Here is a 56,839-nt window from a genome sequence, read left to right as displayed (position 1 = left end):
GTAAGACAGCCGCACGACGTGGCGGCCGGGGCCGGCCGCTTCGGCGACCCAGGCCCACTTCGCGGTGACGTGGGTGAGAGCTTTCGCGGTGACGTCGGGGGCATCGGCCGAGACGAGCACGCCGGTGCCGCGTGGGTGCGCGTCGAGGGCTGGCGCATCGAGCACGAGCGTGGTGAGGGTGACGGCAGTCGGTGCTGGCCAGTCGAGCTCGGCGAGGGCGTCGAACTGGTCACCGAGCGGGTTGACCAGGCGCAGTGCCTGCGCGCCCTGGGTCGCGATGATGAGGTAACGGGCGGTGAGGGTACTGGTGGTTCGCTCGGCGGCGGGTTCGGTGCTCACGGTGGGCGTACGGTCGGTCGGTCGAGCAAGCGGCGCGGCGGGGTCGGTCGCCGCACCCGCGTCAGCGGGCGCGGCGCTGTCGGCCCGGCCGGCGGGTTCGGTCGGGGCAGCGGGGTCGGTCGGGGCCGCATCCGCTTGCCGAGTGACGGTGACGGACCAGGTCGGCGCGTCGTCTGTGCCCGAGCGGGCCAATGCTGTGGCCGTGGTTCCGGTCAGAATCGCCACGTCGTGGCGTTGCAGGGCGGCCACGATCGCAGCGGGCAGGCTGGCCATTCCGCCGAGCAGGCCGCCGACGTTAGACCCGGCCGGGGCGCCAGCACGCAGGGCCGAGACCGCGCCGGAGAGCGAGCCGGCCGTGGTGAGGGCACGGTTGAGTCCGGGGGCGACCACATCGATCTCGAGGTCGACGGCGCTCGTCGTGTAGACGCCGGACGCGACGGGTTCCACCAGCCGGTCGAGCACGCGCTGGCCCATGCGCTTTTTCACGAGGTCACCGAGGCTGTGCTCGCGGCCGATCGTGAGCACGGGCATGAGACGGTCGGCGTAGGCGCGCAGCGCCCCCTTCCAGCCAATGACGCGGCGCACGTCGTCGGCGAGCGGTGAACCGGGGATTCCTAGAACGCCGGCCTTGGGCAGCGGAACGCTCATCGCGGCATCCGCTTGCTTGAGGGCCGGCAAGTGCAGCCAGGCCCCGGCGACATTGGGGGCCACGATCTGGTCGGTGAGGCCGAGATCCTCGATGAACGACGCGACCGTGCCTCCGCGCACAGCGAAGCTCTCGGCGCCGCTGTCGAGGGTGAGCCCGTCGAGAACGTGGCCGGCGACCGGGCCGCCGACGGCATCCGTTGTCTCGATGACGGTCACGGCCAGGCCGACCTGGGCGCATTCGCGGGCGGCGACCAGGCCGGCCACTCCCCCGCCGATGACGAGAACGTCGATTGGTCTGGTCATGCTGGCTCCTACTCGGCCGCGCTCACGTCGTGCACGAGGCTGACCAGGCGGGTGAGCACGTCGGGGTCGGTGTCGGGCGGAACGCCGTGGCCGAGGTTGAGCACGTGCGAGGGTGCGCTGCGTCCGCGTTCGAGGACGTCGCGCACGTGCGCTTCGAGCACGGGCCACGGCGCCGTCAGCAGGGCCGGGTCGACGTTTCCCTGTACCGGAACAGCTCCGCCGAGTCGGCGGTTGGCCTCATCGAGCGGCACCCGGTAGTCGACGCCTACGACGTCGGCGCCGATATTGTGCATTTCTTTCAGCAGTTCGCCGGTGCCCACGCCGAAATGCACGATCGGTACATTGCGATCAGCGCCGTTGACGCTGTAGCTGAGGCCGCGCACGTGCGCGATCGCTGCCGCCGAAGCTGGCGCAACGGATGCCGCATAGTCGGCCAGTGACAGGGCTCCGGCCCACGAGTCAAACAGTTGGGCAGCGCTCGCGCCGGCGAGCACCTGGGCGCGCAGGAACCGGCCGGTGACATCGGCGGTCCAGGCCATGAGCCGCGCCCACGCTTCGGGCTCGGCGTGCATGAGCGTGCGGGCGTGGATGTGATCCTTCGACGGACCGCCCTCGACCAGGTACGCGGCCAGGGTGAATGGCGCGCCGGCGAAGCCAATCAGCGGGGTCGATCCGAGCTGGGACACCGCGCGGCCCACGGCGTCGCGAATCGGCGCGAGAGCCTCATCGAGAATGGCGGGATCCAGGGCGGTGAGCTCGTCGACATCCGCTGACGTGCGCACGGCCTTGCCGAGCACCGGGCCCTTGCCGGCCACAATCGTCACGTCGACACCGACGAGCTTGAGTGGAACGACGATGTCGCTGAAGAAGATTCCGGCGTCGACGTTGTGGCGCCGCACCGGCTGCAGCGAGATTTCGCTCGCCAGTTCGGGGTCGAGGCACACGTCGAGCATGCGCGTACCGACGCGCAGTTCACGGTATTCGGGCAGTGATCGCCCGGCCTGGCGCATGAACCACACCGGGGTCACGTCGGGTCGAACGCCCTGATAGGCCTGAATCAGGCGGGAGTCGGCGGTGAGGCCGGAGGAGAGTGGATGCTGCGCGTCGAGGATCATCCCCCCCATCTTCTCAAACATCCCTGACGATGCGCGCCGGAAGCGTACAGCAATAAGTCGTAGAATTGGCTAGTGCTCATTCTTCTGTCGGCCAGTCACAAAAACTCCACCTTCGATGTGCTGGAGAAATTGTCTGTCGGCGGAAGCGTTGCGGCCACCCGCATGGTCGAGCAGCACGGTCGGCTCAGCGGTGCCGTCGTCGTCGCGACCTGCAACCGCTTCGAGGCCTACCTCGATCTCGATGAACCCTACGGCGTGTCGCCGCTGCCCGCCGTGTACGCGGCGATCGAAGCCGTGAGCGCGAGCACCGGCGTCGCCGAAGACACCCTGCGTGACAATCTCACCCTCGTGCACGGCAATGGCGTCGCCGAGCACCTGTTCGCCGTGACCAGCGGCCTCGAATCGGTCGTCGTCGGTGAGGTCGAGATCGCCGGCCAGGTGCGGCGTGCACTGGAACAGGCTCGCGCCGATGGCACCACGAGCCCCGAACTTGAGCGTCTGTTTCAGCGCGCCTCCCAGACTTCTCGCGGCGTCAAGAATCGCACCGGCATCGGCTCGGCCGGCCGCTCGATCGTGCGCCTCGCGCTCGAACTGGCCGAAAGCCGGGTCAGCGACTGGTCGAGTGCCCGCGTGCTGCTCGTCGGTACCGGCCGCTACGCCGGCGCCTCGCTCGCCGCCCTGCGCGACCGCGGAGCCGAGAACGTTCGCGTCTACTCGCCATCCGGGCGCGCCGTTGGATTCGCGACCTCGCACGGCATTGAAGCCGTTCCCGCTGCGGATTTCGCTGCCGAGGTGGCGCGTGCCGACGTTGTCGTCACCTGCACCCTGCGCGATGACCACGTGATCGATGCGGCCCTGATCAGTCGTGGCCGCGCCGAGATCGGCATTGATCCGTTCGCCATTTCGGGAGCCACCGCCGACGCTCCAACCCGCATCTGCCCGGCCGACGCCGGTCCAGAGGCGCCGCCGCAGCTCATCATCGACCTCGGCCTGCCCCGCAACGTCGCCCCCGACGTGACCCTGGTACCCGGCGTCGAGCTGCTCGACCTTGAAACCATCAGCATCCACGCCCCGCTCGAAGAGCTCAACGCCACGACCGAAGCCCGAGAAATCGTCGGCAAGGCGGCCCGCAAGTTCTCCGACGTTGCCGAAGAGCAGAGCCTCACCCCGGCCGTGGTGGCGCTACGCAGCTACGTGTTCGAGCTGCGCGACGCCGAAATCGCCCGGGCCCGCAGCCGCGGCGATTCGAGCGAGGCGACCGAGTCGGCCCTGCGCCACCTGGCCGGCGTGCTGCTGCACACTCCCATGGTGCGGGCCCGCGAGCTCGCCCGCGCCGGCGAGCAAGACGCCTACCTCGGGGGCCTCGACGCCCTGTTCGGCATCGACGTGACGCTCCCCGCCACCGGCGCAGCGGATGCCGGTGCAACGGATGCCGGCGCAATCGCCTCCTAGCTTTCCCGAACGGCCGACCGTGTCGGCCAGCCCTGAGCATCCGTTCAGCGCCGCCTGCTGATACCGACGGGCCAGCCGCTGCGGTCTCAGGGGGCCAAACGAGGCAATTCGCGAGGGTCAGATCGGCCGGGTCACCTCGATCAGGGTGACTCCGGCGGCCGCAGCGGGCGTGGACATGGCGGCGAGTGCCGCAGGCACTTCGGCGAGGGTGATTCGGCGGCTGATCAGGTCCTGAGGGCGCAACCCGCCGCTCAGCACAAGGTCCAGCAGCGCCGGATAGTCGTGGGCGGGCATGCCATGGCTGCCGAGTACAGTCAGTTCCCGCGCAATCACCGTGCCGAGCGGTATCCGCGGGTCGTCGGCCAGCAGGCCGATCTGCACGTGCCGCCCACGCGTTGCCAGGGAACGGATGCCGATGGCCACCGTATTCTCCCGGCCGAGCGCCTCGAGACTCACGTCTGCACCCCCTGATGCGAGCGCCCGAATGCGCTCCACCACCTCGTCGTCGGGCAGTTCGGCCGAGTTGACGACGTGAGCAGCTCCCACCCGGCTCGCCGCCTCGAGCGCGTCGGAATTGATGTCGACGGCGATGACGATGGCGCCGAGCGCCTGCCCAATCATGACCGCGCTTAGGCCGACTCCACCGCAGCCGACGACCACAAGGGTTTCGCCCGCCTGCAGCCGTGCCTGGTGCACGAGTCCGCGGTACGAGGTGGCGAACCGGCAGCCGAGCATCGCGGCAGCGCCGGCGTCGAGGTCATCGGGGATGGCGATGAGGTTCACGTCGGCGTTGTGCAGCGCGACCCGCTCGGCGTAGGAACCCCAGTGGGTGAATCCGGGCTGGGTCTGGTTGCGACAGACCTGTCCGTTGCCGGCGTCGCACTCCGGGCACTCGCCGCAGGCGCAGACGAACGGCACCGTCACGCGCTGACCAACCCGAAATCGGCGCACGAGCGGCCCGACAGCGTCGATCACGCCGACCAGTTCGTGGCCGGGAACGTGCGGCAGCGCAATGTCGGCGTCATGGCCGAGCCAGCCGTGCCAGTCGCTGCGGCAGAGTCCGGTCGCCTCGACCCGCACGATCACGCCGGCCGCACTTATCAGCGGCTCTGGCACCTCGCGCAGCACCGGGAGCACGCCGAATTCTTCGAAATAGACCGCTTTCATGCTCTACAGTCTGCCCGACGGATGCCCGCGGCGCGGTTTTCGAGACCGAGTCGCGGCATCCGTTGGTTGAACGCTACGCGCCGCGGAGGCGCACGGCCAGGTAGGCCTCGAGCTCGGCGAGCGGCACGCGCTCCTGCGCCATGGTGTCGCGGTCACGCACGGTGACGGCCTGGTCGTCGAGCGAGTCGAAGTCGACCGTGATGCAGAACGGGGTGCCGATCTCGTCCTGGCGACGGTAGCGACGGCCGATGGCGCCGGCGTCGTCGAAGTCGACGTTCCAGAGCTGGCGCAGGCTCGACGCGAGCTCGCGGGCCATCGGGGAGAGCTTCTCGTTGCGCGACAGCGGCAGAATGGCGGCCTTGACCGGCGACAGGCGCGGGTCAAGCTTGAGCACGGTGCGCTTGTCGACGCCGCCCTTATTGTTCGGAACCTCTTCTTCGACATACGCATCGACCAGGAAGGCCATCAGCGACCGGGTCAGGCCGGCCGCGGGCTCGATCACCCAGGGCGTCCAGCGCTCGTTTTTGGTCTGGTCGAAGTAGGAGAGGTCTTTACCGGATGCCTTGGCGTGCGTCGACAGGTCGAAGTCGCCGCGGTTCGCCACGCCCTCGAGTTCACCGAACTCGGTGCCGGTGAAGCCGAAGCGGTATTCGATATCGACGGTGCGCTTGGAGTAGTGCGAGAGCTTCTCGGCCGGGTGCTCGAACAGGCGCAGGTTTTCGGGGTTGATTCCGAGGTCGGTGTACCACTTCATGCGGGTATCGATCCAGTACTGGTGCCAGGTCTCGTCCGTACCGGGCTCGACGAAGAATTCCATCTCCATCTGCTCGAACTCGCGGGTGCGAAAGATGAAGTTTCCGGGGGTGATCTCGTTACGAAAGCTCTTGCCGATCTGGCCGATGCCGAACGGAGGCTTGGAGCGCGACGCCTGCAGCACGTTGGCGAAGTTCACGAAGATGCCCTGCGCGGTTTCGGGGCGCAGGTAGTGCATGCCGGCCTCGTCATCGACCGGGCCAAGATAGGTCTTGAGCAGGCCGGAGAAGGCGCGCGGCTCGGTCCAGATGTGACGATTGCCGCAGTTCGGGCAGGCAATGTCGTCGAGGCCGTTTTCGGGCGGGCGGCCCTTCTTCTCCTCATATTGCTCTTCGAGGTGGTCGGCGCGAAAACGCTTGTGGCAGCTCGTGCACTCGATCAGCGGGTCGCTGAAAACCTCGACGTGACCGGATGCTTCCCAGACCTGGCGAGGCAAAATCACGGAGGAGTCGAGGCCGACGACGTCGTCTCGGCTGGTGACCATCGAACGCCACCACTGCTTCTTGATGTTTTCCTTGAGCTCAACGCCGAGGGGTCCGTAGTCCCAGGCGGAGCGGGAACCGCCGTAGATCTCGCCGGCCTGAAAAACGAAGCCGCGGTGGCGGGCGAGGGCGATGACGGAATCAAGATGAGTGGGTGCGGCCACGGTGGCTCCAATGGTCGAAGGCGCAGAATGCGGGCGAATGCCCGGTTATCCATTTTACGCGCTCGATCCGACCCGAGTTCCCGCTCTGGTTCGGAGCCTTTCTCGCTCGGAGGTAACGTTAGTAGGCAGATTCACAGGATTTGCCTTGGCTCAAGGAGGAGAAATGGGCGCCGCGTCCAACACGACCGAATCACCGACCGCTCTGAAACGGATTCCGCACGACCTCGCGGTCGCTCTGGATCCAGAGGAACTTGACGCCCACGATCGCCACTGGACGCCCCTAAAAATTGCGATCTGGTCAGCTATTTCACTGCTCGGTGGCCTCAGCTGGGTCATGCTCGCCGTCGTGCGCGGTGAAACCGTCAACGCGATCTGGTTCGTGTTCGCCGCGATCTGCACGTATCTCATTGGCTATCGTTTTTACTCGAAGTTCATCGAGAAGCACATCATTCGCCCGGATGACCGTCGCGCCACCCCGGCCGAGTACAAGGCCGATGGCAAGGACTTCGCCGCGACCGACCGTCGCGTGCTGTTCGGCCACCATTTCGCTGCCATCGCCGGCGCCGGCCCCTTGGTCGGCCCCGTTCTGGCCGCGCAGATGGGCTACCTGCCCGGCACTATCTGGATCATTGTCGGCGTCGTTCTCGCCGGCGCGGTACAGGATTACCTGATTCTGCACTTCAGCATGCGCCGCGGCGGTCGTTCGCTCGGCCAGATGGCCCGCGATGAACTCGGTGTGATCGGCGGCACCGCCGCCCTCATCGCGACCCTCGTGATCATGGTCATCATCGTGGCGATCCTCGCCCTCGTGGTGACGAACGCCCTCGCCGAAAGCCCGTGGGGCGTCTTCTCGGTCGGCATGACCATCCCGATCGCGCTGTTCATGGGCTGCTACCTGCGCTTCTTCCGCCCGGGCAAGATCACCGAAATATCCATCATCGGCTTCGTGCTGCTCATCGCCGCCATCATCGGCGGCGGCGTGGTGGCCGGCACCGACTGGGGTCAGACCTACCTGCTGCTCGACAAGGTCACCATTGCCTGGGGCATCATTATCTACGGCTTCATCGCCGCTATCCTGCCGGTCTGGCTGCTGCTCGCCCCGCGCGACTACCTGTCGACCTTCATGAAGATCGGCACGATCGGCATGCTCGCCGTGGCGATCGTCATCATCCGTCCCGAAATCAGCGTGCCGGCCGTGAGCGAATTCGCATCGAGCGGCACCGGTCCGGTCGTCGCCGGAACGCTGTTCCCCTTCCTGTTCGTCACGATCGCCTGCGGCGCCCTGTCGGGTTTTCACGCGCTCATCGCCTCGGGAACCACGCCGAAGCTCATTCAGAAGGAACGCCAGACCCGCTTCATCGGTTACGGCGGCATGCTCATGGAGTCGCTCGTCGCGATCATGGCCCTCGTCGCCGCGCTGTCGATCGACCGCGGCATCTACTTCGCCATGAACTCCTCGCCCGCCCTCACCGGCGGCACCGTGCAGGGTGCGGTCGCCTTCGTGAACAGCCTCGGCCTGACCGGCGTCAACCTCACGCCCGACATGCTCACCGACATGGCGACCAACGTCGGCGAGGAGTCGATCGTTTCCCGCACCGGCGGCGCGCCGACGCTCGCCGTCGGCCTCTCGCACATTATGCAGCAGCTCGTCGGTGGCACGTCAATGATGAGCTTCTGGTATCACTTCGCCATCATGTTCGAAGCACTCTTCATTCTCACCGCAGTGGATGCCGGCACCCGGGTCGCCCGCTTCATGCTGCAGGACAGCCTCGGCAACTTCTTCCCGAAGTTCAAGAACACCTCCTGGCGTTCCGGCGCCTGGGCCGCCACGGCCATCATGGTCGCCGCCTGGGGTGCGGTGCTGCTGATGGGGGTGACCGATCCGCTCGGCGGCATCAACACGCTGTTCCCGCTGTTCGGAATCGCCAACCAGCTGCTTGCGGCGATCGCGCTGGCCGTGTGCATGGCCATCGTCGCCAAGCGTGGACTGTTCAGATACCTCTGGGTCGTGGCGCTTCCGCTCGGATTCGCTGCCGTCGTCACGATTTCGGCGTCGTTCCTGAAGATCTTCTCGACCACCCCGGGCATCGGTTACTTCGCGCAGAACCGCGCATTCTCCGAGGCCCTCGCCGCTGGCGAGACGAGCTTTGGCACCGCACCGAGCGTCGAAGCCATGGAAGCTGTCGTGCGCAACACGATGGTGCAGGGCGTGCTGTCGATCGTGTTCGTGGTGCTCGCGATCATCGTGATTCTCACGGCTCTTCAGGCCACTTGGAACGCGTACCGCAAGAACTCCAGTGCGACGAGTGAAGATGACGCCGTGCAGTCGCAGACCTACGCCCCGGCTGGATTCATCATGACCCCGCCCGAGAAGGTGCTGCAGGCCGAGTGGGATGCCCTGCCGGTGCACAAGAAGATCAAAATCAAGGGTCACTGATGACCCTGCTGGCGGGCGTCCGCAAGGGCGCCCGCGGGGTGGTCTGGTTCTTCAAGGGGATCCTCGGCGAGGATGCCTACGAGAAATATGTGGCGCACCACGCGAGCGTCTGCGAAACGGATGCTGCGGGCGTGGGCCGCGCGCCGCATCCGCTCATGACAGAGCGGGAATTCTGGCGCGACCAGACCGACCGTCAGGATGCGAACCCGCAGGGACGCTGCTGCTAGAGGCGGATAGTCTGCGGCGAAGACGAACGGCGGCGGGGCGGGGCGCAGCGACTGAGCGCGCTCCGCCCCCGCCTCGACCGGCTGCCGCCGTGGAGGATCGTGCTGCTGATCTGGGCTATTTCGCGGCTGCAGAGTTGTCGTGGTGGACCGGCTTCGTCGGCCGGGTCGAGCTTGTGCCGCTCACGCCGTGGTTTCTGATGGCGTTTGAGTACCTCGGCGTGGTCGGAATTGTGCTGGTTCTGCTGCTCGCGGCGGGGTTTGGGTGGTGGTTGTCGCGGCGGGCGCTGCATCCGCCTCGACCGGAAATCGTGGCGTACTCGGCGAGCTACGGGCTTTACCTGGTGGCCGTGATTTTGCCGCAGCAGAGCCTGTTTCGGCTGCTGCTGCCGCTCCCTCCGCTGCTCGGCGACCCAGCGATCGCCCGGTCGAAGCCGCTGCGGCGCACCCTGCTGGCCGGGTCGATCGCGCTGCAGCCGGTCGCGATCGTGCTGCTCTGGTTTGTCGGGTATCCCTGAGCTCGTACTTTGCCCATTTTTTTTCGCCGACCCGTGAGTTTCTGACGTCGAGCCGTGAGTTTCGACCCCAAACCGCGCCGGAATCGGGGTCAAACTCACGGCTCGGCGGCCGCGCCGGGGTCAAACTCACGGTTCGAGGGCGAGAGCCGTGGCCACGGCCGATTAGCGCTCGAGCGGCTCGCCGAACAGCACGAACAGCCAGACCACGATCGACGCAGCCACCATCGACCAGGTGACCACGCCGAGGAACAGGCGCGTCGAGAACGACGGCCGGAATTCGGGCGACCCGCCCGGGTCGACAATCGCGTCGTCACTCAGGGAATGGCTCGCCTGACTCCAGATCGCCGGAACGAGCACGAGCAGCGCGGAGACGATCACGATTGGCAGGGCGGGCACGGTATAGAGCACTCTCGAGCTGCTCCACAGCCCGAGGCCAAGAGAGGTGCCGAGACCCAATAGCGCCGCGACCACGACCATCCAGGCGCGCAAGCGCAGGCGTGCGAGCGCCTTGAGAAATGTCGGCACGAGCACGATCACGACGACTGCGGCAACGAACACCGCGAGTGTTTTCAGGTCGATCTTCACCGCCGTACCATGCACGAGCGGGAGGGCGGAAAGCAGGAAGCCGAAGAGTCCGAACGCTCCGAGACCGGCCAGCAAACCCCCACGGTTCACTCGGCGCAGCGGGATGGTCGGCAGGCCCAGCTCGGCCGCGTAGCGCTTGGGGCTGCCGAAGCACTCCAGGGCGCTCGTGCCGGAATCGGCGCGAAACTCCCGAGCGCTGGCCAGCGCATCTCCGATTGCGTCGCCGCGCACGCCGAGCAGCCGCAGTTCGATGGTGAACTCGTCGAACCAGGTGGCGTCGTCGGTCACTTTAGAGCGGATGTCGGTGCTTCCGTTGTCGGGATCGCGCGGGTTGCTGGTCATCATGATTCGGCCGGCCCTTTCTGCAGATGGTCGTGCACGGTGGTGGAGAAGAGTTGCCAGTGGGCGGCTTGGTCTTCGAGCTCCTGCCGTCCGTCGTCGGTGAGCGAGAAGTACTTGCGGCCAGGTCCCCCGGCGCCCGGTCGCCATTCGGCGGCGATCCAGCCGGCGGCTTCGAAGCGCGTGAGCAGCGGATAGAGCGTGCCACCCTTGATGGCGCCGAAGCCGGCGGATTCGAGCGCCGATGCGATCGCGTAGCCGTAGGTCGGGCCGGGCGCCAGCGTGCGGAGCACGCAGAGGCCAAGGGCGGCGCGCATCCACTCGGCTGGCCAGGTTTTCGGTTGCATGACTACATAGTCTCACTAGTTAGCCAGACTGTCTACTCGAGGATCAGGCAGCCACGGGCATGCCATACTTTCGTTGTATCAACACGGGAGTCCGATTAATCGGGCTGAGAGGAAGCTGCAGAGGCTTCGACCGTCGAACCTGATCTGGATCATGCCAGCGCAGGGAGGCTGACTCGTCTTTCCCGTGCCCCCACGAAAGAAATGGGCACGATCATTCCAGAAACCCCCTTCACAGCCACACCGGCGGAATTCGGCATTGGCGCGCGCCTCACCCTCGCCGTCATGCGCGACGACTACGCCGCCGTCATTCTCGACGCACTCCAGCAGGCAGATTCGACCGGGATCGCACTTCAAACCGGCGTCGTCAGCACCTACCTGTCCGGCGCCGAACCCGACCTGCTGCGCTACGTCAGCCAGGTCGTCGCCGGCGCGAGCCGCAGCGGAGCCCACGTCACGGCAACCGTGCAATTCTCCCGAGGATGCCCCGGCGAAGTCACCTGCACGCTGCCGCCCACCGGCGGGCTGTTCGCCGAGGTCGTGAACCTCACGCCCACCGGCGTACACGCCGTCGCAGAATGGGCACTGTATCCACTGGATGACGGCACCGGTTCTGCTTCCGCCGATCACATGCGCGACATCTACGCCGCGATCGAGAGCGCCAAGGCCTCCGGGCTCACGGTACACAGCGAGCACTTCGTCACCCGGCTCGAGGGCGACCTCGCCCTCGTGCTGCAGGTCATCGCCGCCGGCTGGATCGTGGCCGGCCGAACGGTGCAGCACGTGGCGACGCACGCGATCCTGTCCCTCAACAGCCCGAGCCTGAACTCCCATGCGTCCTGACGCCGACCAGAAGGAAACAGCCATGCCCACAGCATCCGCCGAGAAAAGGCACTGGAGCCTCAAAGACCTCGTGCTTGTCGTCGTGCTCGGTGTCGTGTTCGGCTTTCTGTACTGGATATTCGTGCAGGCCTGGACCGCCCTGTCGATCGCGATGGGTCCGGCCGGCGACCTCGCGCAGCACTTTCTGCTCGGCTCCTGGCTGCTCGTCGCCCCGATCGCGATCGCCATCGTGCGACGGCCGTTCGCCGGCATCTTTGCGGAGGTTATCGCGTCGGTGATCGAGGTCGTCTTTCTGGGCTCCATGGTCGGGCCGCTGCTCTTCGTCGCCGCCGCCATTCAAGGCGCCGGCAGCGAGATTCCGTTCGCCCTCACTCGCTACCGCAACTACAGCTGGCTGACCTACGCACTTTCGGGGCTGCTCGGCGCCGGGCTGGTGTTCTTCTACTCGGCATTTCGCTCCGGCTGGTACGGCCAGGAGATCTTTCTGCTGCGCCTCGCGATTCAGCTGATCTCCGGCGTGATTCTCGGCGGGCTGCTGGCCAAACTCATCGTCGATGCCCTCGACAAAACCGGCGTCGTCGACAATTTCGCGATCGGCCGCGATCGCCTCGCCCGTGCCTGAGACCGACATCCTGACACTGCAGGACGTGTCGGTGCGATTCCCGCGTCGGCCCGAGGCCGTGCTCAGCGACGTGTCGGTGCGCCTCGCGCCGGGCGAGCAGCTCATCGTGTTCGGCGCCTCCGGTTCGGGCAAATCCACCCTGTTGCAGACCATCACCGGCGTCATTCCGCATTCGGTCGTAGCCTCGCTCGGCGGCAGTGTGCGCATGGGAGGGACGCTCAGCATCGAAACCTCCGTCGTCGAGCTGTCCCGGCTCGTCGGCGTGGTCGCGCAGGACCCCGCATCTTCGGTCTGCCTGCCCGACGTCGAACAGGAGCTTGCCCTGCCGCTCGAAAACCGCGGTGTCGACCCGGCACTTATCTCGGCGCGCATCGATCGCGCGCTTGACGCTGTTCAGGCACGGATGCTGCGACACCGGTCGACCGGGCAGCTGTCCGGCGGCGAAGGCCAGCGCGTGGCCCTCGCCGCCACCCTCATCGCCGAACCGGCCGTGCTCCTGCTGGACGAACCCACCTCGATGCTCGACGCGGCGGGCCTGGGCGCCGTGCGCCGCGCCATCCGTTCGGCCGTCGACACCTACCGGCCGGCCGTCGTGCTGGTCGAACACCGCATCGACGAGTTCACGGGCACGGCGGGAATCGCCGGGCTGCCGCCACGCGCACTCGTGCTCGGCGAGGCCGGAACCGTCATTGCCGATGGCCCCACGGTCGACGTGCTCGCCCAGCATGGGCGCTCGCTCAATCAAAACGGATGCTGGCTTCCGCTCGAAACCGAATTGCTCGCCGTGACCGGGTGCGCCGGCGGGCTCGGCGAACCGGGCGTGCGCGCCGGCCTCCGGTCACTCGGCGAGCCGGCCGGAGCCTTAGGGCGACGGCAGGACTTCGGCCGGATCGTTCTGACCGCCACGGATGTGGTCATTGATCGCGGGGTTGGCGCGCCGAACGGGACCGCCACACCGGTTCTCGCCGGCGTCAGCCTCGATCTGCGGGGCGGCGAAATCGTGGCCTTGCTCGGCGGCAATGGAACGGGCAAAACCTCGTTGCTGCTGACCTTGGCGGGATTGCACCGGCCATCGGTCGGCACCGTGACCGGCGCCCGACCCGGCATGATCTTTCAGAATGCCGAGCACCAATTCGTAGAACACACCGTGCGCGGCGAGATTCGGCATGGGCTGCCGAGCCTGAGCGATGACGAGCTTCAGGCCATTTTGCACCGGCACCGGTTGACCCACCTCGCCGATCAAAGCCCGTATCGACTGAGCGGCGGCGAGAAGCGGCGGCTCAGCGTCGCCGCCATGCTCGCGCACGATCGGCCGGTGCTGCTCGCCGACGAACCCACCTTCGGCCTCGATCGCCGGGACACCATCGCCACCCTGGCAGCGCTCGGCCAGGCGGCCGACGCGGGCCGCAGCATCCTCTTTTCGAGTCATGATCTTCGTACCGTTGCAACCCTCGCCGACCGGGTGATCGTGCTGGCCGACCGCACGGTGATCGCCGACGGGCCGGTGTTCGAGGTGTTGCGGTGGGACGAGGTACTGAAGCAGGCCGGGCTCGAGCTGCCACCGCTGATTCGGCACCTGCTCAAGGAATTCGATTCTGACGCGCGGATTCGCCGCGTGCTGGGTCAGCTCGACGCTGCCGTCGGCGCGCCGACATGACTGCTCAACTCATCGACGTCGATGCTCCCCCGACACGACGGCCCGTCAGCGCCCTGGCCAGGCGCAACCCGACCGTCAAACTCGCCCTTCTGTTCGTCGTCTCCCTCGTGCTGATGTTTGTTTTCGATCCGATCACGCCAGTGGCGCTGTACCTGCTCGCTCTCGGCGCGGTCGCCGTCACGGCTCGCATTCCCGTGAAAGTATTCGTTCTCGCACATATTCCATTTCTGGCATTTGCTCTCGGCCTTCTGATCGTGAACGCGCTCAGCCGGCCAGGGGACGTACTCTGGCAGTCCGGGGTGCTGCGGATCACCACCGAGGGACTGCTCGTGGGGGCTGCCCTCGCCCTGCGCACCCTCGTCATCGGCGTGCTCTCGATCGGCTTTGTGCTCTCGACCGACGGCGTGGCCCTCATGACCAGCCTGCACCAGCACGCCCGGCTCGGCTCCCGCCTCACCTACGCCGTACTCGCCGGCTACCGTATGCTCGAAGAGCTGCCGCGCGAGTGGCAGACCATCCGCCAGGCACACGCGGTGCGCGCTCCCCTCCGCCCCAATGGCAAGCCGCCTCGCGGCCTCCGTCAATACGGTCGGGCAGCCTTCGCCCTGCTGGTGCTATCGATTCGCAAGGGCGAGCGGATGGCGCAATCCCTCGAGTCGCGCGGCCTCGGCCTGACCCCGCGCAGCACCTGGCGGCGTATTCCCCTCACCCGCACCGACTGGGCCATGGCCGCCGCGGTGCTGACCACGTTGACCGTCGTCGTCGGCCTGAGTTCCTTTCTCGGCTTTCTGGAAGGCTTCCATGCGCTCAACACCTGAACGAACCCAGATGCACCTGGTCGCCATGGTCAACCCGCCGCCCCGTGGGTCTCAACGCGTGGAAGCGTTTGAAGGGGTATGAAACTCACGGCTCGGCGTGCGCAAGTCAGGCCAGGGTGCCGTCGACGAGCTTCACGATCATCGAGCAGTCCTTGCCGCCCTGGCCCTGGTCAACCAGGCGCTGGAACAGCTGGGCGACGTGCTTGCCGATCTCGAGCGGCGTGTCGGTGGCTTCCGCCGCCGCGATTGCGAGACCGATGTCCTTATTGGCAAGTTCGGCGGTGAAGGTCGGCGAAAAGTCGCGGTTCACGGCCGCCGACGGCACGACTCCCTCGATCGGATACCAGGTGCGCAGCGCCCAGCTGTCGCCCGATGAAACGGATGCGATATCCCAGAAAACCTGCGGGTCCAGTCCCAGCCGATCAGCCAAAACCGCCCCCTCCGAGGTCGCGGCCAGGTTGATGAACAGCATGAGGTTGTTGCAGATCTTCGCCGCCTGGCCGGTCGTGGCCCCGCCGGTCGGAATAATGTGCGCCGCCATGGGCTGGATGTAGGTGGTCGCGTCGGCGACGGCATCCGCTTCGCCACCGATCATGAAGGTGAGCGTGCCGGCCTCAGCACCGGTGATGCCACCCGAGACCGGGGCGTCGACGAGGCGAAAACCCGCAGCTTTCGCCGCGTCGTGCAGGGCCTGGGAGGATTCGATGTCGATCGTCGACGACTCCACCAGGAGGGTTTTCGGGTCGGCATGGGCGAAGACTCCCGCCTCGCCGAAGTACACCGCGCGGGCGTGCTCACCCTTGGGAAGCATGGTGAAGACGACGTCGGTGCCTTCAACGGCGTCCTGGATGCTGGTCGCTCGGGTCACGCCGGCAGCGACCGCAGCGTCGAGGGCCTCGGCGTTGAGGTCGAAGCCGCGCACGCTGTGCCCCGCCTTCACCAGGTTCGCCGTCATGGGGCCGCCCATGTGACCGAGTCCAATCCATCCGATAACCGCCATGGCATAGCTCCTTCGCTCCGGTGACGGGCGTCAATGCCCGTCCCGTACACGATGGCACAACTTGGCGGGAGCTAGTGCACGTACTCCAGCAGGTCCGCCCCGACCGCGCGCATCCCCTCGAGCACCGCGAGGCGGGTCATCAGCAGGGCGTCGTCGAATGCCATCGACACGGCGTAGGTCGCACCGGCCCGAGGGCCACGGAGGATACCCACCTCGCTGCGCACCCCGGCAGTCGTGCCGGTCTTGTTGACCATGAGCAGACCGTGATCGCTCTCCCGATGCGCCAGGGGGTCGAGCCCAAAGGCGCTCGCGACCAGCGACAGGTCGGTGTTGAGCGACAGCCAGCCGATCACGCGCGCGCTCGTCTCGGCGTCCACGATCTCGCCGCGGGCGAGCGCGGTGAACAGCCAGGTCAGTTCCTTGGCGCTGCCCACTGACAGCTGCGGTGCGTCATCGGGGCCGCGTTTGTCGCGCACCAGGTCGAGCAGCGCCGTACGGCTGAGGCCGAGCTGCTCGGTGCGGGCACGCACCGAGTGCAGCCCGACGGCGCGAATGAGCACGTTCGTTGCGAGGTTGTCACTCGTCGACCCGACGAGGGCGGCGAGATCCGCGACACCCAATCGGGCCACCTGTAGGTGCTGCCAGACGCCGGAATCACTCACGGCATCGACATTCGTACGCTCGAGCATCGTGGCCATACCGAACTCGGCGTCTTTCAGCCGCGTGGCTACCTCAATCAGCAGCAGCACCTTGCCGATACTCGCGGTCGGCATGGAGACGTGGTCGTCGACCGAGAACAAGACCCGGCCGGTCGCGAGGTCGGTCGCCCGGGCCGAAACCTGCACACCGTTCAGGGCGAGGTCGCCGAGGGCGGCGAAGCCGCGAGCGAAGCTTTCTGGAGTCTCGGCGCCGCGGTGTTTGCCGCCGGGCGCTGCGGCGTGGCGGGAACGCATCAAACCTGAGGCGACGGTATCGCCCGCATCCGGGCCGGACCGATGCCCGCCGCCGCTCGGACCAGAACCGCTGGACAAGACCATCGTTGGCTCATTCCTCCCTCGGTACTGCCGATTGCTACAAACCCGGACTGCGTCAATCTGCTCTGAGTCACTCTGCTCAGCCAGCGACTACAGCGGCAAACGGCGCAAGGCCAGCCTCTGGCCGATCAAGGCGTACGGCCAACCCTAACCCAGACGGGGGACGCGCGAACTGGCCGAGGCGAGCAGGCCAGATCATGACACCCCACTCGGGCCCCAGCGCGCCCGCCGCGGACGGTACCGCTACCAGATCGTGACGCGCTTGTCGGGGGCGAGCCACAGGGCATCCGCTTCGGAAACGTCGAATGCCTCGTAGAACGCGGGAATGTTGCTGACGATCTGGTTGCAGCGAAACTCGTTCGGCGAGTGCGGGTCGATGGCCAGCAAGCGGATGGCCTCAGCGTCGCGTAATTTCATTTGCCAGGCCTGGGCCCAGGAGAGGAAGAAGCGCATTTGCCCGGTGAGGCCGTCGATGACCGGGCTTTCCTCGCCATCGAGCGAGAGCAGGTAGGCCTTCCAAGCGATGGAGAGCCCGCCGAGGTCGCCGATGTTCTCGCCGATCGTGAGCGCGCCGTTCACGGTGTTTCCGGGGATAGCCTTTGGTTCAAGGCCCTCGAACTGGGCGATGAGTGCGGTCGTGCGCAGCTCGAATGCGGCCTTGTCGTCGGCGGTCCACCAGTCGGTGAGGCGGCCGTCGCCGTCGTATTTGGAGCCCTGGTCGTCGAAGCCGTGGCCGATCTCGTGGCCGATGACCGCGCCGATCGCGCCGTAGTTGGCGGCCGGGTCGCGCTCCTCGTCGAAGAACGGAAACTGCAAAATGGCGGCCGGAAAGACGATTTCGTTGAATCCGGGGTTGTAATAGGCGTTGATGGTCTGCGGCGTCATGAACCATTCGTCGCGGTCGAGCGGCTTGCCGATCTTGCCGAGCTCGCGCTGAAACTCGAACTCGCCAGCGGCCTTGACGTTGCTGATCAGGTCGTCGGCGGTGATTTCCAGGCTCGAATAATCGCGCCATTTCACCGGGTAGCCGATCTTCGGCGTGAACTTGCTGAGCTTCTCGAGCGCCCTCCCGCGGGTCTCCTCGGTCATCCAGTCGAGGGTGCTGATGCTGTTCTCGTAGGCGGCGACAAGGTTGGCGACGAGCACGTCCATGCTCGCCTTGGCGCTCGGCTTGAAGTGGCGCTCCACGTAGATGCGACCGACGGCCTCACCGAGGGCACCCTCGACGAGCGAGACACCGCGCTTCCAGCGCTCGCGCAGCTGCGGGGTGCCGCTTAGGGTGCGACCGTAGAAGTCGAAGTTCGCCTCGACAAATTCACCAGACAGGTACGCAGCACTCGAGCGGATGACCTGCCACCGCAGCCAGTCCTGCCAGGCTTCCAGACGGTCCTCGGTGAGCGTCGCCGCGAGTCCGACAATGTAACTCGGTTCTCGCACGACGACCTCGGCGAGAGCACCGGACGGGCCGTCGAGGCCGTCCAACCAGAGGTCGACGTCGGCGCCGGCAGCGAGCGCCGAGACCTGGTCCCAGGTGCGCAGGTTGTAGGTCTTCTCACTGTCGCGCGTGCTGACTTTGTCCCAGTGGTGCGAGGCGAGTTCGGTCTCGAGCTCGAAGACGCGCGCGGCGCGGCCGGCGGCGTCGGCGAAACCGGCGAGGGTGAACATCCGCTCAAGGAATTGCTGGTACTTGGCGCGAATATCAGCGAACTTCTCTTCGCGGTAGTAGGACTCGTCAGGCAGGCCGATACCGCCCTGCGCAATGAAGACGAGGTAGCGTTCGGGGTTGCCCGGGTCGTTGTCGACGTAGAGGTGGAAGGCTCCGGCGACTCCTCCACGCTCGAGGCGGCCGAGGGTGGCGAGCAATTCGGAGATGGTGGTGACGGCATCGACTGCTGCCAGGTCGTTGTGCAGGGGTGTCGCGCCGAGCGCTTCGATGCGCTCTTCGTCGAGGAAGCTTGTGTAGAGGTCGCCGAACTTGCGTTCGAGGCTGCCCTCCGGCGCGGTCTGCGCCTCGATGATGATCTCGCGCACGGCCTTTTCGGCGTCTTCGGCGAGCATCATGAAGGAGCCCCAGCGGGCCTTGTCGGCGGGAATTTCGCTGCGCGCGATCCACTGTCCGTTCACGTGCCGAAAGAGGTCGTCTTGCGGGCGCACCTCCGGGTCAAGTTCGTGTCTGTTGATTCCGGATGCAGTCGCCAGCTCAGTCATGCCTCCAGCCTATCCGGGCGGGGTGACAGGCAGCCGTATAGCGGGATCGTGTGGGCCGTGATAGGCGAGCGCGCAGGCATCCGCTCGGCGAAGTCGAATTCTACGAGCGGATGCGCGCGGCACCCGGGTCGGCGGCCGCCGATCACCTGTTTCGCGCTCGTGCACTGGTGGACGGCTCAACCCTGGCAGGACTGGCGATCCTGGCACGGTAGCGCTGATTTCAGCATTGGGCGCAGTCATGCAACAAGAGCCCCTTACAGCGCCTTGAGTTCCTCGGTGACCTGGGCGACGGACTTCTTCGCGTCGCCGAAGAGCATCGTGGTGTTGGCCGCGAAGAACAGGGGGTTCTCGATGCCGGCGAAGCCTGAGCTCATGGAACGTTTGAGCACGATCACCGACCGGGATTCGGTCACGTTGAGCACGGGCATGCCGAAGATGGGCGAGTTCGGGTCGTTGCGCGCCGCCGGGTTCGTGACGTCGTTGGCTCCGATGACGATGGTGACGTCGGTGCGGGAGAATTCGCCGTTGATGTCGTCCATCTCCTTCATCGCGTCGTAGGAGACGTCGGCCTCGGCGAGGAGCACGTTCATGTGCCCCGGCATGCGCCCGGCCACCGGGTGGATCGCATACTTGACCTCGATGCCCCGGGATTCGAGCACCTTGGCCATGTCCTTCACGGCGTGCTGGGCCTGGGCGACGGCCAAGCCATAGCCGGGCACGACGATGACCTGGTTGGCGTAGGCCAGCTTGATGGCGGCATCCGCTGCAGAAGTGGACTTCGCGTGCTGGTCACCGGTGCTCGTGGCCGAAACACCCTTGGAGCCGCCGCCGCCGAAGCCGCCGGCGACAATGGACAGAATCGACCGGTTCATGGCTTTGGCCATGAGGTTGGTGAGGATGGTACCGGATGCTCCGACGATCATGCCGGCGACGATCATCGCGATGTTGTTGAGCGCGAGCCCGGCCGCCGCCGCGGAGAGACCGGTGAGGGCGTTGAGCAGCGAGATGACCACGGGCATGTCGGCGCCGCCGATCGGGAGCACGGTCATAACCCCGAGGAGGCCCGCCAGGATGAGGATCGCCACGAACCAAACCAGGTCAGCGCCGGTGGTGGTTGAGCCGATCCCGACGATGACGGCCGCGACGATGGCGCCGAGAAACAACATCGCGTTGAGCGGTTGTTGCAGGCGGCCGACCGACAGGGGGTGCCCGGGCAGAATCTGCTGAAGTTTCATGAAGGCGACGATCGAGCCCCAGAACGACAGTGAGCCGATGATCGCCGCGAACAGGGAGGCGATGACGAGCGGGAGCACCGGGCCGGAGGCCGCGTGCAGGCCGGTGAAGCCGTCGCTTTCAATGAACTCGCCCCAGGCGATGAGCGCGACGGTTCCGCCGCCGACTCCGTTGAACAGCGCGACGAGCTGCGGTACTGCCGTCATCTTCACCTTGCGGGCGGGCGGGATGCCGAGGATCACGCCCACGACGAGAGCCGCGACGATGATCACCCAGCTGTTGGTCTCGCGGATGTGGATCAGGGTCGCGACGACAGCGACAGCCATGCCGGCCGCAGCGATCTTGTTACCGCGCACCGCGGACCTCGGGGCGGTCAGCCCGGAGAGCCCGAGAATGAACATGGCGAAAGCGACTATGTACAGGGCGTAGACGAGGATGTCCATGGTCAGTTCTTCCCGTCGGTCGCGGTGCTGGTGTTGGTGTCGACTGGGCGGGTTTTGAACATGGCGAGCATCCGGTCGGTCACGACGAAGCCGCCGATGACGTTGACGGTTCCGAACACGATGGCCACGAACGAGATGATCTGCAGCGGGATGCCGGGGTTCTCCGCGGTGCCCAGCACAATCAGGGCGCCGAGCACGACGATGCCGTGAATGGCGTTGGTTCCCGACATGAGCGGGGTGTGCAGCGTGTTCGGAACCTTGGAGATGACTGCGAAGCCGATGAAGCCCGAGAGCACGAGGATGGCGATGTTCGCCAGAAAGGAGTCCATGGGTTAGTTCCTGTTCGAGACTGAGTCACGTGTAACGCAGGAGAGCGCCACCACGTCGTCGGAATAGTCGGGGTCGAGCCGGCCGTCCCGCACGAGCAACTCGAGCAGGGCGGTGAGGTTCTTTGAGTAGAGCTCACTCGCATGCTCGGGCATCGTCGAGGGCAGATTGAGCGGGGAGGCAATGGTGACGCCGCCGATAATGACGGTCTCGCCGGGAACGGTGAGCTCGCAGTTGCCGCCGGTCTCCCCGGCCATGTCGATGACGACACTGCCGGGTTTCATGCCGTGCACGGCCGCAGCGGTCACGAGCCGCGGTGCCGGGCGTCCCGGAACCAGCGCCGTCGTGATCACGACGTCGAACGTGGAAATCGCGGCCTCGAGCGCCTTTTGCTGCTCGGCGCGCTCGTCGGCGGTGAGTTCGCGGGCATAGCCGCCGTCTCCGGCAGCATCGATGCCAACGTCGAGCCACTGGGCTCCGACCGACCGCACCTGGTCGGCGACCTCCGGACGCACGTCATAGCCGGTTGCGCGACCGCCGAGCCTTCTAGCGGTGGCGAGAGCCTGCAGCCCGGCCACGCCAACGCCGAGCACGAGCACACTCGCCGGCTTGACCGTGCCGGCGGCCGTGGTGAGCATCGGGAAGAACCGCGTGGAGAGCGACGCCGCGAGGATGACGGATTTGTACCCGGCGACGTTCGCCTGCGACGAGAGGGCGTCCATGACCTGAGCCCGGGAGATGCGCGGGATCGCCTCGACCGCGTAGCCGATGATGCCGGCGTTCTGCAGGGCGGCGATTTTGTTCTCCGTGTTGCGCGGTGCCAGGAACCCGATCAGGGTCGCGCCCGGCTTGAGGCGGGCGATCTCGGCGTCGGTGGGCGGGGCGACCTTGAGCACGATGTCGGCGCTCCAGGCGTCGCCCAGGGTGGCACCGGCTTCGAGATAGAGGTCGTCACCCATGAGGGCCTCCGCCCCCGCGCCGGACTCGACGACGACGTCGAGTCCCTTCGCGACGAGCGACGCGACAGCGCGTGGCACGAGAGCGACTCGCCGCTCATCCGCCCCACTCTCGCGGACGACGCCAATACTGGGCGTTTCGGGGTGCGGTTGGGGGTCCGGCATGGTGAGGCCTTTCGAAGCGGATGTCCGCACGCTCGGCCTGAGGCGGTAAACATCCTGGCGGGATAAAAGAACACCTCGGACCGGTGATGGTGGCGCCGACAGAGCAAAGTGTGCCCGGAGCATCCACGATCAGCGGAGGCTTCAGGACGAACCTATCTGCAGGGGACGTAGGATGGGCGGGATTCGGGGACGTCGTTGATGAAAGATTCTAAATTCTTAACAATTTCGCGGGTCGGCTGAAGCGATTTCGGGTCTTAGCGGTCGCATCCGTTTGGCATTCTTGGAGGTGGCCGGGATGACGGCGCCCGATCTGGCTGCGGTCATGAGGTGGCTGGGCCGTGATACGGAGCGCAGGGCCGCCGTAGAGTCGAAGCATCAATATTTTGCGCACGCAGCCCATCGACCGGGACATTTTGCGTCTCGCCGTACCCGCGCTCGGCGCGCTCGTGGCCGAGCCGCTGTTTCTGCTGGCGGATTCTGCGATGGTCGGGCACCTCGGCACCACTCCGCTGGCCGGACTCGGCCTGGCCAGCGCGGTGCTGCAGACCATCATCGGTCTCATGGTTTTTCTCGCCTACAGCACGACCCCGGCCGTGGCTCGCTGGCTCGGTGCGGGCGATTCCAAGAGGGCGGTGTCGGTCGGCATCGACGGGCTCTGGCTCGCCCTCGGCCTCGGCGTCGTGCTCGCGGCTGGCGGCCTGCTCGCCACCCCGGCGCTGGTCGGGGCGTTCGGCGCTGAATCCGCCGTGACAGCGGATGCCGCGACCTACCTCGGCATCTCCATGTTCGGCCTGCCCGCCATGCTGCTGGTGTTCGCGGCAACCGGCCTGCTGCGCGGCCTGCAGGACACCCGCACCCCGCTCTACGTGGCCGGCATCGGTTTCGGCGCGAACATCGCACTGAACTACGTGTTCATCTACCTGCTCGGCTGGGGCATCGCCGGGTCAGCCGTCGGCACCGTTGTGGCGCAGTGGGGCATGGTCGTCGTCTATCTCGTCGTGGTCACCCGGCATGCCAGGCGTTACAGCGCCCCGCTGCGCCCGCACCGGGCCGGGCTGCTGCTCGGTGCCAGGAGCGGCGGCTGGCTGTTCGTGCGCACCCTCAGCCTGCGCGCCGCCATGCTGCTCGCCGTGTTCGTTGCCGCCCAGCTCGGCTCCCCCGAGCTCGCGGCCTTTCAGATTGCGATGACGCTGTTCGCGACCCTGGCCTTCGCCCTCGACGCCCTCGCGATCGCGGCCCAGGCCCTCGTCGGCCGCGGCCTCGGTGCCGGGGATGTGGCACAGGTTCGCGCCGTGCTGCGCCGCTGCCTGGAGTGGGGCGTGTTGGCCGGACTCGTCCTCGCCTTGGGCGTCATCGGCACGAGCGGGGTGCTCGGGCACGCGTTCACCAATGCCTCGGCGGTAACTCAACTGCTGCCGCTGACCTTGATCGTGCTCGGGGCGTCCGTTCCCCTGGGTGCGGTCGTGTTCGTGCTGGACGGCGTGCTCATCGGCGCCGGCGACGCCCGCTATCTCGCCCTGACCGGGCTGCTCAACCTCGCCGTGTTCGTGCCACTGGCCTTGGCTGTACTGGTCTGGGCGCCGGCGGGCGAGGCCGGGCTCGCGCTGCTCATGGCCGCGTTCGCGCTGGGCTATCTCGGTGCCCGCGCTGTGACCCTGTCACTGCGGGCCCGCAGTCTGGCCTGGATGGTCGTCGGCGCGCGCTGATCAGCTGAGCGGATGCCGCGCCAGGCCGCGCATCCGTTGCCCGTGCGAGGCTAGTGCGGATCGACCGGATGCTCGATGTAGCGCGGACTTTTCGGGTTCATGACCGAGTTACGGCGACCATATAAGAAGTAGATGGCCAAACCGATGACGAGCCAGATGCCGAAGCGCAGCCAGGTCTCCCAGTGCAGCTGCGTAATAAGGAAAGCAGAAGAGAGCACCCCGAACACGGGCACCCAGGGCATGAATGGCAGCCTGAAGGTGCGAGGAACATCGGGACGGGTCCGTCGCAGCACAATCACTGCAACGCAGACCACAACGAAGGCAGCAAGAATCCCGATGTTGGTGAGGTCGGCAATCAGACGGATCGGGAAGACCCCGGCCAGTACGGCCGCGGCCAGGCCGGCGATCCAGGTCACGCGGGCGGGGGTTCCCTTTTTATCGGTGCCGGAGAACCACTTGGGAAGCAAGCCATCGCGGCTCATCGAGAACCAGACCCGACTGACGCCGAGCAGGAAGGTCAGCATGACGGTGAGGATCGAGATGACAGCGAAGGCCGAGAGCACGGTCGCGACGACCGGAAGCCCGACGGACTGGAACGCGACGGCAAAGGCGGCGGTCGGGTCGATATCCTGCCAATTCTGCATACCAGTGAGAACGAGAGTGGCGAGCACGTAGAGCACCATGGCGATAGCGAGCGAGAGCAAAATTGCCTTCGGCATGTGCTTCTTGCCATCTTTGGCCTCTTCGGCGGCGGTGCTCATGGCGTCATAGCCGAAGACGGCGAAGAAGACAGTGGCGGCGCCGGTGAAGACCGCGCCGAACCCGTTGGGCAAGAACGGAACGTAGTTCTGGGTGTTGATGTAGAAGAATCCCAGCACGATGATGGCGAGGATCAACAGCACCTTGAGCCCGACGGCGACGAGTTCGAAGCGGCCGAAGGTCTGCGTTCCACGGCTGAGGATGAAGGTCACGAGCACGCACACCACGATGGCGGGCAGGTTGATCAGGCCGCCGTCCAGGGTATCGGGGGTGCCCTGCATCCAGGTCGGAACTTCGATACCGATGCCACTCATGAACTCGGTGAAGTACCCCGAGATGCCGATCGCCACGACGGCGACGATCGCGATGTACTCGAGCAGCAGGTCCCAGCCGATGAACCAGCCGACGATCTCACCCAGGGCGACATAGCCGTAGGTGTACGCGGAGCCGGCTCGTGGGATCATCCCGGCGAACTCCGCGTAGCTGAGGGGGCAGCCGCGCTCGCGAGTCCGGCGATCAGGAACGAGATGAGCACGGCCGGTCCCGCGCCTTCGCCGTCCGGGCCGCCGTTGGCAACGAGTCCAGCGAGGGTGAAAATGCCAATTCCGATGATGCCACCGACGCCGATCGCGGTGAGCTGCCAGAGCCCGAGGCTCTTGAAGAGACCGTTCTTGGCGGCCTCATCGCCGATGTCGGTAATGGGTTTACGCCTCATGATCGAATTAGGATTGCGCTCGTTCATCAGGCCTCCATTGGCTTGGCTACAACTATTGACTGCAGGTTTACGTGCCTACTGTGGGAACGCACCTCCCGCAGCTTTTACCTCTTCTAAGGTTGGCACGATCGCGAGCTCGCGCCAGGCGACTCGCTGAACATTCTCGTTGCTAGCCCAGCGGGTAGGCGAGGGCGTTCTGGCGCACCCCGAGGGTAACCCGGTCGCCGATGCGCGGCAGGTCGGGCGCCGCGACGCGTGCGCGCACGACGAGACCTCCGGCGACGGTGAAAGTGACCAGAGCGTCGTGGCCGGCGTAGGCGATGGCCGTGGTGACGGCATGCGTCCCCTGCTCGGTCGCGGACTCGGCCGCGTCGCTTGAGGTAGACGTCAGCCATTCCGGACGTAGCAGCACGAGCACCGGCGTTCCGTCGGCGGGAGCGGATGCTGCGCCCGTCCAGTCCGCGGCGAGCGAGCCGAGGGCGCAGTCGACGCGGCCGCCATGCCAGTGTCCGTCGAGCTCGACGGTGTCACCGACGAAACCGGCTACCCAGGGGTCCACCGGGCGTTCGTAGACGTCGGCGGGGGTGCCAAACTGCAGAATTTCGCCGCCGCGCATCACGGCGACAAAATCGGCGAGGGAAAGCGCTTCTTCTTGGTCGTGCGTCACGAGCAGACTCGTGTTGTGCTGGCCGCGCAGCAGCGCAGCGACCTCGGTACGCAGGGCGGAGCGCAGCAGGGGGTCGAGGGCGGCGAATGGTTCGTCGAGCAGCATGAGGTCGGGCCGCGGGGCGAGCGCGCGGGCCAGCGAGACCCGCTGGGCCTGGCCGCCGGAGAGCTGTGAGGGGGCACGATCGACGAGTTCGGACAGGCCGACCAGGGTGGCGAGCTCGGCGATGCGGGCCGAGCGGCTCATCTGCCGGCTCCGGTCCGGGCTGATCGGCGCTGCTTTGAGGTGGGTCGAATGCGGCGAGGAGGGGCGCGCGCGGGCTGCTCGTCCACTGCGGGTGAGGCCGGCCAGCAATCCGACCACACCGCCGGGGACCTCGCCTGGTTCGCAGTACAGATCGTCGCTCCGTTGAGTGCGCGGCAGCCCGAAGCCGATGTTCTCGCCGACCGTGAGGTGCGGAAACAGCGAGGCATCCTGCGGGACCCAGCCCATTCCGCGTTTCTCCGGCGCCCGCTGCACGCCGGGGCCGGTGACGAGGCGTCCACCGACGCTGATGGTGCCGGAGGCGACCGGCAACAAACCCGCGACGGCGCGCAGGAGCGTGGTCTTGCCGCATCCGCTTGGACCGAGAACGGCCACGAGCGAGCCGCGCGGAATGCGCAAACTGACGTGGTCAAGCACTCGGCGGTCACCGTAGGCGACGCGGAGCGCCTCGATCGTTACCCAGCCCACTAGTTCTCCCTTGCTGTGCCGCGGATGCCGCTAAGCAGCACCGCGGGCACCATCGCCACGAGCACGAGCGCCGCAGCGTACGGCGCCGCAGCGCCGAACTCGAACAGTGCCGTGCGACTCCACAACTCGGTGGCGAGCGTGGACACGCCCGTCGGCCGCAGCAGCAGCGTCGCTGGTAATTCTTTCATGGCCGAGATGGCCACAAGCAGTGCACCGATCGCGATGCCGGGCAGGGCGAGGCGCGCGGTGACCCGCCACCAGGCCTGAAACGGTGACAGGCCGAGCATGCGGGAGACGTCGCCGAGGCTCGTCGGCACCGCCGCGATGCCGCTGCGCACGCTGCCGATCGCCCGCGGCATGAACAGAACGACGTAGGCAAAGACGAGCACGACGGAGGTTTGGTAGAACATCGGAACCGCGGCGAGCGCGAAGAATACGAGCGAGAGACCCACGACGATGCCGGGCAGGGCGTGGCCGAGAAACCCAACGGCCTCGATCACGGCGACCAGGCGACCGGAGTAACGGGCCGCGAGCGCCGCGATCGGCAGCGCCACGAGCACGGCGACCACGGCGGCGGCGAGGGCGATCCCGAGGGTCGAACCGACCGCCTCGAGCAGCCGGGGAACGTCGATGGCGCGCAGGGTTTCGGCCTCGATCAGCCGGCTGAGCAGCCCGACCACGGGAACCACGACCCCGGCCAGCGGCGCGGCAACGAGCACTGCAACGTAGAAGGGCCCATTGCGGCCGGGCGCGCGGGCCGGCATGGTACTGCGACCGGGAACGCTGGCGACCTGACGGCGGCTGCGGCGTTCGCCGGCCACGACCACGAGGGCGAGCACCACGAGCACGAGGGCGAGCAGCGCGGCCTGGTTACGGTCGAAGCTTGCGCCGTAGGCGGCGTTGATTCCCCAGGTCAGCGTCTGCAACCGCAGCATCGAGACGAGCCCGAAATCGCTCAGGGAGTAGAGGCAGACCAACAGCGCGCCGGCAATCGCGGCCGGGCGAATCTGCGGCCAGGTCGCCGCCGCAAACGCCCGCAGCGGACCGCGACCCAGGGTGCGGGCCACCAATTCCAGATCAGCGGATGCCCCGCGCAGTGCCGCCGCGACCGGCAGCGTCACGTAGGGGGTGCAGACCATGGTCATGACGAACCAGCTGGCCCAGAAGCCGTTAAGGTGCGGAAACCACACCAGCCAGCCGTAGGCGGCGAGGTAGCTCGGCACCGCGAGCGGCAGCGCCGAGACCAGCAGGAGGGTGCGCTGGAACGGCAAGCGAATGCGAGTGAGGATCCAGGCGCAGATCGTGCCGAGCACGAGAGCGGACACGGTGACGGCGGCGGCGAGCAGCGCGGTGTTGATCGTGAGCTGCAGCACTCGCGGGCGCACGAGGGTATCGAGAAGTTCGGTCAGACCGGCCTCGGTCGTGCGCACCACCAGGTAGACCAGCGGGATGGCGGCAGTTGCGGCGCAGAGCGCAGCGACGGCCAGCAGCCAGGGCGGGGCACCGAAGCGGTACCGGGCTGGCGCGCGGGTCGCGGCCGTTCCCGGCGGCGGGATCAGTAGTTCGGTCATGCGCGCGGCCCGGGTGATCGGGCGGCTCGGGGAGCGGCCACCGGTGGGGTCGGGCGCAGCTCTCCGCAGCGGCTGGCGCTCCGAGACCGGGCAGGCGCCGGGGCATCCGCTTTGGTAAAGGGTAGGGCGCGGCTGCCGACCTGAGCCCGCAACCGCGCCTTCACTGCTTTAATATTAGATCAGGCCGTGCTTGCCGAGCAGGGTCTGGGTGTCTTCGAGGGTGTCGAGGTCGGCGAGGTCGAGGTCGGGGTTGACCAGCGAGTCGAGCGCCGGCAGGCCAGCCGGGGCGTCGATGCCAGCGATCAACGGGTACTCGAATGTCTCATCCACGAAATACTGCTGCGCCTTCGCGCCGACCAGGTAGTCGATGAATTCGAGCGCGTCAGCGTCTTCGGCTGCTCCGGCCAGCAGGCCGGCCCCGGCCACGTTCACGATGGATCCAGCGTCTCCAGCTTCGGGGTAGGAGAGCTGAGCACGCATGTTTTCTTCGCCGGTCTCGGCGGCCATGGCAAACCAGTAGTAGTGATTAAGCAGTCCGGCCTCGATCACACCGTCATTGACGGCGGCGAGAATTGCGCGGTTGTTGTCGAAGATGACCGGGTTGTTCGCAGCAATGGCGGCGACCCACTCATCGGCGGCTTCTTCGCCGTTCAGCACGCGGTAGGCGGTGACGAAGGCCTGGAAGCTCGCATTGGTCGGCGCGATTCCGAATTTTCCGGCCCACGCCGGGTCGGTGAAGGCGTCAACGGATGTTGGCACCTCGGCCGCGCTCATCGCCTCGCTGTCGTAGGCGATCACGCGGGCCCGGCCGGTGACGCCGACCCAGGTGTCGTCGGTCGAGGTGAATCCGACCGGGACCGCGTCGGTCGTCTCGGCGGGAAGCGTGGCAAACAGGTCGGCGTTGGCGAGAGCACCGAGCGCTCCGGCGTCCTGCGCGAGGAAGACCTGGGCGGGCGTGGCGTCGCCCTCCTCGAGCAGCAACGCGCCGAGCTCGGCGGTGTTGCCGTAACGAACCTCGACGCTGATGCCGCTGGTCTCTTCGAACTGGTCGATGAGCGGCTGAATGAGCGCTTCGTCGCGACCGGAGTAGAGAGTGAAGGCTCCGTCGCTCGTGGCCTCTGCTGTCGTTGGCTCGGCGGCTTGGGTGCACCCGGCGAGGGCAAGAACGGTGGCGCCGGCAACGAGGGCGGCGAGGGAGAGCGGGATGCGCATGGGACTCCAAGGACAGGGGTTTGATTGGCTAAGGTAAGGCTACGCTAACCCGCTGAGCGACGCCAATCGGCGGTGTCTTCCGGCGTCATGCGCCGGTGTCAGGCAGGTCCTGAGCGAGAACCACCGCAATTGCAGTCGATCTGCCGCATCACGCGGGCCCACCCCACGCCGCGGGCCCACCCCACGCCGCGGGCCCACCCCACGCCGCGAGGTCACCCTGAGCATTCAGTGCCGTCTCCACCCTCTGTGGGAACTTCTCGTTGTAGCGTTAAGGTTCCCACCCACCCGCTGTCGAGGCCTCCCGCCCGCCACTTGAGGAGCCCGATGACCAACTCCCCCGTGATTACCGCCGCCACACGCTCGGGCCTGATCGGCTGGCGCAACGCCGTGTTCGCAGCATTCTTCGTCTCCGGACTGGGCCTGGCCAGCTGGATGGCGCGGGTTCCCGCCGTCCGCGACGGCCTGGGGCTCGATACCGCGCAGGTCGGCATCCTCATCTTCGGTCTCTCGGCCGGCTCGGTCGTCGGACTGCTGATCGCCGCCGGCCTGCTCGCCCGCCTCGGCGCACGCCGCGCCATGCTGGTCAGCATCTCGCTGTCGGCGACCGGACTCGTGTTCATGGGCGTCGGCGTCAGCCTCGCGCCCTCGGCCCCGTTCGTGTTCGCGGCCCTCGCCGTGTTCGGCATGGGCATGGGATCCCTCGACGTCATGATGAACGTCGAGGGCGCGGCCGCCGAGCGGGCCATCGGCCGCACTCTCATGCCACTCATGCACGCCTGCTTCAGCCTCGGCACGGTGGTCGGCGCGCTCGGCGGCGCCGCGGCATCCGCGTTGGAGATCTCGGTGTTCTGGCATCTGCTGGTCATGGCGGCACTCGTTCTGGGCACCGTTCTCGTGGCCGTGCGGTTCCTGCCGGCCGCCATCGAAATCGATACTGAAGCGGATGCCCCGCGCCTCGCCTGGCGCGCGCGCCTGCAGGGCAGCCTCGCCGTCTGGCGTGATCGCAAACTGCTGCTGATCGGGCTGATTGTGCTCGGCATGACGTTCGCCGAGGGTTCGGCGAACGACTGGCTGGCCCTCGCCTCCGTCGATGGACACGGCCTCAGCAACACCGACGGCGCCATCGTGTTTGGAGTGTTCGTGGCCGCGATGACCGTGGGCCGCGTGATCGGTGGCCCCCTGCTCGACCGGTTCGGCCGGGTGCTCGTGCTGCGGGCCTGCGCCGGAATCGGCATCGCGGGGCTCGTACTGTTCATCCTCGCGCCGAACACCCCGCTCGTTTTTGTCGGCACAATCCTCTGGGGTATCGGCGCATCGCTCGGTTTTCCGGTGGGCATGTCGGCGGCCGCGGACGACACCAAGAACGCTGCGGCGCGGGTGAGCGCCGTCGCCATCATCGGCTACGGTGCTTTTCTGGTCGGACCGCCCGTGCTCGGACTGCTCGGCGACGCCTGGGGAATCCTCAACGCCCTGTACCTGGTTTTGGTGCTGATGGTCCTGGCCGGGCTGGCCGCTCCGGCGGCACGGCCCCACGCCGCATGAGTCACGGCACAGAAGGCTACGTCGGCTGGTGTGGTTCCTCGCCACATCGAAGCACCCGCCGCTAGCGCCAAGGGGGGACAGACCCATAGGGTGAAGTGCTGTCTACGGAACCAGGCTGGCTTGCACACTCAGAGACGAGAAGACGATGGGCCCGACCCCGACTCACCTGCCGACCCCTCGTAATGCCCCTCGATCGCAGACCGATGAGCCCGGCGATGAAGTAGCCCTGTTCCTGGCTACGGGGCCGACCGGCGATACGGGGCTCGGACCTCTGCTGGAACGGATCCTGCTGCGCGCCGCCCAGTTGCTGGGATGCGCCATGGGATCGATCTGCACTATCGATGAGACCGCTCAGGTCTACCGCAAAGAGGTCGACCTCGGCGACGAATGCCGGGCTGGCCAAGTCTTCTCACTGGATGAAGGCGTCACCGGAGCAGTCGTGCGAGCCGGTGGATCCGTTGTGTTCAGTGAGTACTCCAAAGTGCCGGGCGGTCATCTCGGCCGGGACGACGCCCGCTACCAGCGCCCGGTCATCGGCGTGCCGATCAGGCTTCCTTCCGGGGTCATCGGCGCCTGCGTGGTCTTTGCCAATACCTCCGAGCGGCTCTTCACCAGCCAGGACGCCCGGATACTCGAACGTTTCGCCGCTCAGGCGGCCGCCGCCATCGCCGACTTCCGTCTGCACACCGTGGCCATCGAGGTCAACATCAATCTGGCCGAGTTTCACACGTCCGAGCGCGCAGCGCTGGCCCACAGATTCGGGCTGCCGGGCGGCGACGATCCGTGCAGACCGACGCACGTATCGATCGGGCGCCTGACCGAGACACACCCCCATCGGGTGCTCGTCATGCACGAACGAGCAGTGATCCGCGCCGGCTTGGTGCACCTGCTCACGCAGGAGGGGACGGGCATCCAGGTGATCGCCGAGTGCGGCGACGCTGCCGGCGCCCTCGCTGCGGCACGGTATCTGCAGCCCGACGTCGTGGTCACTGACATCGATCTGGTCGACCTGCCAGGCGCCGACCTGATCGAGGCGCTGGCTCGCACCAGTCCGGGCACGGCCGTCGTGCTCCTGGTCGGAGACCCACACGACGAACGAATCCGGCGCGCGGCCCACTCTGGCGCCCGCGGGTTCCTGAACCGATCCACCGAGGGGCATTCGCTCGTGCGAGCGGTCGACTCGGCCGTTGCCGGCGATGCTGTTCTGTCGCGCTCCCTACTGGAAATGTGGGGCGAACCGGCCGATCCCGCCCTCCTCACGTCCCGCGAGCGGGAGGTGCGCCGGCTGGTGGAGGGCGGACTCCGGGACAAGCAGATCGGTACGGAGCTTGGCATCTCGGTAAAAACCGTCGAAAAGCACGTCGGCACGATCCTCAGGAAGACGGGAGCAGCCAACCGCACAATGCTGGCCGGGCTGGCCCATCCGCATCATTCCTGAACGGATGCCGACGACGACCAGGGATTTCCCCCAAAGCGAATGGGGGGACTCCCCGATAGCGCGCGATGCGCGTGCCGGTTTAACGTGGGACGAAGCCAAAGGAGGCCGTCGTGCCAGTTGTTTCCCTGAAGGAAATCGTCGACCGGGCGTTCGATGCACGCTACGGCGTGCCTGCTGTCAACGTGTTCAACGACCTCACCATGCAGGGGGTGCTGGCTGCCGCAGTCGAAGTTCGCTCGCCGATCATCGTGCAGACGTCGGTCAAGACCGTGCGCTCGATCGGCGCGAAGGTGCTGTTCGCTATGTGGCAATCCATGACCGCCGACATCGACGTGCCCGTCGCCCTGCACCTCGACCACTGCCCCGACCGTGACGTGATCAGCGAGTGCCTGGCCATCGGCTGGAACTCGGTGCTCTTCGACGCGTCCCAGCTGCCCGTGGCCGAGAACCAGCGCCAAACCATTGAGGTGGTCAAGGAGGCCCGAGGCTACGGAGCCCATGTCGAGGGTGAGATTGAATCCATCACCGGCGTCGAAGACGGTGTCGGCTCCGATCAGACCGCGGCGCGGCAGACCCTTGACGTATCCCTCGCGTTCATTGAAGCGACCGGCGTCGATGTCTTCGCTCCGTCCATCGGCAACGCCCACGGCGTCTACAAATCGAAACCCGTTTTGGACTTCGACCGGGTCAGCGATCTGGTGGCGGCGCATCCAATACCCATCGCCCTGCACGGCGGCACCGGAATGACGGACGCCCAATTCCACGACCTGATCCAGCGCGGCTGTTCCAAGGTGAACATCTCTACCGCCCTCAAGGTGACCTATCTGCAATCCACCCTGGCTAACCTGCGGTTCGCCGAAGAGGCCGACAAATGGGACCCGCCGACGCTTTTTCGCGCTGTGAGTGGCGATGTCGTCGACCTCACAACGGGCCTGGCCCGCACGTTCGGCTCGGCCGGCCAGGCCTGGTAAGCGATGCCGGCACTGATCTTCGACTGCGACGGCGTACTCGCCGACACCGAACGCCACGGACACCTGCCCGCCTTCAACGCCAGCTTCGCGGAGTTCGGACTGCCCGTGCACTGGAGCGAGGAGGATTACGCCGCGAAGTTGCTGATCGGCGGTGGCAAGGAACGCCTTACGAGCCTGCTCACGCCGGACTTCGTTCAGGCGGCCCATCTTCCCGCCGATCCGGCCCGGCAACAAGAAACCGTCGCCACCTGGCATCGGCGCAAGACCCAGATTTACACCGACCTGATCGCTGTCGGAGCGCTGCCCGCCCGCCCGGGGATCGCCCGGATCGTCGCCGAGGCGGCTGCTGCCGGCTGGATGCTCGCGGTCGCCTCAACCTCGGCCGAACCCTCCGTGCGGGCAGTGCTGACCCACGCGGTGGGCGAGTCCCTGGCCGCACAGTTCCAGGTATTCGCGGGAGACATCGTGGCCGCCAAGAAACCTGCGCCGGACATCTACGCCTATGCCTTGGAGCACCTCGGCGTGAGCACCGACGGGGCGATCGTCATCGAGGACAGTAACAACGGCCTGCGCGCCGCCCGCGCTGCCGGGTTGCGCACCCTCGTCACAGTGAGCAGTTACACCGTCGATGAGAACTTTGACGGTGCCGCCCTCGTCGTCACCTCGCTCGGCGACCCGGATGGCGAACTCGCAACCGTGCTGGGCTCTCCTGCCGGCGTGGTGCCGAACGGTTTCGTGACGCTGGGCGACCTTTCGATGCTGCTGCGCGCCCCCAACCAGGAGGAAGAATCATGACCAGTTCCCTGAACGCGACTGAATTCGTGGTGCGCTCCATCGCCGAGGAGGCCCTCGTCAACGAAAAATACTTCGGCGAACTTGACTCAGTTGTCGGTGACGGGGACTTCGGCTACTCCCTGGCCCGCGGTTTCGAGGTTGTGCTCTCCGGCTGGGACGGCGTTGACCGCACGGACCCCGGGGTGTTCCTGAGCAAGATCGCGATCGTCATCACCAGCACCATCGGGGGAACGTCGGGGCCGCTCTGGGGAACGGCATTCCTGCGCGCCGGCACCGCGCTCAAGGGCCGAAACGTGATCAGCCCGGCGGACACCATCACCGCGCTGCGCGCAGCCATCGAAGGGATCAAGTACCGCGGTAAGTCCGACGTCGGTGACAAAACCCTGCTCGATGCTTTCGTGCCCGCCGTCGACACGCTCGAGGCCGCATTTGCGGCCGGCGACGACGCCAAGACTGCTCTGGGCAAGATGGCGGTCTCCGCTCGGGAGGCCGCACAAGCCACGAGCCTGCTCCAGGCCCGGCGCGGGCGCGCGAGCTACACCGGCGAGCGCAGCGTGGGATCGCCCGACGCCGGCGCGATCGCCATTGCGGTGCTGGTCGAGCGCCTCGCCCGAACCTGGGCCAACTAGCCCACCGATAACCATCCGATCCCGACAACGACGTGGAGACATCATGAAGAAGTTCATCAACGACCCCCAGCAGTTCGTTCCCGAGATGCTCGAGGGCATCGCGCTCGCGAACCCCGACACCCTGCGCTACGTTCCCGAATATCACCTCATCCATCGAGCGGATGCCCCCAACCACGACAAGGTCACCATCATTCAGGGCTCCGGCTCCGGCCATGAGCCAGCCCACGTGATGACGGTCGGTAAGGGGATGCTGGACGGCGCGTGCCCTGGAGACGTCTTTGCCGCCCCGCCGATCGACTTCATTATCGAGTCCACCAAGCTCCTTGCCTCTGACAAGGGGGTGCTGCTCCTGGTCAACAACTACACCGGAGACCGGATGGCGTTCGAGATGGCCGAGGAGGCATCCAGCGCCGACGGCATCCAGGTGCGCACGCTGTTCATCGACGATGACGTGTCGGTGCAGGACTCCACCTACACCGTCGGCCGCCGCGGCGTCGCCGGCAACTTCTTCGTGATGAAGGCCGTTGGAGCCGCGGCGGAGTCCGGTGCCGACCTCGACGAGCTGGTGCGCATCGGCGAAAAGGTCAACTCCGTCACCCGCACCATGGGTGTCGCGCTGACGGCCTGCACTCCTCCCGCCCGGGGGGAACCCCTGTTTGCCCTCGGCGACGACGAGATCGAGATCGGCGTCGGCATCCACGGCGAACCGGGGCGACGCCGGGCCAAATGGATGCCCGCCGACGAGATCGTAGACGAGCTGCTCAGCGCGATCGTTCCCGACCTGCCATTCGTCAGCGGGGACCGGGTCGCCGTGATGGTGAACGGCCTCGGCGGCACGCCGATCAGTGAGCTGTACATTCTCTACGGGATCATCCACAAGCGGCTCACCGCGCTGGGCATGACCGTGGGACGTAACTATGTCGGCGAGTACTGCACCTCGCTCGACATGGCCGGTGCCTCGATCACGCTGGTGCGACTCGACGACGAGATAGCGGCACTACTCGCCGCCCCGGCCGAGATCGCAATGCGAGTTTTCTGAGCCGCCCGACCCGTGAGCGCGGTCGCCGAGGCCCGTGCCGATGAGAGGCCGAAGGCGACCAGGATAAACTCGTTCAGTGCGCCTTGTAATTGCGAAATGCTCCGTTGACTATGCCGGGCGTCTCAGCGCGCACCTGCCGCTGGCCACCCGCCTGCTGATGATCAAGTCCGATGGCAGCGTGCTCGTGCACTCCGACGGTGGCTCCTACAAACCGCTGAACTGGATGAGCCCACCCTGCTCGATCGCCATCTCCGAGCCCGACGGCGATCAAGCGGATGCCGGCATCACCGCCCTCTGGACGGTCACCCACGCCAAGACCGCCGACCAACTCGTGGTCAGCGTCTACGACGTGCAGCACGACTCGGCCCACGAACTCGGCATCGACCCCGGCCTGATCAAGGACGGCGCGGAGTCGCACCTGCAGAAGCTGTTGGCCGAGCACATTCATCTGCTCGGCGAGGGTTTCACCTTCGTGCGCCGCGAGTACATGACCGCCATCGGGCCGGTCGATATCCTCGCGCAGGATGCCGCCGGCCGATCTGTCGCGGTAGAACTCAAGCGAAATGGTGATATCGACGGGGTGGAACAGCTCACGCGCTACCTCGAACTCATGAATCGCGACCCGCATTTGGCGCCGGTCAGTGGGGTTTTTGCCGCGCAGACGATCAAACCGCAGGCCCGCAAGTTGGCGGAGGATCGCGGCATCCGCTGTCTGCTGCTCGACTATGACGCCATGCGCGGCCTCGACGATACGGCCTCGAAACTCTTTTAGGGCAGCGGGCGCCCGCGGGCCGCAAGGTACAGCGCGAACCACTCGTCGCGGGTCATCGCCGCTGCCTGCGCGGTTGCATCCCCGCAGGCCCGAATGCGCGCCGGATCGCTCGATCCGAGGACGGGGTCGATGTGCGCGGGGTGCCGCATCAGCCAGCCGAGAACGATGGCCTCGCGGGTCGTGTTCTTCACCTCGGCCAGCGTCTGCACCAAAGCGGATGCCGCCTCCTCGGCCGCTGTGCCCGTCGCCCCGGAATACCGGCCCTGGGCGAGTGCGCCCCAGGCCTGCAGCCGCACGCCATTGCTCGCGCAGTACTCGAGCGTGCCGTGCGGGAAGGTGTTGTCGGCGCCGTCCGGGTGGTTGACCAGCACCGTGCTGTCGACCCAGTCACGCTTGAGCAGGCTCATCTCAAGCTGGTTCACCACGATCGGCAGGTCGATCTCGCGCTGGAGGAACGCGATCTGCGCCCCCGACATGTTCGAGACGCCGAGCGCGCGAATTTTTCCGGCGGCGTGCAGGTCAGTCACCGCCGCGGCGACAACGGCGGGTTCGAGCAACGGATCGGGCCGGTGCAGCAGCAGCGTGTCGACGTAGTCAACGCCCAGGCGCGCGAGGCTGTCGTCAACCCGCGCCACGATCGCCCCGAGGTCGTAGGGAGCGTGCTCTGCATCCAAGCGGATGCCGCACTTCGTCTGAATCTCAATGCGATCGCGCAGTCCCGACGAGCGTTTCAGAACCTCACCGAACACCTGCTCCGCCTTGCCAAAGCGGTAAATGTCGGCGTGGTCGAACACCGTTATGCCGATGGACAGCGCGGCCTCGACCGCGGCTGCGGCCTGATCGATAGCGGCCGGGGTGACCGGCCCGGGCGTCCAGTCGCCGCCGAGTCCCATGCATCCGTAGATCAGGCGGGCGGGCGGAGACAGCGTCATACGGATTCCTTTGTGAGGGGGAACGAAAAGGCTAACCTTTCTCGCCGCCCTCGGTGGTGTTCATGATGCGTTTCTGGAAGATGAAGAACATGACCGCGACCGGGATGGTCATGAGCAGCGCCGAAGCGAGCACGAGCGGATACTGGTTGCCCGACCCGAGCTGCCCAGACACGAGGGAGGCCACACCGGTCGTCAGGGTGTTGAGGTCGGCGTCCTGCCGCGACACCACGAAGTGCGCGTACTCGTTCCACGAGCCCTGGAAACTCAGAATGAACAGCGTCACTACGGCCGGCCGGGCCATGGGGAGCACGATCGTCCAGAAGGTGCGGAAAACGCCGGCGCCGTCGATGCGCGCGGCTTCCTCGACGCTGACCGGAATCGACTCGAAGAACTGCTTCATGATGAAGATGCCGGCGGCATCCACCACGAGCGGCAGGATCATGCCGGCGTAGCTGTTGAACAGGCCGAGTTCCTTGAGAATCAAAAACCGGGGAATCAGCAGCACCACTCCGGGCACGGCCATGATCGCGATGAGACTCGCGAAGATCACGCCGCGACCGCGAAACTTGAGCCGCGACAGCGCGTAGCCGGCGATCGAGTCGAAGAAGACCCGGCCGAAGGTGACGCAGAGCGTGATGATGGTCGAGTTCATCGCCCAGCGCGGCAGCGGCACGTCGGTGAATAGTCGCTCATAAGCCGCGAAACTCCAGGTCTCGGGAATCAGCGACAGCGGGTTAGCGGTGGCGTCGGCATCCGTTTTGAAGCTGCCGGCGATCGAGATCAGGAACGGGTAGATATAAACGAGGGCAAGAATGATGAGGCCGAGATAGCTGATGATGGCCACGGTTCGGGCCCGCGACGAGAGTCCGCGACGCCCGGCCCGCGCGGGTCGGGGCTTCGCGGCGTTCGAATCGGCCAGGATTGCGGTTTCCGGGGTCAGGGTGCTCATTTCGCACTCTCCTTATAGGTAGAGCGCGCCGCGCTCGCATTCAGTTCGGCATCACGACGGATGCGGTTGCGCTCGGCCTTCCTGCCCACATCGCGGTCCCGCAGCACGAACCGTTGGAACAGTGTCAGCGCCACGATGATCACGAACAGGATGAAGGAAATCGCCGCGCCCTGGCCCCATTTCAGCTCGGTGAACGAGGTGTCGTAGGCCAGGTAAGCCGGCGTCAGCACGGTCTTGCCCGGCGCTCCGCCTCCGGTCAGGGCGACCTGGTCGAAGAGCTGCCACGACCCGATCAGACCGAGGGTCAGCACCGTGAACAGGGTCGGCGTGAGCATCGGCAGCGTCACGGAGAAGAACTTGCGCAGGCCACCGGCACCGTCCATGACGGCCGCCTCGTCGATCTCGCCGCTGATGTTCTGCAGCGCCGCGATGAAGAGCAGCATGAAGGTGCCCGAGGTCGTGAACACCGCCAGAATAATCAGCGTGCTCATGGCAACGGATGGCCCGCTCAGCCACTCCCACCAGCTGATGCCGAGCGGTCCCTCTGCGGCGAGCGCCGCCGGGGCGCTCGTGACCCCGGCGCTGGCAAGCAGGTTGTGGATGACGCCGCTCGGGTCGTTGAACCAGTTCGGCCCGTTGATGCCGAACCACTGCAGCACCGAGTTCACGGCGCCCGAGGCGGTGAAGAGAAAGAGAAAGATCGAGGTGATCGCGATCGAGCTCGTCACCGAGGGAAAGTAGAACGCCGTGCGAAACAGGCCGCGACCCTTGAGCACCCGGCGGTTGACCTGCACCGCGAGGAACAGCGCGAGCGAGGTCTGCAGCGGCACCACGAGCAGCACGTAGTAGAGGTTGTTGCGAATCGAGGTTCCGAAGTCGCTCTTACTCAATCCGTCGTCGATCAGCACTTTTTCGTAGTTTTCGGTGCCGATCACCCGTGAGTTGCCGAGCGGCGAGCCGAGCCCGTTCCAGTTGCTGAAGCTCACGTAGAGCGCCAGCAGAATCGGCACCACCAGGAACAATCCGATGATGATGACGGCCGGGCTGATGAACAGCCAGCCGAATTTCGCTTCGCCCGAGCGGATGCCGCGGGGCGCCCGCGCACTGCGCCCGCCCGCCGTCAGTCTGCGTGCCATGGTGTCTCCCTTGATACCGTGATGCCGGGGGCCCCGTCAGCGGGCGGTGTGACGCCACTGTCGCGCGACCGCCCGCCGACCGGGCCGGCTGGCTACTGGCCGTTGACCTCGTCGAGGGTGGACTGCAGGCTCGTCTGCAACGATTCGAGGATCGCCTTCGGGTCGCCGCCGATCAGGCCCTCGAGCTTCGAGTTGAAGTCCGTGATGGCCGAGGCGGAGCCGGCGAAGTTCACCGGGCTGACCGCGTAGTCGGCACTCTCGACGAATGACGCGTTCTCGGGGTAGGTCTCGGCGTAGGTCGCCGCGGCGGACTCCGTGGAGGGGATCACGCCGAATGCGGCGGCAGCGTCAAGCTGCTCCTGGTCGCTGGTAAGAAATTCGACGAGGGAGGTGGCGGCATCCGCTGTGTCAGAGTTCTGCGGGATGCCCCAGCAGTTGGTGAAGCTGAACGTGGACTGGCCACCGGGACCGGCCGGCAGCTCATAGGCGGCGTACTTGGTGTCGGGGAAGTCGGCGGCGATGCCCTTGATCCACGGGCCTTCAATGACCATGGCGGCCTTGCCGGCGCCGAGAGCTTCACCGGACCAGCCGGCGTCGAGCTCGGTCGGAAACTTCAGCACTCCGTCGGTGTGGAGCTGTTGGATGTACTCGAGCCCGGCGATATTCTCGGCGCTGGCCGCGTCAACGGTCGTGCCGTCATCGCTGATCAACTGGCCACCGGCCTGGTTCATGAAGGCACCCGCTCGACCGTATTCGAGCCCGAACGAGAGTCCGACCTGGGTGTCGGTGGTGAGGGTCTTCGCGACGGCAGCGAGGCTCGCCCAGTCGGTGGGGACATCCGCTTCGGTGAGGCCGGCGGCGGCCCAGAGGTCGGTATTGACGATCAGGCCGAGGGTCGAGAAGTCCTTCGGCGCGCAGGTGAAGGTGTCGTCGTAGCTGAAGGTGTCGACGAGGGTCGGGTAGAAGTCGCCGGCGTTGGCGAGGTCGGCCGCGTAGGGATCGAGGTAACCATTGCTCGCGTAGGTCTGAAACTGGTCCCAGCTCATGTAGAAGAGGTCGGGAGCGGCGTCGCCCGCGAAACCCTGGCTGAGCTGCTGGTTGAGGTCGCTCGCGACGACGACCTCAACGGTCGCGTCGTTGTCGGCGGCCCAGGCGGCTGTGGCCGCCTCGACGGCGGCGGTTTCCGCCTCGCCGGAGGATCCGATCATGACCGTGAGGGTCTGGCCGGCGGCATCGTCGCCCCCGGAGGCGCAGCCCGCGAGGGCGGCGGTCGTTGCGAGGGCGAGGGCGGCTGCTGCCAGCGCCCGCGTCTTGATGGCTGTGTTGTTGGACATCGGATTAATGCCTTCCTGACTTCGTTGTGAGGTTGTGCGTGGTCTTAGCGGGTGAGTGAGGGTGACGGTTCGGAAAGGGGCAAGTGATTTGACCGCCGCTTGACGAGCCGTGGCGCGATCAGGCGGTGGGCCTCGTTGGGGGCGAGGTTCGGCACGCCGACGGTATTTCCGGTCGGGCCGAGCAGCAGCTCGAGGGCGCCGGCGGCGACCTCATCGAGGGGCTGCATCACGCTCGAGAGCCCGACAGCGGCGGCCACCGGAGTGTCGTCGAAACCAATGATGGGCAGGTCGCGCAGGCCCGCCGAGCTCGTGGCGATGAGCGCTCCCAGGGCGAGCGTGTCGCTCGCGCAGACGAGGGCGTCGAGGCCGAAGTCGTCGGGCCCCTCGCCCGCTTCGGCGACGGCAGCGGATGCCCCGGTTTTGGCAACATTTCCGGCAAGCGCGGCCGAGCGCCCGGTGACCAAAGCAGCCACGACCGCGGCCGTGGCCTGCGGCACCCCGTCGTGGCTCTCGGTGCAGAGCGCCCGCAGCTCGGCCTCGCCAAGGCCCAGCCGCTCGCGCATGGCGTCTTCCCAGCCGCTGCGGCGGTCGTCGCCGGTGCCCGACGGGCGCGGCCAGCCGAGCCAGCCGACGCGCCGGGCGCCCTGATCGAGCAGCGAGATCGTGGCGTCGTAAACGCCCTGACGACCGTCGACGTCGACCCACAGGTGCTGCGGGTCGGTCATATCGTCGATGCCCCACGGCCGCCCGAAGGTCACGAAGGGAATGCGATTGGCGATCAGCCACTCGGTGCGGGGGTCTTCGTGGAACGTCGCCGTGAGCACAAACGCGTCGACCTCGGCGGCCTCCCGCAGGCGGCGGATCTGCTCGATCTCCTCTTCAGGGGTGGCGGCGGTGAAGAGCAGAATGCGCAGGCCACGGGCATCCGCCTGCTCGGTCAGCGCGTGCAGAAAACGGTCGAGCACGGCGCCCGAGATGCCGTTCATCATCGGGTCGAGGCGGATGCCGAGGGTCGCCGACTTCTGCTGCCGCAGCCGCCTGGCCGATAGGTTGGGCCGGTAGCCGAGCTCGGCGATGGCGGCCTGGACCCGGGTGCGAGTGGCCAGCTTCACGATGGCCGGGGAGTTGAGCACGTTCGAGACGGTCTGGCGCGAGACCTGGGCGATGCGGGCCACATCTTCGACGGTGGGCTGTCTCACGGGGGCTCCTTCGGGTCTCGGCGGTGAGGATGATCTGCGCAATTCTTGGATCGTTCATATTCTTTGTCAAAAAATTTGATCGATCAAATTCTAGGTGTTACGTTACCTGACGAGCGGTAAAAGTCAACAGCCGCACTTTTCAGAAGTTCTCTCACGCCAATCAATGAGGAGTCGTGACCACCCATGACCGCACCCGCCACATCTTCCCCGGCTATTCCGGTTGCCACCACCACGGACGCCGCCCCGCGCCAGCCGCTCATCCACAACGAGACCCTCGTACTGCGGGCGCCGACCCAGGCATGGTCCTCCGCCGACGGCAGCATGGGCGACTCGCCGATCCACGGCTACTTCTTCTCGGATACGCGACTGGTCGCATCCGTCGCCGTGCGCGTCGGGGCCGAAGCCGGCGAGCTCATCGCGACCGTGCCGCACGGCGCCGACTCGATCACCTTCGTGAGCCTGCAGCGCCACCTCGACGACCACATGCCCGACCCGCGGGTGCGCACGCTGCACACCCGTACGGCTACGATCACCGGCGTTCGCGATCAGATCGTGGTGGCGAGCGACCTGCGGGATGCGTTCGAGACGGTCGTCGAGGTCACGCTCACCCCCGACCTCAGCAATATGGACAACATCAAGAGCGGGCTGCCGGCGCTGCCGACGCCCGTCATCACACTGGCCGACGGTCAGGCCGCCAGCTGGGCGAGCGACTCGCTGACCGTGAATCTCGTCGCGGCGGCCGGCGCTCTCAGCCAACTGCCCACCGGCGAGCTGCTGTTGCGCTGGCCGGTCACGGTGCCGGCCCGCGGCGAGGTGCGCGTCGGCTGGACGATCGACGCCACCGACACTCGAGCAGTCGTGCGCGGCGTCGAAGGCGCGCCGAGCTGGAGCGTGCCGGCCGTGAAAACCGCCGACGACCGCCTCAGCCGCTGGGTCAGCACAGCGCTCGGCGACCTCGACGCCCTGCGCCTGACCACCACCGCGCACCCCGACGATGTCTTTCTCGCCGCCGGAGCGCCCTGGTTCTTCACGCTGTTCGGCCGGGACTCAATCTGGGCGGCCCGCATGATGCTGCCGCTCGGCACCGAACTGGCCGGCGGTACCCTGCGCGTGCTCGCCGCCCTGCAGGGAGCTAGAGCCGTGCCCGACACCGCCGAACAGCCCGGCAAGATCATGCACGAGCTACGCCGCGACACCCTCGAAATCCACGGCGAAGGCCTCCACCTGCCACCCCTCTACTACGGCACCGTCGACGCGACCCCGCTCTGGGTCTGCCTGCTGCACGACGCCTGGAAATGGGGCCTGCCCGACGACGAGGTTCGCGCCCTGCTGCCGAACCTCACCGCCGCGCTCGGTTGGATGCGCGACTTCGGCGACGCCGACGGCGACGGCCTGCTCGAATACACCGACGAGACCGGCCATGGCCTCTCGAACCAGGGCTGGAAGGACTCGGGTGACTCGGTGCAGTGGCGCGACGGCTCCCTCGCCGAGGGCCCGATCGCGCTCTGCGAGGTGCAGGCCTACGCCTTCGAGGCCGCCATGCACGGCGCAGACCTGCTCGACCATTTCGGCGAGCCGGGCGGCGCGGAGTGGCGACTGTGGGCATCCGCTCTGCAGGAAAGGTTCAACGAAGCGTTCTGGATCGATTCACCGCAGGGCGCCTACCCGGCGATCGCCCTCGACGCCGCCAAACGCCCGGTCGACACGGTCACGAGCAACCTCGGCCACCTGCTCGGCACCGGGCTGCTCACTGCGGAGCAGCGTGCGCTCGTCGCCCGCCGTCTGGTCAGCCCCGAAATGAGCAGCGGTTTCGGGCTGCGCACCCTCAGCACCGATTCGACCGGGTACTGGCCGCTGAGCTATCACGGCGGCAGCGTCTGGACCCACGACACCGCGATCGCCATCAAGGGGCTCGCCAGGGACGGCTTCACGGCCGAGGCGAATACCCTGATCAGCGGGCTTCTCGCCGCCGCCGCCGGATTCGACTACCGCATGCCCGAACTGCACTCCGGAGACTCGGCGACGACCCAGACCCGTCCCATCCCCTATCCGGCCGCCTGCCGCCCCCAGGCCTGGTCGGCCGCCTCGGCCGTGTCGGTGCTCGCGAGCGCGTTCGGACTGAACGCGGATGCGCCCGGTGGGGTGCTGGGCGTGACACCGATGCGCAGCAGCCTCACTCCGCTGAGCGTTTCCGGCCTCAGTTTTGCCGGCGCGGCCGTTTCCTTGACGGTCAATGACGAGGGAGAAATTACGGCAGCGTCGGGTGCTGCAATCGAGGTGCGCTGAGACTTTCTCGCGAAACCGTGGGAACGCTGAGCAAAGTGGGCAAATGGGGTACATTTTTGTCTTAGCGCTTAGGCTATGCCGAATGAACGCAACATTGACGCGCACTTGGAGCGCCATTCTCTTCGACCTCGACGGAACCATCACGGATTCCGCCCCGGCCATCACCAGCTCTCTGGCCCGCACGTTTACGCTGCTCGGCCGACCGGTGCCCTCCGCTGCCCAACTGCTCGCCTACGTCGGCCCGCCCATGTTCGACGCCTTTCAGGAATACGCCGGCATGACCCCCGCCGAAGCCGTCGAAGCCATCGCCGTCTACCGCGCCGAGTACCACGGCGCCGCCGCGCTCGACACGGCTGTCTTTCCCGGCGTCGCCGGCCTGCTCGAACGTATCCACGCGGCCGGAATTCCGCTCGCCCTGGCCACCAGCAAGCCCGAGCTCAGCGCGATCGCCATTCTCACGCACTTCGACCTCGCCAAGTACTTCACGGCCACCGTCGGTGCTTCCGCCGACGACACCCGCAGCAACAAGGCCGACATCGTCGCAGAAGCGCTCGCCCGCCTGGCCGCGACCGGCGTAGACACCGGCGGCGCCGTCCTGGTCGGCGACCGCAGCTACGACGCCATCGGCGCGCAGGCGAATGGCATTCCGGCGATTCTGGTGGAGTGGGGCTACGGCTCGCCAGCCGAGGCCGAGGCGGCGACCGCGGTCGTGCACTCGACCGACCAGCTCCGCAAGCTGCTGCTCGGCTGAGGCCCTAGGAGTCGAAGCCCAGCCCCACGGCATCGAGCCCCTTGAGCAGCACGTTGCGGCGGCCCCGATTGTGGTCGGCACGATTGAGTGCCCAGCGCGTGGCCTGAATTCCAGCGGATGCGAGCGGCTCCGGTGGGAACGAAAGCGGACGGCCCCGCACCATGGCCAGTTCAGTGCGCTCCGTACTGCGGCCGGCCAGCTGGTCCAGCATGACCTGGGCGGCGAAGTGCGTGGCACCAACACCGAGGCCGGTGAAGCCGGCCGCATAACTGATGCGCCCGCCGCGAGCCTGCCCGAAGAAGGCACAGAACTGCGTGGACGTGTCGATCGCGCCGGCCCATTTGTGGCTGAAGCGCACGCCGGCCAGCTGCGGAAACGTCGTGAAGAAGTGGCTGCTGAGCTTCTCGAAGGTCTCCGGTCGGTTCTCGTAGCCGCTGCGCACCTTTCGCCCGTAGTGGTACACGGCGTCGTAGCCGCCAAACAGAATGCGGTTGTCGGCGCTCAGCCGGTAGTAGTGAAACTGGTTGGCGAGGTCGCTCAGGCCCTGCCGATTCTGCCAGCCGATCGCGGCGAGCTGGCTCGCATCGAGCGGTTCGGTCATTAGCACGTAGTCGTAGACCGGAACGGTCGCGAGTTTGTTGCGTTTGAGCAGCGAGGGAAAGACATTGGTGGCGAGCGCGACCTTCTGCGCGGTCACGGTGCCGCCCGTGGTCACTACCCGGGCGCCCTGGGCCGGCCGACGTCGGGCCGTGTCCACGCTCTGCACGAGCGAGTGCTCGAAGATCTCCACTCCAAGGTCGGTCGCCACGCGCGCCAGTTCGGCAGCGAGCTTGCCCGGATGCACGAGGGCGGTGCTGCCCCGGTGCCAGACGCCGGCGAGGTAGGTCGGTGACGCGACCTCGGCCCGCACTGCGGACTCGTCGAGAAACACCACGTTTTCGCCGATCGTCTCTTCGCGCAGCCACTCAATCTGATGCTCTTCGATGGCGAGGTCGATGGATCCAGTGCGTTCAAAATCGCAGTCGATGCCGAGGTCAGCCACCGCTCGTTCGATCTCGTCGAGGTTCTCGTTGCCCAGTTCGGTCAGTCGGTCGATCTCTTTCGGCCAGCGACTGCGCCCGTTGTCGTCACCGTGGGTCAGGCTCGCCTCGCAGAAGCCGCCATTGCGACCGGATGCCGCCCAGCCGACCGTGCGCGCCTCCAACAAAAGCACCCTCGCATCAGGGTTTTGCTGCTTGGCCAGCACCGCACTCCACAGTCCGAGGTAGCCGCCGCCAACGATCGCGAGGTTGCAGCGCAGGTCGCCGGTGAGCGCTGGATAGCCGGTACGCGGCTCAAGCTCCTCGAGCCAAAACGAGCCCTGGCGTGTTCCCGTGAGCGAGGCTTTAACAACGGATGCCGCTGGCCGGGCCCGGTCGAAAATGGTGCTGCTCATGCGTGGCTGCTGGTCATGGGTGGCGTCCTCTCGCGGCGACGATGCCGCCGACTAGTCTGGGCGCCACCAGCCTAGCTGCGCCCACCGACAGGCCGGGGCGCGGCATGTGGGCCCATGCGTGCAGGAGTGCCCCCGTTGACCGGGCCCGGGCCCGGTCGGATTTCTCGTCACCCGGGCAGGGACATCCGCTTAACGCAAAAGTGCCGCCCGCAGAAGCGGGACGGCACCAGATCAAGCGCTTGGGCTAGATAATCGCGGCGCGAAGGGCGGCAGCAGCTGCGGCCGGGTCTTCGGCGCCGTAGATTGCTCCGCCGGCAACGGCGACCGTTGCCCCGGCGCGCTGCACCGAAGAGATGGTCGACAGGTTCACGCCGCCGGCAAGGGAGAACGGAACCTTGGCGGTCTCGCCCTGGTTGAGCAGTGTGGCGAGCGAGAAGCCGGGCTCGGCCTGCTCGTCGAGTCCAGCGTGCATCTCGACGAACTGGGCACCGAGCGCGGTGACCTCGCGGGCGCGGGTGACCTTGTCGGCAACGCCGATGAGGTCAACGACGATGCCCTTGCCGTGCTTGGTCGCGGCGGCGACGGCTCCGATAATGGTGCTGTCCCCGGCCGTGCCGAGCACGGTGACGAGGTCTGCACCGGCGGCGAAGGCGATGTCGGCTTCGAGCTCGCCGGCATCCATCGTCTTGAGGTCGGCAAAGACGATCTTGTCGGGGTGCGCGTTCTTGATCGCGGTGACGGCGCGCAGGCCTTCTGCCTTGATCAGCGGGGTGCCGAGCTCGATGATGTCGACGTGCGGTGCAACCTGAGCAGCCAGCGTGAGCGCCGCTTCGGTGGTCAGTACGTCCATAGCTACCTGAAGCTTCATGGGGGTTCTTCTTTCTGTTGGGGTACGTGTTTCTTGCGACCGGGCCCGGGCCCGGTCGGTATTACTCGAGGTTGGCGTGACGCGGCCAGAGCTGTTCGGCCGTGGAACCGCTCGCCTTCCAGAGCGTGTGAAACAGGGCGTCGCCGACGAACAACACCGACTGCTCGAACAGGCCGCCCGAATACTGGGCCGACACCTGCCCGGCGTGGTCCTGCTTGGCAGCCGCGGGAATGACCACGGTCACCGCGGCGAGCCGCCCGAGCGGCGACTCGGGCGCCGTGGTCAGCGCAAGAATGCTCGCCCCCACGCCGTGAGCCGTCTCGGCGGCACGCACAATGGCGCCCGTCGTACCGGATCCGCTCGCCACCAGCAGCACGTCGCCCGACACAATCGCCGGGCTGGTCACCTCGCCCACCACGTGCACGTCGAGGCCGAGGTGCATGAGTCGCATCGCGGTCATCTTCAGTGCCAGCCCGGAGCGGCCAGCACCGAGCACAAACACCCGGGGCGCCGCGGCGAGCAGGGTTGCTGCCTCATCCAGTACTGAAGCGGATGCCGATCGCAGCGCCTCGACGACGCGGCCGTTCTCGGCGAAAATGAGGCCGAGGGCATCCGCTGCCAGTGGGGTGGTTGTCGTTTCGGTCATGATTCAATGGTCCACTCCTTCGAGTGGGAATGCTGCCCGCCAAACGAGCGGTTTTCCTACCCAAACGGATGGCTCTGGGTGGGCTCCGAGGATGGCCCGGGTAGGCTGGGGGCATGACTTCCGCTCCATCTAACCCCGGCGTGCGCGCCACCGCCACTGAAGCCGCTGCCCGCAGCACGGCCGCCGCCCTCCGGTCTGATGCTGCTACCGGAGCTGCCGAACCGGCCGCGTCATCCGCCACGACCGCAAAACGCTCGACGCTCCCCGCAAACTCCCCGGTTCAAACAGCGCGCAGCGCAGCCGCCGAACGCTCCAAACTCATCGCCGACCTCACGGACGCACACGCCACCACGCTGGAATCCCTGCTCGCTGTCCTGCGCTCCGGCAGCACGAGTGACACCGCCGCCCGACAGAAGGCCACCGAACTCGCCGCCGCCGCGATGGTCGCCCTGCGCGCGGTGAGCGACCTCGATCGCAGTCTCACCGAGGAACCCGTCGCCCGCGCCTTCGAACGCCTCAGGAACGACCTGCGACCGCTCGTGCGCTTCGGCGACCTCGACGTGCAGTTCATCGAGCCGCCGGTGAACGGTCGGGCATTGCCCGGCGAGGTCGCCCACGAAGCCCGCGCCATTGTGCGCGGCGCCGTACTCGCCCTCGTCGAACAGGCCGGGGTCGCGCGGGTGCGCGTGCAGTGGGACTGCGACGGAAGTAACCTGCTCATCCACATTCGGGACGACGGTCCGGGCAACCTCGATGCCGAGGTTCCGAGCGTGCGCCAGCTTGCCGCCCGCGTCGTCGCGCTCAGCGGCACCCTTAACGTCGAGGCCACCGCCGGCTGGGGCTCCGAGATGGCCGTGTCGCTGCCGCTCGACGCGCCCACGGCATCCGTCACCGCCGCCGCGGCCTGGGGCCTCAGCCCACGCGAACGCGGCGTGCTCGAACTCGTCGCCTCTGGGGCGCGCAACAAGGCCATCGCACAGGCCCTGACCATCAGCGAGAACACAGTGAAGTTTCACGTGGCCAACCTGCTGCGCAAGGTCGGCGCCTCGACCCGCGCCGAGCTGGCCGCACTCGCTCGCTAAGCGGATGCCCAGCGCCAGCTATGCCTGGCCCGCCGCAGGCTCGGGCGCCAGCTCCCGGTCATCGCGCCAGCGATGCCCGGCGCGATGACCCCCAACGGGCGCGGTGACCGCGACCCCGGTAGGACCCGAGCGCGCAACCAGCGCTAGGGTGAAGGAGTCAGAAGACACACCAACCACGGGAGCGCGCACCAGCGAGCTGAGAGGACGGCCAGGGCCGTCGACCGTTGAACCTGTCCGGGTAATGCCGGCGTAGGAAGTTCGAGAACATGCGCACAATTGACGACACAACTATGTCCGAAACCGTCACAACGGGCCCGATCCAGGGCAGCAGCAAACGCTACGAACCGGTAAAGGACTGGCCCGGGCTCGAAGTTCCCGTTCGCAGGGTGAACCTCAGCAACGGCGAACACTTCGACCTGTACGACACGTCCGGCCCGTACACCGACGAGACGGCCACAATCGATCTCGAGAAGGGGCTGCCGCAGACTCGGGCCGGGTGGGAGCATCCGCTGCCCGTCGATGGCGCTGCCACCCAGCTGGTCTGGGCCCGCGCCGGCATTGTCACGCCGGAGATGGCCTACATCGCCGCACGCGAGGGCGTCTCGGTCGAGCTCGTCCGCGACGAGGTGGCGCGAGGCCGGGCCGTCATTCCGGCCAACCACAAGCATCCGGAGAGCGAGCCGATGATTATCGGCAAGGCCTTCACCGTGAAGATCAACGCGAACATCGGCAACTCGGCGGTGACCTCGTCGATCGCCGAAGAGGTCGAGAAGATGGTCTGGGCGGCCCGCTGGGGCGCCGACACCCTGATGGATCTCTCCACCGGCAAGGACATTCACCTCACTCGAGAGTGGATCATGCGCAACTCGCCCATTCCGGTGGGCACCGTTCCGCTCTACCAGGCCGTTGAAAAGGTCAACGGCGACCCGTCGCTGCTCACCTGGGAGATCTACCGCGACACCGTGATCGAGCAGTGCGAGCAGGGCGTCGACTACATGACCGTGCACGCCGGCGTGCTGCTGCGCTACGTGCCGCTGACCGCCAACCGGGTGACCGGAATCGTCTCGCGCGGCGGCTCGATCATGGCCGCCTGGTGCCTCGCGCACCACCAGGAGAGCTTTCTCTACACCCACTTCGTGGAGCTGTGCGAGATTCTGCGCCGCTACGACGTGACCTTCTCGCTCGGCGACGGCCTGCGCCCCGGCTCGATCGCCGACGCCAACGACGAGGCCCAGTTCGCGGAGCTGCGCACCCTCGGTGAGCTGACGAAGGTCGCGAAGTCCTACGGAGTGCAGGTGATGATCGAGGGCCCCGGCCACGTTCCGATGCACAAGATCGTCGAAAACGTGGCGCTCGAAGAGGAACTCTGCGAGGAGGCCCCGTTCTACACGCTCGGCCCGCTCGCCACCGATATCGCACCGGCCTACGACCACATCACGAGCGCGATCGGCGCGGCCATCATCGCCCAGGCCGGCACCGCCATGCTCTGCTACGTCACGCCCAAGGAACACCTCGGCCTGCCCAACCGCGACGACGTGAAAACCGGCGTGATCACCTACAAGATCGCCGCGCACTCCGCCGACCTGGCCAAACAGCATCCGCGCGCCCAGGAACGCGACGACGCCCTCAGTCGGGCCCGGTTCGAATTTCGTTGGACCGACCAGTTCGCGCTCTCGCTCGACCCGGACACCGCGCAGAGCTTTCACGACGAGACGCTGCCGGCCGGCCCCGCCAAGGCCGCCCACTTCTGCAGCATGTGCGGTCCCAAGTTCTGTTCCATGCGTATTTCAGCGGATGTTCGGGTGTACGCCGAAGAGAACGGCCTCACCAGTCTCGAGGCCATCGAGGCGGGAATGGCCGAGAAGTCGGCCGAGTTCACCCGTCTGGGCAGCTCGGTCTATCTACCGCTGCGGGTGCTCTAATGACGGTTCTTTCCGGCGAGCGGATGCCCACCGACACTCCCACGGTCGCCCCGGCATCCGCTGGTTAGGCCATTCGCGTGCTGGCGGCACTCCGCCGGCACCATCCGCTCGTGCAGTGGCTTACGATTACCGTCGTCGCCGGCTTCACCGCCAACGTGCTGCTCGCGGTTGGGGCTGCGCCGGCGATGGTCGACAACACGGAGGAATCGGCCGAATTCGCTGCCAAGGCCGGCGCTGTTCTGGTCAACCTGGACACCCTCGCCGTGCACACCGGGCACGAGATCATGACCCGGGCAGCTTCGCCGTGGCCCTGCTGGATGAGCTCCCTGTTCCAACGCCGCCGCAAAATTCTGATCCCATTGGCCATCGCCTGGCTCGTGATGGCTGGGTGCCGGCGACCGCCGCCGATCTGCTCTCCAGCCCGGTGCAGCCCGGGGCCCACCGCGTGCGCATTCTGCTCGAACTGACCGTAACGGATGCCTCCGGCCTCGCCTTTCGCGCCGCCGACTACTCCCTATCCGGACTCGGCGCGCGGTCCGCCGCGCTCTGGGTCGACCCGGCGGAGCAGAGCGGAGCATCCGTTCAAGCGACCCTCGTTTTCGAAATCCCCAATCAGGTCATTGCCCTCGTCCTGGATGGGCCTCACGGGGCCAGCCTGTCCCTCGGAACCGGGCACCATACCAACTCCTGAAATGGTCCCCGAAATTGGGGGTAGTTCCCTAGTCCACCCGCGGCTTACCCCGGGCTTGGGCAAACGGGCACCATTGTCGCATTCCAACAGTGGAGGTCTTCATGACAATGGAATCGGACACCCGAGTGCAGCCAGCCAGCGCGCCCTTCGCACACCTCAACGTTCAACTCTTCGGCAACCTGACCATTCGACGCGGCCCCGTTGTTCTGCACGCCCACCAACTCGGCGGACCGAAACCGCGCCAGATCCTGGAGATTCTTCTCGTACACGTTGGCCTCCCGGTGTCGAAAGACCACCTGATCGAATTGCTCTGGGGAGCAAACCCGCCGGTCGAAGCCCTGCCCACCCTGGAAAGTTATGTCAGCGTGCTGCGCCGCCACCTGCAGCCCGGTGCAGGAAAGTTCGGGCCGTTGCAGACAACGACCGGCGGCTATGTGTTGGACCGCGACCTGGTCGATGTCGACCTTGACCAGTTCGACCATCTGCTGCAACGAGCCCAGAAAACCAATCCCGAGCTGGCTTACCCCTTCTTACTTCGCGCCCTCGACCTCGCCGAAGCCCCACTGCTCTGCGATGAACTGGTCGCAGCGTGGGCATCGGAGGCACGTGACCTGCACGCGTCCCGGCTGACCGTAGCCCGCGTTCTGGCGTCCGAAACCGCCGCTGCTCTGCACCGGATCGACGATTCCGTCGATCTCGCCACCCTCGCGATTGCCGATGACCCGCTCAATGAACGAGCCTGGACGGCCCTCATCCTCGGGCTGGAGGCTGCCGGGCGCCACGCCCAGGGCCTGCAGGCCTATGACCGGTGCCGCCATGCCATGCAGAGCGAACTGGGCTGCGCACCCGGCCAGGTTCTGCGCTCAGCCCAGCTGCGTCTGCTGCACGCGACGGCCGCCGAAGACGGTGACCTTGCCGACGTGCTCTCGGCCTTTCTCGTGCTGCACGAACAGCTGGGAGCGCCAGCACCCGATTCGCGCCCCCGACCGAGCACACTTCCGCGACCAGAGCCGGTCGCGGATTCCCTCCGAGAGGCCACTGATGTCATCACCTCATTCCTGCGCCGCGCCGTCGCTCGCGCCTGATTCCCGAGTCATACCATATGGGGGACAAAAACAACAGGACTCGACAAAATCTCATGTTCTGCAGATACTGATTTGGTCTATGGAGCTAACGCAGCTCGCGACAGGGCAGAGAGGTCGCCGCAGATGACCACGCAGATGTCCCCCCTTGAACCCAGCATTCAGGGGACGGCGCTTTACTCGCCCGCCATTGCACAGATTCGCATTCTCATCGTCGACGACCACACGACCTTTGCCGAGTTGCTCACCGGTTCCCTTAACCGCGAGCCCGACCTGTGCAGCGTTGGCTCAGCCAACAACGTCGCAAGCGGCGTCGCTGCGTGTCTGGAGCTGGTCCCCGACGTTGTCGTCATGGACTACCACCTGCCCGACGGCAGCGGGCTCGTCGCGGCCGCCGCTATTCTGGCCCGCGCCCCGCAGACCCGCATCGTGATCCTCACCGGCGACCCGGCCCTCGAGGCCCTCGAACAGGCCGCGGCGATCGGCGTCTGCGCCTTCCTGCCCAAGGATGGTTCGCTCGCCACGGTGCTCGACACGCTCCGCCATGCTCGGATTGGCGGTTTCATTGTGCATCCGTCGCTCGTGGGCCTGCTCAGCGCCCGACGCCGACAGCACAACGAGGAGGTTCCGTTTCCCGAGCTGACCAAGCGCGAGCTCGCGGTGCTCCGCCTCATGGGGGAGGGTTCCGACGTGCGGGCCAACGCCAAGACCCTCGGCATCTCGGAGAACACCTGCCGGGGTTACGTCAAGTCCATCCTCGGCAAGCTTGGCGCACACTCCCAGCTCGAAGCCGTCGTGATCGCCACTCGCCTGGGTTTGGTTCCCGCCCAGCATGTCTAACTCGGCGGCGAAGCCCAGCCGCCTCGACCGAACCCGGTCGGACGAACGTTCCGAGGTGCGCTCGGCGGTGGGCCGGTTCATCACCGTCGGCGTCATCGCCATGATGATCATCGCCGTACCGGCCGCACTCTGGGTCCGCGCTGAATCCAAGAGCAACGCCATGGACAACGCCATCCAACAGGCTCAACGCCTCGCCGACTATTCCATCGGACCGCTCATTACCGACGACCTCCTCGCGGGGTTGCCCGGATCGACCCGTCAACTGGACGACCGCCTGGCTCCCCGCATCTCCGACGGATCGATTGTGCGCATCAAGGTCTGGGACTCCGGGGGGCGAATCGTGTACTCCGACCTTCCGTCCCTGATCGGCCAGGTCTTCGACCTGCCGAGCTTTGCCCCTGAACTCCTGGCCGGAGGCAAGGGGCATGCAAACCTCGGCGTGCAGGACGGCGCCGACGACGTGCACGAGTCCCAGGCCGGCGAATTGGTCGAGGTGCACGTGCGCACCACGGCGGCCAACGGTCAGGTCGTAATTTTGGAGGCGTACTTCAATGACGACGGGGTCCGTGACGAGCAAAACGCACTCGTGGTCGGGCTGATTCCCACCTTCCTGCTGTCCCTTGGAGCCCTTCAAATGGCCCAGCTCGTGCCGGCGATCCAGCTGGCCCGGCGCATCCAGGGTCACCAGTCAACGAAACGCCGCCTCCTGCAGCACGCGATCGACGCCTCCGACCTGGAACGCCAGCGCATTGCCCGTGATCTGCACGACGAAGTCATTCAAGATCTGGCCGGCCTGTCCTACGCCCTCGAAGCCGAGGAAATGCATTCCACCCCCGAGAATCGGGCGCTCTTCGGCCAGGCCAAGGCCATCCTGCAAAAGAACGTGCGCACCCTGCGCGCTATGACGACCGAGCTCTACCCACCCGATCTGGCCGAACTCGGACTGCCGGCCGCCCTCACCCGGCTGGCCGCCCCGCTGCTCGAGCACGACATCGAGGTCAAACTGCATATTCCCCCCGACTGCGATCTCGACCGGGACCGCTCGGCGATGTTCTATCGGGTGGCCCGCGAGGTGCTCGCCAACACCGTGAAACATGCCAAGGCCGGCACCGTCGAGCTGACGCTCATGCAAGATACCGATCGCACCATCCTGCTCATCCATGACAACGGCTGCGGCTTCGACGTGGCCGCGGACGCACCCGAGAATCACATGGGTCTGCGCATCATGCGCGACACCATCGAGGTCGCCGGCGGTACCCTCGAGGTCCGCTCCTGGGTGGGCGGCGGCACCTCCGTCATGGCGACTCTGGATCGGGTCGTTCCGGTTCGAACGCGCTAGCCCGAAGCCTGCGCCGCCGCCGCACCAGACTCCAACCGGCGAGCAGCACCGTCACGCCCAGCACCACCGCGAGTCCGATCCAGTAGGCCAGCCACGGTCCCAACGGTGTCGCGTCAACCTCGGCCTCGGCCACCGGCGCATCGCTCACCACCTCGTGCGAGGTTCCGCCAGCCAAGACCACCGGCTGTGGGATCGGTTCGGCGGCGACGTCAACGCCCGTCCCGCCGGGCGTGCCGGCCAGGACAGCCACCCGCCGGGGTGTGGTGCCGGCCGGGCGTGCCATCGCGCTGCGCACGGAATCCACCATTTCGTCGCCCAATAGTGTCCCGAGGTAGCTCACGCCCAAGGTGTCGGTGCCAGCCGTGGTCTCGTAGTTTCCCAGAGTATCAGAGAGGATGCCTTCACGCGCAATAGCATCGGCCAACGCCCCCGGGTCGGTCGCGTCCACCTCGAAGACGAGATCGTGCACCAGAACGGTCAGCACGAAGTACTGCGCGGGTTGGGTGGCCGTCGATGCATCGATAAGGCCGCGCGCGTCGTCTTCGGTCGACCCCGCCGGCAGCAGCAGGGTCAGCTGGGGCACGGCCTGCTCCAGCACCCCGGCCGGCAACACATCGGGGGAAATCTCGGCGAGCCTGAGGTCGGCACCGTCGGCACGCTGGTCCACGCCGGCGCGTAACGTGGGCAGATCGGCATCCGCTCTCGTATGTATCGCGAGTACGACCCGGCGTTGCACCAGTGGTCCGTCGTAGTTGACCAGGGGTCGGCTATTGCCAATTTCGCTGCGTGAAGCGGATGCCGCGGCTGGCGTAGTCGAGGTGCTGGTCGTGCCAGGCGGGGCCGAGGCCGAGGCCCAAGCGGTGCAGCCACTCAGCACTCCAGCCGCCAGTAAACCAGCGCTGAGCAGAGCGAGCAGCCGCACCGCCGGGGTCGGACGGGTCGCGTGAACCATCAGGTGCCGGCTGGCAGCCCCGGCAGGTACACCGGCGGGTAGGCATTCATCGGCATCGTGTCCCAATAGGCGGGATCGGAGTAGATCGGGTCGTTCACCCGGGAGTCTCCCACCGCGAATTGCACCATCATGTCATGGTCCTCGTGCACCAGGTTGTGGCAGTGAATCATGTAGCGGCCGCCGGCCTCCGGCCCGGTGTCGAACTGCATGAGCGCCGTGATCGACTCGTTCTCGCCGACGTAGAAGACGTCCTTCGGCCCATTTTCCCAGACGAACGGCTTCCCGCCGTTGGTGTTTCGGCCGATGATCTTGGCATCGATCAGGTGAATGTGCACCGGGTGGAACCAGCCACCTGAGCCATTCGTGATGGTCCATTGCTCCACATCGTAGGGCTGCGGATTGCCGAACAGCTTGGTGAAGCGGGAGGCAGTAACGTCAGCCCAGGTCGTGCCGTTGATTTTCCACACGCCGTTCACCTTTTCCACCTTGAGTTGCCGTTTGATCCTGGCCATTGGCGAGTAGCGCTTGATGGTAGCGCCAGTCCAGGTAATTGGTAGCAAAGTTCTGACGAGGTGGTAGCGGCCCGGGCTTGGTGCCCGGGCCGCCGTGGT

Annotated in this window: 50 protein-coding genes, 1 pseudogene and 2 riboswitches (1 of these 53 cut by a window edge); of the genes and pseudogenes, 25 read left to right on the top strand and 26 right to left on the bottom strand. The window is 66.7% G+C overall.

The window, feature by feature from the left end:
* Together E3T43_RS09280 and hemE are read right to left on the bottom strand one after the other, a co-directional pair.
* Positions 1-1,290: the 5' portion of an NAD(P)/FAD-dependent oxidoreductase gene (locus tag E3T43_RS09280; RefSeq protein ID WP_134472248.1), read on the bottom strand. It extends 345 nt beyond the left edge of the window; only the first 1,290 of its 1,635 coding nucleotides appear in the window; its start codon is at positions 1,288-1,290; its stop codon lies off the left edge, out of view.
* Positions 1,291-1,298: 8 nt separating this feature from the next.
* On the bottom strand, positions 1,299-2,405 hold the full coding sequence (gene hemE, locus E3T43_RS09275; RefSeq protein WP_134443263.1) for a uroporphyrinogen decarboxylase: 1,107 nt from the start codon (positions 2,403-2,405) through the stop codon (positions 1,299-1,301).
* Positions 2,406-2,477: 72 nt separating this feature from the next.
* Here hemE and E3T43_RS09270 point away from each other — a divergent pair, with 72 nt between their 5' ends.
* Positions 2,478-3,857: a glutamyl-tRNA reductase gene (locus E3T43_RS09270; protein WP_104131880.1), complete on the top strand. Its 1,380-nt coding sequence runs from the start codon at positions 2,478-2,480 to the stop codon at positions 3,855-3,857.
* A gap of 117 nt (positions 3,858-3,974) precedes the next feature.
* On the opposite strand, the gene E3T43_RS09265 is transcribed toward E3T43_RS09270, so the two are convergent.
* Together E3T43_RS09265 and E3T43_RS09260 are read right to left on the bottom strand one after the other, a co-directional pair.
* Entirely contained in the window at positions 3,975-5,024 is a 1,050-nt protein-coding gene (locus E3T43_RS09265) for an alcohol dehydrogenase catalytic domain-containing protein (protein ID WP_134472247.1), read from the bottom strand.
* Positions 5,025-5,097: 73 nt separating this feature from the next.
* Positions 5,098-6,483, bottom strand: a complete 1,386-nt coding sequence (locus E3T43_RS09260) for a glycine--tRNA ligase (RefSeq protein WP_134443261.1) — start codon at positions 6,481-6,483, stop codon at positions 5,098-5,100.
* Between the two features lie 163 nt (positions 6,484-6,646).
* Here E3T43_RS09260 and E3T43_RS09255 point away from each other — a divergent pair, with 163 nt between their 5' ends.
* The 3 genes from E3T43_RS09255 (at position 6,647) to E3T43_RS09245 (ending at position 9,662) form a co-directional block, all read left to right on the top strand.
* A complete protein-coding gene (locus E3T43_RS09255; protein ID WP_134472246.1) occupies positions 6,647-8,920 on the top strand; it encodes a carbon starvation CstA family protein in 2,274 nt (757 codons plus the stop codon).
* Positions 8,917-9,147, top strand: coding sequence for a YbdD/YjiX family protein (locus E3T43_RS09250; RefSeq protein WP_370449926.1), 231 nt, complete (start codon positions 8,917-8,919; stop codon positions 9,145-9,147). The genes E3T43_RS09255 and E3T43_RS09250 overlap by 4 nt, the downstream gene beginning before the upstream one ends.
* Before the next feature lie 89 nt (positions 9,148-9,236).
* Positions 9,237-9,662: a hypothetical protein gene (locus E3T43_RS09245; protein WP_134472245.1), complete on the top strand. Its 426-nt coding sequence runs from the start codon at positions 9,237-9,239 to the stop codon at positions 9,660-9,662.
* A gap of 162 nt (positions 9,663-9,824) precedes the next feature.
* Here E3T43_RS09245 and E3T43_RS09240 read toward each other — a convergent pair whose 3' ends face one another.
* Entirely contained in the window at positions 9,825-10,592 is a 768-nt protein-coding gene (locus tag E3T43_RS09240) for a hypothetical protein (RefSeq protein ID WP_134472244.1), read from the bottom strand.
* The gene (locus tag E3T43_RS09235; RefSeq protein WP_134472243.1) at positions 10,589-10,933 is read right to left on the bottom strand and encodes a PadR family transcriptional regulator; all 345 of its coding nucleotides are present in this window, start codon (positions 10,931-10,933) and stop codon (positions 10,589-10,591) included. Before E3T43_RS09235 ends, E3T43_RS09240 begins: the two co-directional genes overlap by 4 nt.
* 73 nt (positions 10,934-11,006) lie before the next feature.
* Positions 11,007-11,117, top strand: a riboswitch (TPP riboswitch).
* A 17-nt stretch (positions 11,118-11,134) separates the two neighbouring features.
* Here E3T43_RS09235 and E3T43_RS09230 point away from each other — a divergent pair.
* From E3T43_RS09230 to E3T43_RS09215, 4 genes are read left to right on the top strand one after another with little or no spacing between them, the layout of a single operon-like run.
* A complete protein-coding gene (locus E3T43_RS09230; protein WP_134472242.1) occupies positions 11,135-11,773 on the top strand; it encodes a YkoF family thiamine/hydroxymethylpyrimidine-binding protein in 639 nt (212 codons plus the stop codon).
* 22 nt (positions 11,774-11,795) lie between these two features.
* Positions 11,796-12,395, top strand: a complete 600-nt coding sequence (locus E3T43_RS09225) for an ECF transporter S component (RefSeq protein ID WP_134472241.1) — start codon at positions 11,796-11,798, stop codon at positions 12,393-12,395.
* On the top strand, positions 12,388-14,052 hold the full coding sequence (locus E3T43_RS09220) for an ABC transporter ATP-binding protein (protein WP_166791288.1): 1,665 nt from the start codon (positions 12,388-12,390) through the stop codon (positions 14,050-14,052). The genes E3T43_RS09225 and E3T43_RS09220 overlap by 8 nt, the downstream gene beginning before the upstream one ends.
* Positions 14,049-14,870, top strand: a complete 822-nt coding sequence (locus E3T43_RS09215) for an energy-coupling factor transporter transmembrane protein EcfT (RefSeq protein ID WP_134472239.1) — start codon at positions 14,049-14,051, stop codon at positions 14,868-14,870. Before E3T43_RS09220 ends, E3T43_RS09215 begins: the two co-directional genes overlap by 4 nt.
* Positions 14,871-14,976: 106 nt before the next feature.
* On the opposite strand, the gene mmsB is transcribed toward E3T43_RS09215, so the two are convergent.
* From mmsB to E3T43_RS09185, 6 genes are all read right to left on the bottom strand, one after another.
* A complete protein-coding gene (gene mmsB / locus E3T43_RS09210; RefSeq protein WP_134472238.1) occupies positions 14,977-15,870 on the bottom strand; it encodes a 3-hydroxyisobutyrate dehydrogenase in 894 nt (297 codons plus the stop codon).
* A gap of 71 nt (positions 15,871-15,941) precedes the next feature.
* On the bottom strand, positions 15,942-16,823 hold the full coding sequence (locus E3T43_RS09205) for a serine hydrolase (protein WP_134443276.1): 882 nt from the start codon (positions 16,821-16,823) through the stop codon (positions 15,942-15,944).
* 324 nt (positions 16,824-17,147) lie between these two features.
* Positions 17,148-19,112, bottom strand: coding sequence for a M13 family metallopeptidase (locus E3T43_RS09200; protein WP_134472237.1), 1,965 nt, complete (start codon positions 19,110-19,112; stop codon positions 17,148-17,150).
* 254 nt (positions 19,113-19,366) lie between these two features.
* The gene (locus tag E3T43_RS09195) at positions 19,367-20,788 is read right to left on the bottom strand and encodes an NAD(P)(+) transhydrogenase (Re/Si-specific) subunit beta (protein ID WP_134472236.1); all 1,422 of its coding nucleotides are present in this window, start codon (positions 20,786-20,788) and stop codon (positions 19,367-19,369) included.
* A 2-nt stretch (positions 20,789-20,790) separates the two neighbouring features.
* Positions 20,791-21,117 carry an NAD(P) transhydrogenase subunit alpha gene (locus E3T43_RS09190; protein WP_134472235.1) on the bottom strand — a complete coding sequence of 109 codons (327 nt, stop codon included), beginning with the start codon at positions 21,115-21,117 and terminating at the stop codon, positions 20,791-20,793.
* Between the two features lie 3 nt (positions 21,118-21,120).
* Entirely contained in the window at positions 21,121-22,236 is a 1,116-nt protein-coding gene (locus E3T43_RS09185) for an NAD(P) transhydrogenase subunit alpha (protein ID WP_134472234.1), read from the bottom strand.
* A 383-nt stretch (positions 22,237-22,619) separates the two neighbouring features.
* Here E3T43_RS09185 and E3T43_RS09180 point away from each other — a divergent pair, with 383 nt between their 5' ends.
* Positions 22,620-23,942: an MATE family efflux transporter gene (locus tag E3T43_RS09180; protein ID WP_134472233.1), complete on the top strand. Its 1,323-nt coding sequence runs from the start codon at positions 22,620-22,622 to the stop codon at positions 23,940-23,942.
* Positions 23,943-23,992: 50 nt separating this feature from the next.
* Here E3T43_RS09180 and E3T43_RS09175 read toward each other — a convergent pair.
* The 4 genes and pseudogenes from E3T43_RS09175 to E3T43_RS09160 all read right to left on the bottom strand — a co-directional run bounded on the left by E3T43_RS09175 (position 23,993) and on the right by E3T43_RS09160 (position 29,598).
* Positions 23,993-25,443 (bottom strand): annotated as a pseudogene (locus tag E3T43_RS09175) (amino acid permease).
* A 142-nt stretch (positions 25,444-25,585) separates the two neighbouring features.
* On the bottom strand, positions 25,586-26,815 hold the full coding sequence (locus E3T43_RS09170) for an ABC transporter ATP-binding protein (RefSeq protein WP_134472232.1): 1,230 nt from the start codon (positions 26,813-26,815) through the stop codon (positions 25,586-25,588).
* Positions 26,815-28,386, bottom strand: a complete 1,572-nt coding sequence (locus E3T43_RS09165) for an iron ABC transporter permease (RefSeq protein ID WP_134472231.1) — start codon at positions 28,384-28,386, stop codon at positions 26,815-26,817. The genes E3T43_RS09170 and E3T43_RS09165 overlap by 1 nt, the downstream gene beginning before the upstream one ends.
* Positions 28,387-28,560: 174 nt before the next feature.
* Positions 28,561-29,598, bottom strand: coding sequence for an extracellular solute-binding protein (locus E3T43_RS09160; RefSeq protein ID WP_134472230.1), 1,038 nt, complete (start codon positions 29,596-29,598; stop codon positions 28,561-28,563).
* 324 nt (positions 29,599-29,922) lie between these two features.
* Here E3T43_RS09160 and E3T43_RS09155 point away from each other — a divergent pair, with 324 nt between their 5' ends.
* The 7 genes from E3T43_RS09155 to nucS all read left to right on the top strand — a co-directional run bounded on the left by E3T43_RS09155 (position 29,923) and on the right by nucS (position 36,784).
* Positions 29,923-31,140 carry an MFS transporter gene (locus tag E3T43_RS09155; protein ID WP_134472229.1) on the top strand — a complete coding sequence of 406 codons (1,218 nt, stop codon included), beginning with the start codon at positions 29,923-29,925 and terminating at the stop codon, positions 31,138-31,140.
* A gap of 145 nt (positions 31,141-31,285) precedes the next feature.
* Complete coding sequence (locus E3T43_RS09150; protein WP_134472228.1) at positions 31,286-32,578, top strand: GAF domain-containing protein; 1,293 nt, start codon at positions 31,286-31,288, stop codon at positions 32,576-32,578.
* A gap of 110 nt (positions 32,579-32,688) precedes the next feature.
* Complete coding sequence (locus E3T43_RS09145) at positions 32,689-33,549, top strand: class II fructose-bisphosphate aldolase (RefSeq protein ID WP_134380629.1); 861 nt, start codon at positions 32,689-32,691, stop codon at positions 33,547-33,549.
* Between the two features lie 3 nt (positions 33,550-33,552).
* Entirely contained in the window at positions 33,553-34,344 is a 792-nt protein-coding gene (locus tag E3T43_RS09140; RefSeq protein WP_134443240.1) for an HAD-IA family hydrolase, read from the top strand.
* Positions 34,341-34,973, top strand: coding sequence for a dihydroxyacetone kinase subunit DhaL (gene dhaL / locus E3T43_RS09135; protein WP_134443239.1), 633 nt, complete (start codon positions 34,341-34,343; stop codon positions 34,971-34,973). The genes E3T43_RS09140 and dhaL overlap by 4 nt, the downstream gene beginning before the upstream one ends.
* A gap of 43 nt (positions 34,974-35,016) precedes the next feature.
* Positions 35,017-36,012 carry a dihydroxyacetone kinase subunit DhaK gene (gene dhaK / locus E3T43_RS09130; RefSeq protein ID WP_134468246.1) on the top strand — a complete coding sequence of 332 codons (996 nt, stop codon included), beginning with the start codon at positions 35,017-35,019 and terminating at the stop codon, positions 36,010-36,012.
* 76 nt (positions 36,013-36,088) lie between these two features.
* On the top strand, positions 36,089-36,784 hold the full coding sequence (gene nucS / locus E3T43_RS09125) for an endonuclease NucS (RefSeq protein WP_134344869.1): 696 nt from the start codon (positions 36,089-36,091) through the stop codon (positions 36,782-36,784).
* Here nucS and E3T43_RS09120 read toward each other — a convergent pair.
* The 5 genes from E3T43_RS09120 to E3T43_RS09100 all read right to left on the bottom strand — a co-directional run bounded on the left by E3T43_RS09120 (position 36,781) and on the right by E3T43_RS09100 (position 42,334).
* Complete coding sequence (locus tag E3T43_RS09120) at positions 36,781-37,716, bottom strand: aldo/keto reductase family oxidoreductase (protein WP_241978896.1); 936 nt, start codon at positions 37,714-37,716, stop codon at positions 36,781-36,783. The genes nucS and E3T43_RS09120 overlap by 4 nt on opposite strands.
* A 31-nt stretch (positions 37,717-37,747) precedes the next feature.
* Entirely contained in the window at positions 37,748-38,665 is a 918-nt protein-coding gene (locus E3T43_RS09115) for a carbohydrate ABC transporter permease (RefSeq protein ID WP_134472227.1), read from the bottom strand.
* Positions 38,662-39,801, bottom strand: coding sequence for a carbohydrate ABC transporter permease (locus E3T43_RS09110; protein ID WP_134472226.1), 1,140 nt, complete (start codon positions 39,799-39,801; stop codon positions 38,662-38,664). The genes E3T43_RS09115 and E3T43_RS09110 overlap by 4 nt, the downstream gene beginning before the upstream one ends.
* 92 nt (positions 39,802-39,893) lie before the next feature.
* Positions 39,894-41,135, bottom strand: a complete 1,242-nt coding sequence (locus tag E3T43_RS09105) for an extracellular solute-binding protein (protein WP_134472225.1) — start codon at positions 41,133-41,135, stop codon at positions 39,894-39,896.
* Positions 41,136-41,179: 44 nt separating this feature from the next.
* Positions 41,180-42,334: a LacI family DNA-binding transcriptional regulator gene (locus tag E3T43_RS09100; protein WP_134472224.1), complete on the bottom strand. Its 1,155-nt coding sequence runs from the start codon at positions 42,332-42,334 to the stop codon at positions 41,180-41,182.
* Positions 42,335-42,517: 183 nt separating this feature from the next.
* On the opposite strand from E3T43_RS09100, the gene E3T43_RS09095 reads away from it, so the two are divergent.
* Together E3T43_RS09095 and E3T43_RS09090 are read left to right on the top strand one after the other, a co-directional pair.
* A complete protein-coding gene (locus E3T43_RS09095; RefSeq protein ID WP_134472223.1) occupies positions 42,518-44,620 on the top strand; it encodes a glycogen debranching N-terminal domain-containing protein in 2,103 nt (700 codons plus the stop codon).
* Positions 44,621-44,702: 82 nt separating this feature from the next.
* Positions 44,703-45,371 (top strand): HAD hydrolase-like protein, encoded by a 669-nt coding sequence (locus tag E3T43_RS09090; protein ID WP_092448097.1) that lies wholly within the window; start codon positions 44,703-44,705, stop codon positions 45,369-45,371.
* 4 nt (positions 45,372-45,375) lie between these two features.
* On the opposite strand, the gene E3T43_RS09085 is transcribed toward E3T43_RS09090, so the two are convergent.
* From E3T43_RS09085 to hxlB, 3 genes are all read right to left on the bottom strand, one after another.
* Positions 45,376-46,806 carry an FAD-binding oxidoreductase gene (locus E3T43_RS09085; RefSeq protein ID WP_134472222.1) on the bottom strand — a complete coding sequence of 477 codons (1,431 nt, stop codon included), beginning with the start codon at positions 46,804-46,806 and terminating at the stop codon, positions 45,376-45,378.
* A gap of 244 nt (positions 46,807-47,050) precedes the next feature.
* The gene (gene hxlA, locus E3T43_RS09080; RefSeq protein WP_092448092.1) at positions 47,051-47,674 is read right to left on the bottom strand and encodes a 3-hexulose-6-phosphate synthase; all 624 of its coding nucleotides are present in this window, start codon (positions 47,672-47,674) and stop codon (positions 47,051-47,053) included.
* Positions 47,675-47,735: 61 nt separating this feature from the next.
* Positions 47,736-48,320 (bottom strand): 6-phospho-3-hexuloisomerase, encoded by a 585-nt coding sequence (gene hxlB / locus E3T43_RS09075; protein WP_134472221.1) that lies wholly within the window; start codon positions 48,318-48,320, stop codon positions 47,736-47,738.
* Positions 48,321-48,433: 113 nt separating this feature from the next.
* Here hxlB and E3T43_RS09070 point away from each other — a divergent pair, with 113 nt between their 5' ends.
* From E3T43_RS09070 to E3T43_RS09040, 7 genes are all read left to right on the top strand, one after another.
* Positions 48,434-49,402, top strand: coding sequence for a response regulator transcription factor family protein (locus E3T43_RS09070; protein ID WP_134472220.1), 969 nt, complete (start codon positions 48,434-48,436; stop codon positions 49,400-49,402).
* A 165-nt stretch (positions 49,403-49,567) separates the two neighbouring features.
* Positions 49,568-49,675: riboswitch (TPP riboswitch) on the top strand.
* Positions 49,669-51,324 carry a phosphomethylpyrimidine synthase ThiC gene (gene thiC, locus E3T43_RS09065; RefSeq protein WP_134472219.1) on the top strand — a complete coding sequence of 552 codons (1,656 nt, stop codon included), beginning with the start codon at positions 49,669-49,671 and terminating at the stop codon, positions 51,322-51,324. (Overlaps the previous riboswitch by 7 nt.)
* A 77-nt stretch (positions 51,325-51,401) precedes the next feature.
* Positions 51,402-51,791 (top strand): hydroxyethylthiazole kinase, encoded by a 390-nt coding sequence (locus E3T43_RS19510; RefSeq protein ID WP_370449920.1) that lies wholly within the window; start codon positions 51,402-51,404, stop codon positions 51,789-51,791.
* Complete coding sequence (locus E3T43_RS09055; RefSeq protein WP_166791287.1) at positions 51,770-52,015, top strand: hypothetical protein; 246 nt, start codon at positions 51,770-51,772, stop codon at positions 52,013-52,015. Before E3T43_RS19510 ends, E3T43_RS09055 begins: the two co-directional genes overlap by 22 nt.
* Before the next feature lie 101 nt (positions 52,016-52,116).
* Entirely contained in the window at positions 52,117-53,100 is a 984-nt protein-coding gene (locus E3T43_RS09050; protein ID WP_134472216.1) for a BTAD domain-containing putative transcriptional regulator, read from the top strand.
* Between the two features lie 123 nt (positions 53,101-53,223).
* Positions 53,224-53,937 carry a response regulator transcription factor gene (locus tag E3T43_RS09045; protein ID WP_134472215.1) on the top strand — a complete coding sequence of 238 codons (714 nt, stop codon included), beginning with the start codon at positions 53,224-53,226 and terminating at the stop codon, positions 53,935-53,937.
* The gene (locus tag E3T43_RS09040) at positions 53,930-55,276 is read left to right on the top strand and encodes a sensor histidine kinase (protein ID WP_134472214.1); all 1,347 of its coding nucleotides are present in this window, start codon (positions 53,930-53,932) and stop codon (positions 55,274-55,276) included. Before E3T43_RS09045 ends, E3T43_RS09040 begins: the two co-directional genes overlap by 8 nt.
* Here the strand turns inward: E3T43_RS09040 and E3T43_RS09035 are convergent.
* Both E3T43_RS09035 and E3T43_RS09030 read right to left on the bottom strand, forming a co-directional pair.
* On the bottom strand, positions 55,233-56,228 hold the full coding sequence (locus tag E3T43_RS09035; RefSeq protein WP_134472213.1) for a hypothetical protein: 996 nt from the start codon (positions 56,226-56,228) through the stop codon (positions 55,233-55,235). The genes E3T43_RS09040 and E3T43_RS09035 overlap by 44 nt on opposite strands.
* Positions 56,228-56,839 (bottom strand): multicopper oxidase domain-containing protein (locus E3T43_RS09030; RefSeq protein ID WP_166791286.1); only part of this gene is annotated, 612 nt, incomplete at its 5' end. The genes E3T43_RS09030 and E3T43_RS09035, both read right to left, overlap by 1 nt.

The organism is Cryobacterium sp. Hh7 (assembly GCF_004403155.1).
Taxonomy (GTDB): Bacteria; Actinomycetota; Actinomycetes; order Actinomycetales; family Microbacteriaceae; genus Cryobacterium; species Cryobacterium levicorallinum.
Note: the sequence above shows the minus strand (reverse complement) of the source record. Positions and strands in the feature narration are given on the sequence as shown.

Bases quoted from the DNA above. Each gene is read 5' to 3' on its own strand.
- E3T43_RS09195 (WP_134472236.1), bottom strand. From the start codon at position 20,788: ATGGACATCCTCGTCTACGCCCTGTACATAGTCGCTTTCGCCATGTTC.
- E3T43_RS09190 (WP_134472235.1), bottom strand. From the start codon at position 21,117: ATGGACTCCTTTCTGGCGAACATCGCCATCCTCGTGCTCTCGGGCTTC.
- E3T43_RS09140 (WP_134443240.1), top strand. From the start codon at position 33,553: ATGCCGGCACTGATCTTCGACTGCGACGGCGTACTCGCCGACACCGAA.
- E3T43_RS09150 (WP_134472228.1), top strand. From the start codon at position 31,286: ATGGGCCCGACCCCGACTCACCTGCCGACCCCTCGTAATGCCCCTCGA.
- mmsB (WP_134472238.1), bottom strand. From the start codon at position 15,870: ATGGCGGTTATCGGATGGATTGGACTCGGTCACATGGGCGGCCCCATG.
- hxlA (WP_092448092.1), bottom strand. From the start codon at position 47,674: ATGAAGCTTCAGGTAGCTATGGACGTACTGACCACCGAAGCGGCGCTC.
- thiC (WP_134472219.1), top strand. From the start codon at position 49,669: ATGCGCACAATTGACGACACAACTATGTCCGAAACCGTCACAACGGGC.
- E3T43_RS09205 (WP_134443276.1), bottom strand. From the start codon at position 16,823: ATGCGTTCCCGCCACGCCGCAGCGCCCGGCGGCAAACACCGCGGCGCC.
- E3T43_RS09165 (WP_134472231.1), bottom strand. From the start codon at position 28,386: ATGACCGAACTACTGATCCCGCCGCCGGGAACGGCCGCGACCCGCGCG.
- E3T43_RS09095 (WP_134472223.1), top strand. From the start codon at position 42,518: ATGACCGCACCCGCCACATCTTCCCCGGCTATTCCGGTTGCCACCACC.
- E3T43_RS09255 (WP_134472246.1), top strand. From the start codon at position 6,647: ATGGGCGCCGCGTCCAACACGACCGAATCACCGACCGCTCTGAAACGG.
- E3T43_RS09200 (WP_134472237.1), bottom strand. From the start codon at position 19,112: ATGACTGAGCTGGCGACTGCATCCGGAATCAACAGACACGAACTTGAC.
- E3T43_RS09215 (WP_134472239.1), top strand. From the start codon at position 14,049: ATGACTGCTCAACTCATCGACGTCGATGCTCCCCCGACACGACGGCCC.
- E3T43_RS09040 (WP_134472214.1), top strand. From the start codon at position 53,930: ATGTCTAACTCGGCGGCGAAGCCCAGCCGCCTCGACCGAACCCGGTCG.
- E3T43_RS09085 (WP_134472222.1), bottom strand. From the start codon at position 46,806: ATGAGCAGCACCATTTTCGACCGGGCCCGGCCAGCGGCATCCGTTGTT.
- E3T43_RS09265 (WP_134472247.1), bottom strand. From the start codon at position 5,024: ATGAAAGCGGTCTATTTCGAAGAATTCGGCGTGCTCCCGGTGCTGCGC.
- dhaL (WP_134443239.1), top strand. From the start codon at position 34,341: ATGACCAGTTCCCTGAACGCGACTGAATTCGTGGTGCGCTCCATCGCC.
- hemE (WP_134443263.1), bottom strand. From the start codon at position 2,405: ATGATCCTCGACGCGCAGCATCCACTCTCCTCCGGCCTCACCGCCGAC.
- E3T43_RS09090 (WP_092448097.1), top strand. From the start codon at position 44,703: ATGAACGCAACATTGACGCGCACTTGGAGCGCCATTCTCTTCGACCTC.
- E3T43_RS09240 (WP_134472244.1), bottom strand. From the start codon at position 10,592: ATGATGACCAGCAACCCGCGCGATCCCGACAACGGAAGCACCGACATC.
- E3T43_RS09115 (WP_134472227.1), bottom strand. From the start codon at position 38,665: ATGAGCACCCTGACCCCGGAAACCGCAATCCTGGCCGATTCGAACGCC.
- E3T43_RS09070 (WP_134472220.1), top strand. From the start codon at position 48,434: ATGACTTCCGCTCCATCTAACCCCGGCGTGCGCGCCACCGCCACTGAA.
- E3T43_RS09045 (WP_134472215.1), top strand. From the start codon at position 53,224: ATGACCACGCAGATGTCCCCCCTTGAACCCAGCATTCAGGGGACGGCG.
- E3T43_RS09225 (WP_134472241.1), top strand. From the start codon at position 11,796: ATGCCCACAGCATCCGCCGAGAAAAGGCACTGGAGCCTCAAAGACCTC.
- E3T43_RS09185 (WP_134472234.1), bottom strand. From the start codon at position 22,236: ATGCCGGACCCCCAACCGCACCCCGAAACGCCCAGTATTGGCGTCGTC.
- E3T43_RS09035 (WP_134472213.1), bottom strand. From the start codon at position 56,228: ATGGTTCACGCGACCCGTCCGACCCCGGCGGTGCGGCTGCTCGCTCTG.
- E3T43_RS09235 (WP_134472243.1), bottom strand. From the start codon at position 10,933: ATGCAACCGAAAACCTGGCCAGCCGAGTGGATGCGCGCCGCCCTTGGC.
- E3T43_RS09110 (WP_134472226.1), bottom strand. From the start codon at position 39,801: ATGGCACGCAGACTGACGGCGGGCGGGCGCAGTGCGCGGGCGCCCCGC.
- hxlB (WP_134472221.1), bottom strand. From the start codon at position 48,320: ATGACCGAAACGACAACCACCCCACTGGCAGCGGATGCCCTCGGCCTC.
- E3T43_RS09155 (WP_134472229.1), top strand. From the start codon at position 29,923: ATGACCAACTCCCCCGTGATTACCGCCGCCACACGCTCGGGCCTGATC.
- E3T43_RS09160 (WP_134472230.1), bottom strand. From the start codon at position 29,598: ATGCGCATCCCGCTCTCCCTCGCCGCCCTCGTTGCCGGCGCCACCGTT.
- dhaK (WP_134468246.1), top strand. From the start codon at position 35,017: ATGAAGAAGTTCATCAACGACCCCCAGCAGTTCGTTCCCGAGATGCTC.
- E3T43_RS09050 (WP_134472216.1), top strand. From the start codon at position 52,117: ATGACAATGGAATCGGACACCCGAGTGCAGCCAGCCAGCGCGCCCTTC.
- E3T43_RS09230 (WP_134472242.1), top strand. From the start codon at position 11,135: ATGGGCACGATCATTCCAGAAACCCCCTTCACAGCCACACCGGCGGAA.
- E3T43_RS09105 (WP_134472225.1), bottom strand. From the start codon at position 41,135: ATGTCCAACAACACAGCCATCAAGACGCGGGCGCTGGCAGCAGCCGCC.
- E3T43_RS09120 (WP_241978896.1), bottom strand. From the start codon at position 37,716: ATGACGCTGTCTCCGCCCGCCCGCCTGATCTACGGATGCATGGGACTC.